This is a genomic window from Microcoleus sp. D3_18_C4, from assembly GCF_036702355.1.
Taxonomy (GTDB): Bacteria; Cyanobacteriota; Cyanobacteriia; order Cyanobacteriales; family Microcoleaceae; genus Microcoleus.
This window is the reverse complement of sequence record NZ_JAUBTF010000031.1, coordinates 19385-77055: the sequence shown is the minus strand read 5'-3', so window position 1 is coordinate 77055 and position 57671 is coordinate 19385. Positions and strand designations below refer to the sequence as shown.

Annotated in this window: 43 protein-coding genes and 2 pseudogenes; 25 read left to right on the top strand and 20 right to left on the bottom strand. The window is 45.8% G+C overall.

All coding sequences use genetic code 11. The annotated features are described in order from the left end of the window. The first annotated feature begins 236 nt into the window (after positions 1-236). The 3 genes from QUA90_RS16685 to QUA90_RS16675 all read left to right on the top strand — a co-directional run bounded on the left by QUA90_RS16685 (position 237) and on the right by QUA90_RS16675 (position 2183). Positions 237-812, top strand: coding sequence for a TerD family protein (locus QUA90_RS16685; RefSeq protein WP_333083448.1), 576 nt, complete (start codon positions 237-239; stop codon positions 810-812). 12 nt (positions 813-824) lie between these two features. Further along, positions 825-1427 (top strand): TerD family protein, encoded by a 603-nt coding sequence (locus QUA90_RS16680; RefSeq protein WP_333041586.1) that lies wholly within the window; start codon positions 825-827, stop codon positions 1425-1427. A 270-nt stretch (positions 1428-1697) separates the two neighbouring features. Then, positions 1698-2183: a zinc-dependent metalloprotease family protein gene (locus QUA90_RS16675; protein WP_333446599.1), complete on the top strand. Its 486-nt coding sequence runs from the start codon at positions 1698-1700 to the stop codon at positions 2181-2183. 27 nt (positions 2184-2210) lie between these two features. Here the strand turns inward: QUA90_RS16675 and QUA90_RS16670 are convergent, their stop codons facing one another. Together QUA90_RS16670 and QUA90_RS16665 are read right to left on the bottom strand one after the other, a co-directional pair. Continuing rightward, positions 2211-2666, bottom strand: a complete 456-nt coding sequence (locus QUA90_RS16670) for a TerB family tellurite resistance protein (protein ID WP_333224981.1) — start codon at positions 2664-2666, stop codon at positions 2211-2213. A gap of 218 nt (positions 2667-2884) precedes the next feature. Next, complete coding sequence (locus tag QUA90_RS16665; protein WP_333446597.1) at positions 2885-4054, bottom strand: DUF58 domain-containing protein; 1170 nt, start codon at positions 4052-4054, stop codon at positions 2885-2887. Positions 4055-4335: 281 nt separating this feature from the next. Between QUA90_RS16665 and QUA90_RS16660 the strand changes: the two genes are divergently transcribed. The 3 genes from QUA90_RS16660 to QUA90_RS16650 all read left to right on the top strand — a co-directional run bounded on the left by QUA90_RS16660 (position 4336) and on the right by QUA90_RS16650 (position 9615). Beyond that, on the top strand, positions 4336-5619 hold the full coding sequence (locus QUA90_RS16660; RefSeq protein ID WP_333326128.1) for a PilT/PilU family type 4a pilus ATPase: 1284 nt from the start codon (positions 4336-4338) through the stop codon (positions 5617-5619). 570 nt (positions 5620-6189) lie between these two features. Next, positions 6190-7818: a polysaccharide biosynthesis protein gene (locus tag QUA90_RS16655; protein ID WP_333326131.1), complete on the top strand. Its 1629-nt coding sequence runs from the start codon at positions 6190-6192 to the stop codon at positions 7816-7818. Positions 7819-8409: 591 nt separating this feature from the next. Continuing rightward, positions 8410-9615 (top strand): glycosyltransferase, encoded by a 1206-nt coding sequence (locus QUA90_RS16650; protein ID WP_333446594.1) that lies wholly within the window; start codon positions 8410-8412, stop codon positions 9613-9615. Positions 9616-10305: 690 nt separating this feature from the next. On the opposite strand, the gene QUA90_RS16645 is transcribed toward QUA90_RS16650, so the two are convergent. From QUA90_RS16645 to QUA90_RS16630, 4 genes are all read right to left on the bottom strand, one after another. Next, a complete protein-coding gene (locus tag QUA90_RS16645) occupies positions 10306-10860 on the bottom strand; it encodes an NYN domain-containing protein (RefSeq protein ID WP_006635267.1) in 555 nt (184 codons plus the stop codon). A 180-nt stretch (positions 10861-11040) separates the two neighbouring features. Next, positions 11041-11901: a glutamate racemase gene (gene murI / locus QUA90_RS16640; protein ID WP_333446592.1), complete on the bottom strand. Its 861-nt coding sequence runs from the start codon at positions 11899-11901 to the stop codon at positions 11041-11043. A gap of 142 nt (positions 11902-12043) precedes the next feature. Further along, on the bottom strand, positions 12044-13840 hold the full coding sequence (locus tag QUA90_RS16635) for an N-acetylmuramoyl-L-alanine amidase (RefSeq protein WP_333326137.1): 1797 nt from the start codon (positions 13838-13840) through the stop codon (positions 12044-12046). Positions 13841-15437: 1597 nt separating this feature from the next. Then, positions 15438-16460, bottom strand: coding sequence for an alpha/beta fold hydrolase (locus QUA90_RS16630; RefSeq protein WP_333389016.1), 1023 nt, complete (start codon positions 16458-16460; stop codon positions 15438-15440). Between the two features lie 417 nt (positions 16461-16877). Here QUA90_RS16630 and infC point away from each other — a divergent pair, with 417 nt between their 5' ends. From infC to QUA90_RS16615, 3 genes are all read left to right on the top strand, one after another. Further along, entirely contained in the window at positions 16878-17414 is a 537-nt protein-coding gene (gene infC / locus QUA90_RS16625) for a translation initiation factor IF-3 (RefSeq protein ID WP_006635262.1), read from the top strand. Positions 17415-17521: 107 nt separating this feature from the next. Further along, positions 17522-20566 (top strand): HEAT repeat domain-containing protein, encoded by a 3045-nt coding sequence (locus QUA90_RS16620; protein WP_333446590.1) that lies wholly within the window; start codon positions 17522-17524, stop codon positions 20564-20566. Between the two features lie 122 nt (positions 20567-20688). Continuing rightward, positions 20689-21165: a Crp/Fnr family transcriptional regulator gene (locus QUA90_RS16615; protein WP_015176146.1), complete on the top strand. Its 477-nt coding sequence runs from the start codon at positions 20689-20691 to the stop codon at positions 21163-21165. A 232-nt stretch (positions 21166-21397) separates the two neighbouring features. Here the strand turns inward: QUA90_RS16615 and QUA90_RS16610 are convergent. Beyond that, positions 21398-21920: pseudogene (locus tag QUA90_RS16610) on the bottom strand (transposase); the annotation flags it as partial. Positions 21921-22128: 208 nt separating this feature from the next. Then, complete coding sequence (locus QUA90_RS16605) at positions 22129-22542, bottom strand: peptide chain release factor 1 (protein ID WP_333446589.1); 414 nt, start codon at positions 22540-22542, stop codon at positions 22129-22131. Between the two features lie 165 nt (positions 22543-22707). Between QUA90_RS16605 and QUA90_RS16600 the strand changes: the two genes are divergently transcribed. Beyond that, on the top strand, positions 22708-22914 hold the full coding sequence (locus tag QUA90_RS16600; RefSeq protein WP_190740439.1) for a hypothetical protein: 207 nt from the start codon (positions 22708-22710) through the stop codon (positions 22912-22914). Positions 22915-23152: 238 nt separating this feature from the next. Beyond that, positions 23153-23575: a DUF6335 family protein gene (locus QUA90_RS16595; RefSeq protein ID WP_333326149.1), complete on the top strand. Its 423-nt coding sequence runs from the start codon at positions 23153-23155 to the stop codon at positions 23573-23575. 94 nt (positions 23576-23669) lie between these two features. Here the strand turns inward: QUA90_RS16595 and QUA90_RS16590 are convergent, their stop codons facing one another. Next, positions 23670-23945, bottom strand: coding sequence for a winged helix-turn-helix domain-containing protein (locus QUA90_RS16590; protein ID WP_333446587.1), 276 nt, complete (start codon positions 23943-23945; stop codon positions 23670-23672). 453 nt (positions 23946-24398) lie between these two features. Here QUA90_RS16590 and QUA90_RS16585 point away from each other — a divergent pair, with 453 nt between their 5' ends. Then, complete coding sequence (locus tag QUA90_RS16585; protein WP_333326153.1) at positions 24399-25100, top strand: DUF4079 domain-containing protein; 702 nt, start codon at positions 24399-24401, stop codon at positions 25098-25100. Between the two features lie 197 nt (positions 25101-25297). Here QUA90_RS16585 and QUA90_RS16580 read toward each other — a convergent pair whose 3' ends face one another. From QUA90_RS16580 to QUA90_RS16570, 3 genes are all read right to left on the bottom strand, one after another. Next, positions 25298-26176: a sugar ABC transporter permease gene (locus tag QUA90_RS16580; protein WP_333068427.1), complete on the bottom strand. Its 879-nt coding sequence runs from the start codon at positions 26174-26176 to the stop codon at positions 25298-25300. 178 nt (positions 26177-26354) lie between these two features. Beyond that, on the bottom strand, positions 26355-27818 hold the full coding sequence (locus tag QUA90_RS16575) for a CIA30 family protein (protein ID WP_333446585.1): 1464 nt from the start codon (positions 27816-27818) through the stop codon (positions 26355-26357). A 122-nt stretch (positions 27819-27940) separates the two neighbouring features. Then, positions 27941-30466 (bottom strand): ATP-binding protein, encoded by a 2526-nt coding sequence (locus tag QUA90_RS16570; protein WP_333446583.1) that lies wholly within the window; start codon positions 30464-30466, stop codon positions 27941-27943. A gap of 489 nt (positions 30467-30955) precedes the next feature. Between QUA90_RS16570 and QUA90_RS16565 the strand changes: the two genes are divergently transcribed. Further along, entirely contained in the window at positions 30956-31330 is a 375-nt protein-coding gene (locus tag QUA90_RS16565) for a hypothetical protein (protein WP_333083474.1), read from the top strand. 135 nt (positions 31331-31465) lie between these two features. On the opposite strand, the gene QUA90_RS16560 is transcribed toward QUA90_RS16565, so the two are convergent. Together QUA90_RS16560 and QUA90_RS16555 are read right to left on the bottom strand one after the other, a co-directional pair. Next, positions 31466-32323, bottom strand: a complete 858-nt coding sequence (locus tag QUA90_RS16560; protein WP_333446581.1) for an Hpt domain-containing protein — start codon at positions 32321-32323, stop codon at positions 31466-31468. Between the two features lie 163 nt (positions 32324-32486). After that, positions 32487-33413 (bottom strand): DMT family transporter, encoded by a 927-nt coding sequence (locus QUA90_RS16555; RefSeq protein ID WP_333446580.1) that lies wholly within the window; start codon positions 33411-33413, stop codon positions 32487-32489. Positions 33414-33868: 455 nt separating this feature from the next. On the opposite strand from QUA90_RS16555, the gene QUA90_RS16550 reads away from it, so the two are divergent. After that, positions 33869-34672, top strand: coding sequence for an SDR family oxidoreductase (locus QUA90_RS16550; RefSeq protein WP_333326162.1), 804 nt, complete (start codon positions 33869-33871; stop codon positions 34670-34672). Between the two features lie 149 nt (positions 34673-34821). Further along, positions 34822-35856, top strand: coding sequence for an NAD(P)-dependent alcohol dehydrogenase (locus QUA90_RS16545; protein ID WP_333389023.1), 1035 nt, complete (start codon positions 34822-34824; stop codon positions 35854-35856). Between the two features lie 60 nt (positions 35857-35916). Here QUA90_RS16545 and QUA90_RS16540 read toward each other — a convergent pair whose 3' ends face one another. After that, positions 35917-36726, bottom strand: a complete 810-nt coding sequence (locus QUA90_RS16540; RefSeq protein WP_333446578.1) for a calcium-binding protein — start codon at positions 36724-36726, stop codon at positions 35917-35919. Between the two features lie 198 nt (positions 36727-36924). Between QUA90_RS16540 and QUA90_RS16535 the strand changes: the two genes are divergently transcribed. Further along, complete coding sequence (locus tag QUA90_RS16535) at positions 36925-37905, top strand: ATP-binding cassette domain-containing protein (RefSeq protein WP_333446576.1); 981 nt, start codon at positions 36925-36927, stop codon at positions 37903-37905. A 318-nt stretch (positions 37906-38223) separates the two neighbouring features. Further along, positions 38224-39012 carry an ABC-2 family transporter protein gene (locus QUA90_RS16530; protein ID WP_333446574.1) on the top strand — a complete coding sequence of 263 codons (789 nt, stop codon included), beginning with the start codon at positions 38224-38226 and terminating at the stop codon, positions 39010-39012. A 69-nt stretch (positions 39013-39081) separates the two neighbouring features. Here QUA90_RS16530 and QUA90_RS16525 read toward each other — a convergent pair whose 3' ends face one another. Next, positions 39082-43056 carry an NB-ARC domain-containing protein gene (locus QUA90_RS16525; RefSeq protein WP_333446607.1) on the bottom strand — a complete coding sequence of 1325 codons (3975 nt, stop codon included), beginning with the start codon at positions 43054-43056 and terminating at the stop codon, positions 39082-39084. A gap of 77 nt (positions 43057-43133) precedes the next feature. Then, the gene (locus QUA90_RS16520) at positions 43134-44045 is read right to left on the bottom strand and encodes an alpha/beta fold hydrolase (protein WP_333446572.1); all 912 of its coding nucleotides are present in this window, start codon (positions 44043-44045) and stop codon (positions 43134-43136) included. Positions 44046-44119: 74 nt separating this feature from the next. Here QUA90_RS16520 and QUA90_RS16515 point away from each other — a divergent pair. The 6 genes and pseudogenes from QUA90_RS16515 to QUA90_RS16490 all read left to right on the top strand — a co-directional run. Then, a pseudogene (locus QUA90_RS16515) lies at positions 44120-44464 on the top strand (ABC-2 family transporter protein); the annotation flags it as partial. A gap of 386 nt (positions 44465-44850) precedes the next feature. Further along, positions 44851-47415, top strand: coding sequence for a nitrite reductase large subunit NirB (gene nirB, locus QUA90_RS16510; RefSeq protein ID WP_333446570.1), 2565 nt, complete (start codon positions 44851-44853; stop codon positions 47413-47415). Between the two features lie 256 nt (positions 47416-47671). Further along, complete coding sequence (gene nirD, locus QUA90_RS16505; RefSeq protein ID WP_333446568.1) at positions 47672-48031, top strand: nitrite reductase small subunit NirD; 360 nt, start codon at positions 47672-47674, stop codon at positions 48029-48031. Between the two features lie 217 nt (positions 48032-48248). Further along, entirely contained in the window at positions 48249-50342 is a 2094-nt protein-coding gene (locus QUA90_RS16500) for a HEAT repeat domain-containing protein (RefSeq protein WP_333446566.1), read from the top strand. A gap of 300 nt (positions 50343-50642) precedes the next feature. Then, positions 50643-51173, top strand: a complete 531-nt coding sequence (locus tag QUA90_RS16495) for a peptidoglycan-binding protein (protein ID WP_333085942.1) — start codon at positions 50643-50645, stop codon at positions 51171-51173. A gap of 230 nt (positions 51174-51403) precedes the next feature. After that, positions 51404-52486, top strand: coding sequence for a patatin-like phospholipase family protein (locus QUA90_RS16490; protein WP_333446564.1), 1083 nt, complete (start codon positions 51404-51406; stop codon positions 52484-52486). Here QUA90_RS16490 and QUA90_RS16485 read toward each other — a convergent pair. The 3 genes from QUA90_RS16485 to QUA90_RS16475 form a co-directional block, all read right to left on the bottom strand. Further along, positions 52467-52736 carry a hypothetical protein gene (locus QUA90_RS16485; RefSeq protein WP_333446562.1) on the bottom strand — a complete coding sequence of 90 codons (270 nt, stop codon included), beginning with the start codon at positions 52734-52736 and terminating at the stop codon, positions 52467-52469. The genes QUA90_RS16490 and QUA90_RS16485 overlap by 20 nt on opposite strands. A 9-nt stretch (positions 52737-52745) precedes the next feature. Then, entirely contained in the window at positions 52746-54446 is a 1701-nt protein-coding gene (locus QUA90_RS16480) for a pentapeptide repeat-containing protein (protein ID WP_333446560.1), read from the bottom strand. A gap of 287 nt (positions 54447-54733) precedes the next feature. Continuing rightward, on the bottom strand, positions 54734-55150 hold the full coding sequence (locus QUA90_RS16475; protein ID WP_333446558.1) for a hypothetical protein: 417 nt from the start codon (positions 55148-55150) through the stop codon (positions 54734-54736). Positions 55151-55405: 255 nt separating this feature from the next. Between QUA90_RS16475 and QUA90_RS16470 the strand changes: the two genes are divergently transcribed. Together QUA90_RS16470 and QUA90_RS16465 are read left to right on the top strand one after the other, a co-directional pair. Next, entirely contained in the window at positions 55406-57175 is a 1770-nt protein-coding gene (locus QUA90_RS16470) for a S8 family peptidase (protein ID WP_333331104.1), read from the top strand. Continuing rightward, the gene (locus QUA90_RS16465) at positions 57172-57393 is read left to right on the top strand and encodes a hypothetical protein (RefSeq protein ID WP_333331106.1); all 222 of its coding nucleotides are present in this window, start codon (positions 57172-57174) and stop codon (positions 57391-57393) included. The genes QUA90_RS16470 and QUA90_RS16465 overlap by 4 nt, the downstream gene beginning before the upstream one ends. The last annotated feature ends 278 nt before the right edge of the window (positions 57394-57671 follow it).

The window sequence follows — 57671 nt, the reverse complement described above, 5'->3', positions numbered from 1 at the left end:
ACAATAACCCAAGCTGAGATTACACAACTGTGGGAGGCAGGGCATGATTGCTTTATACCCACACCCAAAAAATAATTAAGAGTTGTAATCGCTATTGACATCGGCACAGTTAGCTAATATTCTTTGTATTTAAGATTTAAAATTCTCTAACTATTTCCAGCAAAAACTTAAACAAAGTTTTCAAGTCCGCGGCTCCCTCCATAACCACTTCTAATAAAAAAGAGGAAGATTGAATCATGGCAGTATCTCTGACCAAAGGACAACGGGTATCGCTTGAGAAAGTTTCACCCGGTCTCTCAGAAGTATTCATAGGACTGGGATGGGACGTTAAAGCTACAGACACGGGTTCTGACTTTGACCTAGACTCATCATTGTTCCTCTTAGGTGCGAATGAAAAATTAATTTCTGACAATCACTTCATTTTTTATAACAATCTCACAAGTCCAGATCCAGACAAATCCGTGCAGCACATGGGAGATAATCTCACGGGGGCCGGCGAGGGGGATGATGAAGTTATCAAAATCAACCTCAAAAAAGTGCCTAATGATGTCCAAAAAATTCTTGTAACTGTAACCATCCATGAAGCACAGCAACGCCGTCAAAATTTTGGTCAGGTGCAAAATGCCTTCGTGCGGATCGTTAATGCCCAAACACAACAGGAAGCTGTTCGCTATGACCTGGTAGAAGATTATTCCATAGAGACAGCACTGATCATGGCTGAACTTTACCGGAAAGACGGTGAGTGGCGTCTCAATGCAGTGGGAGCCGGCTATCAAGGTGGTTTACAAGCATTACTCGATCGCTATAGCTAAAAGGTAAAACACATGGGAATTAACCTACAAAAAGGACAGCGCATCTCGCTTTCCAAAGAAGCGCCAGGGCTAACAAAACTGATCTGCGGATTAGGCTGGGATGTGGCGAAACGCTCCGGTGGAGGTTTGTTTGGGGCTTTTAGCAGTGCTCCAGATTATGACTTGGATGCCTCAGTGATTTGTTTAGATCGAAATGACAAAGTGAATGATATGACCAATATCGTTTATTTTGGCAATCTCTCCCACCGTTCAGGAGCTATTACGCATCTAGGTGATAATCTGACTGGAGCGGGAGAGGGAGATGACGAGCAAATTCTCGTCGATTTATCTCGAATTCCCTCGCAAATTGTCAAACTGGTTTTTACAGTTAACATTTACGATTGCATTGCACGCAAGCAAGACTTCGGACAAGTTCAAAATGCGTTTGTGCGTTTGGTTAATACGTCTAATAATCAAGAACTCGCAAAATATAACCTATCAGGTTCTGAATACAAAGGCATGACGGGGATGCTCATGGCAGAAATCTACAAGCATAATGATGAGTGGAAAATGGCGGCGATCGGTAACGGTGTGAAGGTTAATGGGTTACAGGAACTTGTGAAAACCTATGCTTAACAACTCGCTCAATACCTAGATGCTTTCTACTTGCTGGAATCAGACACTGAATCAATGTCTCTGTACGATCGCCTAGACCTAACCAAACACAATCGCAAGCTAAAACTCCCCCTTTCTCAACGGCTAAACCTGACTAAACCCCCCAAACTCCGCTGTCAGAGCTGTCGTTCCCGTATCCAGCCTCAGTGGGAGTTTTGCCCTTCCTGTGGAATAGTTATAATTGATAATGATAGCGATTTTCGCCGTTGCATTTGGGTAGATGTATCAGGAATGGATGTCGCACCCGAAAATAAAGAAGCGATCTTTTCCCTACTGATGGACGCTTTCTCCAAACTCTACGGCGCATTTAGAAGCATCAAAGTATTTTTGACATCTGATCCCCCCGATCGCCAAGAGTGGGGCGAAGATTTTACCCATGTTTATATATTCGTGGATAGCCAGCCGGTTGACTATCTCGGCGTGGCTAGCTTCAAATCGGGAATGGTTACAGATCGGGCGATTATTCGGATTGATCAAGTATTCTATGCTTCTTACAATGCCAGCCTTAGTCTCAATCAACTATCTAACTTAATTGCAAATACCATTGCCCATGAAATAGGACATACACTAGGACTAGATCATTCTGCACTTCCGACCGATGTCATGCACAATGGACTCGTTCATACTGTTCATAGCTTAATGCCTCCCTCATTTCATGCAGAGCAAATAAACTCAATGAACAATGCTATTCGCAGATATAAAGCCTTGAATAATTGATTGGCTACCACCATAAAATAGCTGAATTTAGAGATCGAATTCCCCAGGATTAATGCCCACAGCATGGCAAGCTTCTTTGACAACCTTCTTTTCATCTTTGTCAAAATTACCATCGGCACCACCGATAATAATGCCAATTTGGATGACGGCACGACCTTGGTCTAGTTTTTTATTAAGTTTCCCTATCGCTTGGATAGCCTCAATTTTACCAAAATCGAAGTCCTGTGAGAGCTTCTCACAATAAAAATCAAATTTTTGCTTCAACTCCGACGCCGGAAAAATTTGGAGGGTTTCATTGGAAATTATTAGAGCCGCCGTTTTTTGTCTTTCCTCGGTATTGATAGTGCCATCAGCAGCCGCAATCAATGCACATATTGCCATTGAGGCATCAGCAAAATCATTATTTTTAAACTTGGAAATATTGGTTTGCAGAGAATCATTGATTTGTGATACGTTCTGCTTTAATTTCTCCCAGAAAGTCATTTTTTCTCCTGTTTGGTGAATGAGATATGATGTTTATGACCGGAGTCACATTAATCTAAGCTGCTCTTAACTTGTCAAGCAATTGCCAGACCCCGTAAGACCCTTAACTTTATCAATTACACTCCTGTAGTGTATCATGGTTCTTGAGGTTTTAGATTAATCAAGTCAATCTTCATAACTAATCGCTCTTTCACAGGTTTTTTCCTGGCCTATCTTACTTAATAGCTAATCGCTCTTTCCAGATGATCTTGTAACTGAAGTTCTAAGGGTCGGCCGGAGCGAATTTCTAAACCGGGTAAATCGTGTTTGACTAACATTTTTTCGCCTGTTTCAGCATTTGCCAACGGCCAGAGTACCCAGCGGCTGCCAGGGGAAAGAGTGCTTAAAGTTGCAGAGTTTTGAGTCAGCCAAATTATCGGCAGTTTCGGCCGATTCTCAAGCGCATCTTCCCCAGCATTAACCGCCGCTAAAGTTTCCAAAACTACCCGGTTCCCCGATACAAGTCCAGTCCCGGCAGTCCAAAGTTTGACGTTTAACAGGCGCTTGCTAGCATAGAAGTAAAGAGAGGCAGCTACTGTCACCGCTCGTTCAAATTCTTCTGGCTGCCACGCCGCAGCGCTGTCGAGAGCAATAATAATTTCTTGACCGCCGGCTGCAACTTCTAACTCTCTCACCCGCAGTTCTCCGTAGCGGGCGCTGGTGCGCCAGTGAATCAGGCGGGTGGGGTCTCCGTGGCGGTAAGGTCTCAGGTTGCGAGTGAGGCCTTCGGTAGCAGTTTGCGATCGACTGCGATTGTAAAATTGCGGGCTGTCTTCTTGACCGATGCGATCGATCAAAGGACAAGTGCTCAACGGCAAAACTTGTGGATAGACAACCGCCACCGCTTTGACTGCGCGACTGCGCCGGCACCAAAACAACCCTAAAGGTGCCGCCGTCCTCAAGTTTACCTCTTGCCAACGATAGACGCCGCGCTGCCGGACTTCCAGATAGTATGTATCCCTGTATATACTGTTAGGCTCTATGACTTCGATCGGGCGGACGATCGGTTCTCCCAATACAAACGGCAAGATGTCTATCACTTGCAACAGAGTCTTAGGTTGGCGGGCGCGATTTTCGATTTCTAGTTCAACGGTGATTTGATCGCCCGCACTCACCGGTTCGATCGTCCGGCGACGGACTTCCAAGGAACGGAGGGATTTTCCCGGCAAAACCGCCGCTACTCCCAACAGCGCTAAACCCCCACCGCTGAGTACGTACAGCCATCCAGACATTGTATTAGTCGCCGACCCAAAAAAGAAAACCGTCATCCCCGACAGCAGCCAACCCGCGTAGGCAGGGGTGACAGCACGATTTTCAAGCCAGTCGGCGATTTTGTGACCGATGTTCATAGGAGTTGGAATTGTTAATTACTCGATCGCCCCATCCAGCCTAATTGTAAAATATTCTCAGCATTTAACACCGAATTAACTGCGAGCGATTAGATTAGAAATCAGGCATTTTTTCGCAATAAATCTACATTGACCCGCCCAAAAACGGACAAAAGCCCCCGACACTCAGTCAGGGTCGATCCCAAAATTTTAGACTCTAGTTCCTGCTCCCAGATTAATCTGTGGAGTAAATCTAAAATCTAAAATCTAAAATCTAAAATAGACTGACTGGAGACCCAAAAATGAACCCATTAAACAATCCTACACCCGTTCAACCAGAGGCTCAAGCCCGCCGACGAACACCGCCGCCGCCGCCGCCCTTGGCTGCAACTCCCGCGCCGCCTCCACCCGCGCCGAGTGCGCCCCCCGCAGCCCAGCAGCAGCGGCCTGTTGAGACACCCGTCAGTACGATCGAACAAATGGTCAGAGATGCCCATAGCGTCTCGGCTTCCGACATTCACATTCGAGTCGGCCAAGTACCTCGATTTCGGATTCGGGGCGTGATGCAAGTAGCAACTAACCACCCCAAAGTAACCCCAGAAATTTTTGAAAATTACCTAGCCGAAATTCTCACCCCCGAACAGCGAAAACAGTTTGCAACTACCAAGGAATTAGATTCAGCAATTTTTTACCCTGGCTTCGTGCGGTGTCGGCTAAACTGTTTTGATTCCCTCAGCGGCGGTGCGATGGTATTGCGGTTGATTAGTTTGGAAATACCTACTATCGATTCCTTGAGGTTGCCAGAAGTTTTCAAAAATATCATTTTGCGATCGCAGGGATTAATATTAGTTACGGGGCCTACCGGTTCGGGAAAATCGACAACAGTAGCTGCGATGATCGACCACCTCAACCAGATGGAGCAAAAGCACGTAGTTACAATTGAAGACCCGATCGAATTCATTCACCCTTCTAAAAAATGCTTGGTCAGCCAGCGGGAAGTCGGCTTGCATACCCACGAGTTTCAGCAGGCTTTGCGGGCTGTTTTGCGTGAAGATCCAGATGTAATTCTGATCGGGGAAATGCGCGATCGAGTTACCATCAATACAGCGTTGCAAGCAGCTCAAACTGGTCACTTAGTATTGGGAACTCTCCACACTCGCAGCGCCATTAACGCTATTAATCGGTTGTTGAACCTCTACCCACCCGAGGAACAACAGGCGATGCGGATTCAAATTTGCGATTCTTTAGTAGCAGTAATTGCCCAACTTTTGCTGCCAACAGTTGACAACCGTCGGGTAGCAGTTCACGATATTTTGGTGAATACACCTGCCATGCACGATTACTTAATGAAAGGTGATGATGATGAAGCTTTCCGATTAATGGAACATGATACTTACGAAGGAATGCAGATTATCAACCAGGGTCTTTACAAACTGGTGCTGGAAGGCAGAGTGACGATCGAAGAAGCAGCAAAAACTTCTCCTGAAGCCAGCGATTTAGACCGCCGCTTGCGGACAGGGGGCTACGATGTTGGGGACGCTCGCGGCTTTGAAGGCAGCAAAAAAGAACGCACAGTTCGCGCCTAATAGCAGCACACATACAGGGGTAGGCACTGCAGGACTACCCCACCCATCAAGTAACAAGATTTTTAGCAGGCGGAAATATTTGATTAAGGCTTTTGTGCGTATTTTTACTTAATATAAAACTATATTTAGTAACCAAAAATACATTTTAATTAAAAAGTAAAATGCTATAATCAATAATGTCGAGTGTATTGTTAAGTTTTTTAAACGTAGACCCTACTTTACATAAACTTTAAAATTGCGTGAAAACTCGTAGGTTATTGCAAAGAAATAGTAAAGATATGTTCGGAGTATTGCCAACACTCAGTCATTTAAGTATATAGTTGTAGTGACAAATTTTGGACAGAGAACATTCCGACTTTGCCGATATTTGCCGATCGCAGAAGTAAGCAGGTTACAAAAGCGCTTAATAAAACTACAAGCAGAGCCGATGCCGTGTTTTTCCAATTAAGTAGCTTTTAGTCGAAAAAATCCTAAAACCAAGCAGACTTTTAAAGATTCTGTCCCTCGAAAATTTGTTTAACAACGCGCTTATCAGCAACGGTATTTCTAGAATTTAAAGGAGCAAAAAAAGTGAAGAGTGCATATAACCAAAGAGAACTGTTTGAAGGTGCCAGCAAAGCGGAAATAATTGAGCGCATCCAGCAGCTAGTTCCGCCCGGTTCCCCGGAACCCCAAGATCCTGAAATCCTCGCGGCTCTCCAAACTCTCACCGCACAGCTAATCGCAGCCTATCAAGCCGACGGACAATTAGAAAGCGAACCTTTTAGCGACGTGCGCGGTCGCACTATTCACCTATACGCATCGGCAGTCAGCAGCCAAATCAAAGGAAAAACCATATTAATCACCGGAGGAGAAGGATGTGTCGGTCGTTTCTTAATCGCAAAACTCCTCGAATTAGGCGCAACTAAAATCATTTCCGCAGACAACGCCCGATGTCAAAACCCCGAAGAAAATCTCCCGCTTTTTACCAGAGAAGGTGCAGTAACTTTCTATGCCGCCGATATTCGCAACCTCGACGCGCTCAAACACATATTTGAGGTAGAAAAACCAGAAATTGTTTTTCACCTAGCAGCCCAGCGCCAACCCGGACTAGCTGAAATCAAAATCCGAGAAACAGTTACAACCAGCCTGTTAGGATGTAAACACGTCATCCAACTCTGCGAAGAATACGGCGTAGAACACTGCATCTTCTCTTCTACAGGCAAAACATCTCGATATTTTACAACCGAAGTTTACGCGGCATCGAAGAAGTTTGCCGAATGGCAATTTGCCAAAGCAGCTCAAGAAGGAAATGTCACTTACGGGATGGTTCGCTTTACTCATATGTTGGAAAATAGCTTGTTCTGCGAGCAAATGTCCAAAAAAGTAGAGCAAGGTAAAACTGTCAACGTTCACGCTCCCCACCGCTACGTAACTGCTCAAAATCTTTTTGAAGCCGTACATTTATTGCTGAATTCTCTGATTGTGTCCCTTCCCGGAAAACTGAAATTTGTCGCCGTGAGTAATCTCGGTTGGCCGACAGAAACCTTGGAAGTAGCTCTTTATAAAATTCTTGAATCCGGCAAAAATCTGCCGATTTATTTTCAAGGACTTTTGCCGGGATACGAAGAACCGTTTTTCCTTGGACAGTTTGACTGGAAAAAACCTACAGAAATTCACCTTTTAATTAATGTGTTGGAAGATCCTTTTAGAAGTATTAACGATACAGGCGACATGGTGAGTGTAGAATTAGCTCCTTTTTCTTTGCCTGTCTTAGATAAACAAGTGTCGAAGCTCGAAAGCTTAATCATCGATCCAGATTTCCCCGAAGTGCAAATCAAGCACGCTCTTGTCGCAGCGGAAAAAGAAGTGATTGCTTCCTCTTTTGCATGGAGTGCCCCTGAAGACTTGTTGAAGATTTTGCAGTGGGGAATCAATCCCAAGAAATTGCAAGGTTACGGAACGGAAATCGCTGACTATCGCGAGATTATCGAACTCCTCCTGCAAGGAATCTGCGGGCGGCTCAACCAAGAAGTCTTGCACAGTGCTGGAGTTACGGCAGATGAGTTTGATGACTTAGTTGAGAGTCTTTCTACCCTGGATTTGATTCAAGCAGAAGTGGGATATTTGCGATCGGTGTCGAGATATCTCAGAGAATTTGCACCCCCCGCACAGTTCACCAAAAAATCTGAACCTGTTGCTATGCCCGATGCAGCGTAGCTTGAACATAGTTTTGAGTTGGGAGATTGTTTCCTGAGTAGCCACCCACAGGGGATGAATGAGTTATATCAATTCCGGTTGCACGAGAGAAATGGTTTTTGACAGTTGACAGTTGACAGTTGACAGTTGACAGTTGACGGGCGGGTCAAAAAACTGAATGGTTGAGTGTTAACTCTTGACTGGATTTTATTATTCCGATGCCACCGGATTTGATGTTAAACATTGACTAAGTGTTTAGTTGATTAAAAATAGAATACCCAGAAACCTGGTTTCTAAAAGAAACCGGGTTTCTTCAGTCTGGGCTTGTTTGAGGTTTAATTAAATTGAGTGACTTAACGTTGTCAGAATAGACATGATATGATATTAGTTACGATCGCACAACCGCAATCAAATTAATTTGTAGTGATGACGCTAGTCCTAGTAGTTTTAGGAGGACTTAAGTCCTCACAACAAAGGTGATAACGGTGATTTTTTGCAGGCATGATAGGATGATACTTGAGATAGAGTGGCGCTGTGAGTTAACAAAGGTGCAATTAGATTAAATAAACTCAATGAACGCAACCAATAAAATTAAATTAAGGTACTAGAATTGTGGAAATTAATCAGCTACTCTTCCTATTGATAGATGTTGTGCTATTGGCGATCGCCCTGATCCTTCTCATTCCCGTTGCAGTTCTATTTCTAGAATGCAGTGCAGCTTTCTTCTCCGGCTTCGACCCCACAGCGGAAACTAAAGCACCCCGCCCCAAAGTAGCAGTTTTAATTCCCGCTTACAACGAAGCAGCAGGAATTGCCGCCACCATCTCCACCATATTGCCGCAGCTAACACCTCAAGACCGCCTGTTAGTGATTGCTGACAACTGCACGGACGCAACGGCAGAAATCGCCCGTAACTCCGGTGCAAGTGCGATCGAGCGCCAAGACACACAACGCAAGGGCAAAGGATACGCACTGGATTTCGGCTTGCAGTCGATCGAATCAGACCCCCCAGAAGTAGTAATCATGGTTGACGCAGACTGCATCTGTCAGCCAGACTCTATAGAAAAATTAGCCCGGGTTGCAGTTGCTGAACAAAGACCGGTGCAAGCAACTTATCTCATGGAACAGCCACCAAATCCTACTCCGAAAGATTCCATTTCTGCTTTAGCATTTCTTGTGAAAAACTTAGTCCGTCCCAGCGGATTAAAAAAGTTAGGATTCCCATCATTACTAACGGGTACTGGCATGGCTTTTCCCTGGTCGATAATTCGATCGGTTTCCCTAGCTAGCAGCAATATTGTTGAAGATATGCAGATGAGTTTGGATTTGGCGATCGCCGGACACCCAACAGTATTCTGCCCGGAAGCCAACGTCACCGGGTGTTTGCCACAGCAGCAGCAAGCAGCTAAAAGTCAAAGAACCAGATGGGAACACGGTCACATACAGACATTGTTAACTCAAACTCCCCGGCTGACAGCAGCTTCAGTCGAGCAAAAACGTTTTGACTTATTGGCGATCGCCCTCGACTTATCCGTCCCACCCCTATCGCTGTTAGTAGCTATCTGGCTAGCTGCTTTTGCCGCCTCCTTACTAGCAGTAACCATCGGAACATCGCTGATTCCTGCGATATTGTTAGCTGTACAAGGACTGCTAATTTTAGTTTCAATTGTCAGCGCCTGGGCCAAATTCGGGCGTGCCGATATTTCCGGTTCAACCCTTTTATCTGTACCTTTTTACATCCTTTGGAAAATCCCTTTGTATCTAGGTTTTATCCTGAAGCGGCAAACTAAATGGGTGCGGACAGAACGCGATGTTTAGTATTTGTAGAGTGAGTCATTCAGATACTTGACGCAACTCTACAATCTCGTTTCTGCAGCATATTTAATAAACTGGTGCGGACAAAACGCCATGTTTAATCGGAACTCCCCGCAGGGGGTAAGTTCCGATTAAGAAACGCCCAAAGTAAAAACACAAAATAAAAACAAAAAATCTGAAGCTGGAAACTTCCAACTTCAGACTTTTACTAACTCCCCGGGTAGGATTTGAACCTACGACCAATCGGTTACACTTATCCCAACGTTTCCGAAGGGGGCGGACTATTTCATCATCCCTACAAATCATGTTTGTGATCTGTCGTCGGATGTCGGGCGCTATGAGATTTATTGGTTAGGCTCCTCATCTCTAGTCTCTGCACCTTTCCGGCTACTTGTGGTTTAAACCACGGCCTTTCGCCAGACTTGGCTCAAGATTGCCGCCACCCGAAGTGCTGCGGTTTCCTTGAATTCACCCGATTTTTCAGTACCCGTTACCGGATAGAGCTGCTATGTCACTAGGGCTTTTGGTTGATGCCAAAGGCTTGCATTCATTACAGCCGACCGCTCTGCCACTGAGCTACCGAGGATTGGGGGTTTTTGTTACCCACATTTACTAACAATAGCTGAACTTACTCGATTTGGCAAGGCCTTTGAGAAACTTTTTTTTTATCAGACAGCGAGCGGGTTTCAGCAGCTAATGCAGCCCCATTCTCAACTTGGCGAGGCGCTGCTGGGATTCTGGATCGAGGGAACTGGCGAGAAAGCGACTGGAATTCTGTTTGCGGGATTTGTGTCGCCGCTCGCTGCGGCGGGCGGTGGATTCTACGTCAGCCGCTAGTTGTTCGGCGGACATCCATTCGGCACCGTAGCCGACTACGGTCAATTGCTGCGCTCGATCTGAGGTGGCGACAATCATGCGGCCTTTGCCTTTGACCGATCGCAACTCATAGCGCAAACTAGCACAAGATTTTTCAATATAAGTATCTGCTGTCTGACCGAAGTCAGTGTAGTGCACCGATAAATTTTTAGTAATAATTTCTTTAACGCCGGGAGTATCTCGATAGTGCGCGTCAAACACCAGTCGAGCCTCAAAATCTTGAACGGCGCTGTAGTTAACTAAAACTTCAATCAACTCGCGGCGAGCTGTTTCGAGTTCGTCGCGATCGCGCTTCTCTCGAAGTCGAGGCCAAAGTCCAATTATGTTATAGCCGTCTACAAGTAAAACTGCTTGTGATACATAGGGTGACATGGTTCAAGGCTGAAGAGCTCCAGCACGTATAGGACATTATTTGCATTCTTCATCAAAGCTTTTGTTCAATAATATTACCTATTGATGTGTAATTGCTAGGTTACATCGCAATAATTAAACCCCCCAGAGCCAGCTTTACCTGAGTTTTGGGGGGTTAGATCAACCTATAAATTTTCCGGCTTATTCGGCAGATTCCAGCGATACGGGCGATGGCTTACGCCCCGCTTCGCTACGTACAACTGTCGGCAGGGATATTTTCTCAACAGCAGGAGTACAACCGAGCCACTGCACCGACAACTGGGCAAACTGCTGCGGGGGGCCACTCACGCAAAAACGAGTCGGTAGGGCAGTACCAGGATTCCGCAGCCCCAAAAGCTCCAATTCTCTGGCTGCAGCAGCCACCACCCGTACCGCAGGATCGATCAATGTCACCCCAGCAGGCAAAAGCGAGCGAACCACAGGAGCCAACAACGGATAATGAGTGCAGCCGTAAATCAGCGTATCGATGCGCTGCTGAATCAAAGGAGCCAAATATTCCCTAGCCACCTCACAAGTATAAGGATCGTGAATCCGGTTTTGCTCCACCAGTGGCACAAAAGCCGGACAGCTAACCTGCCACACCAGGCAAGAATCGTCCATCTCCAAAATCGCATTTCGATAAGCATTGCTAGCAGCCGTAGCAGGAGTTGCGATGACCCCGATCCGCTTGCCTTGCTGCACTGCAGCCTGCGCCCCCGGCAGAATTACTCCCAGCACCGGGATATCAAATTCAGCCTGCACCATCTCCATCGCCAAAGCAGAACTGGTGTTGCAAGCCATAATGACCATTTTCACATCCTGTTCCACCAACCAGGCCATAATTTCGCGGACAAACTCCACAATTTCTGACGGCGTGCGAGTGCCGTAAGGCAGCCTCGCCGTATCTCCAAAATAAAGTATCGATTCGTTGGGCAATTGTCGGTACAACTGGGTCAAAACAGTCAAACCGCCCACGCCGCTGTCAAAAATACCGATTCTTTGTTGTCCAGAGTCTGTTGTCATTTGTTAATAGTTAGTTATCTGTTGGCAGTTGTCAGGAAAGCTGTTGTCAGTTGACATGAAAGCAATTGGCCGTTGTCCGATGCCCGATGCCCGATGCCCGATGCCCGATGCCCGATGCCCGATGCCCGATGCCCACTGCCTATTATCTTTGTTGAAGATAAAACACAATGCCGCGAGCGATCGAAGCCGCCATTTGACTGCGGTAAGCTGGGTCAGAAAGCCTAGCAGCATCCTCAGCACCCGTCACAAAACCCACCTCCAGCAAAACAGAAGGCATAGAAGTCTTCCTCAAAACATAAAATCGCGCCTGCCGCACTCGGCGGTCACTCGCCCCCGTCCCCTCCAAAATACTGGCGTGAATCACCCTCGCCAAATCTTGGCCGTTATTGAAATAATAAGTCTCAATCCCACTGATATCGGGCCGACTCATATTAATCGCATTAGCGTGAATGCTGACAAACAAACTAGCATTCACCCGGTCCGCCAAAGAAACTCGGGGTTCCAGGTCGATTTCCCTGTCGTCAGTCCGAGTCATCACCGCCTGGACTCCTTGCTGTTCCAGCAGCCTCGCCACCTGAAGCGAGATATCCAAAACAATCTCCTTTTCCTGAATGCCCTGAATCCCGACTGCCCCCGGATCGCGGCCACCGTGACCAGGATCGATCACTACTACGGCGCGGCGGTTTGAAGCTTGGGGCAACTCATCGGTTCCGAAAGTCCTTCTCGGCAAAGGCTGCTGCTGGCTGGGAGTGCGAGTGAAAGGCTGCTGCGCGCTAGCATTTGATCGCAACTGCAAAGACAGCAACTGCGGGTTTGGTCTCGTCACCCTACCTACCTCTACCCCCGATCGCGGCTGCACCCAAATCACCACAGTCTCCGCATCTTCTTGGCTGGCTGTAAACGATACAGGACTGTTGGCATCGAGCTGAGGAATTTCCCCCGTTAGGACACCAGAAGCGATCCTGATCCAGTAAGATCTCGACCCCTGGTCCCAGCCGCTGGTATAGGAGACTTGGCGGTCAGTTCTCACCACCAGTTGCGTGCCGTTACTGGCTAAATCAATTGACTGAACTCTCGCTAAATTTCCTTGAGCTTGTCTAGCCGGAGGATCTACAGTCAGGCGGCGGGGAACCGAGGGCTGTCGTACTACACTTCCAGGCAATAGCACAACCCCGCCCAAATTGCTCACTGACGCCCGCCACTGAGTATTAGGACTCTTCATCCGCAAAGTCACGCGGGTAACGGGCGGGTCTGTTGGCAGTTGCCGGACTTCAATCTTGTCAACCCCGTGCTGACCGTTCGTTTGAGGCTGTTGGCTGCTTAGGCTTGGAGCTAAACTCGCTCCCTCAATATCGAGGGTGGCAATGTCCCCAGCCCGACTTTGTTGAAAATTAATTTGGGGGCGACCGCCCTCCGTGCGGACTAAAAAACCGTCCGCCGTCACCTGAACGTTCTGAACTACAGTCGCCTCGGCCGACTGGGCTTGGGGTGCTGAAGATTCAACCGATAACCTTTCTCCCCCCGGCTCTGAAATCGGATTTTGAGTTTCTCCCCGCACCGGCGTTGGCAAATCCACTGTCCACTCGCTCGGAGAAATCCCCCGGAATTTTACTTGCTGAGGGTCTATACTAAACCCGTCTCTGATCTCGACCACAATTCTGGTCGTATCGTTGTCAAACTGCCCTACCCGCACCGATTCGATCGCCCCTGAGAGCGGTCTGCTGACCGATGGACGACCCAGACTCGTCCCCGGCAAGTCGATTACCAACCGCATCGGGTTGAAAATCAGTTGAGCCTTGGGTTGTACTCCCCCGTCTGTTGTAATGTAAAGCCGGTTCTCTGAAGCATCAAACCGCCAAGATTGCAGTCTAGCTGCTTCGGCGGCTCCGGCGAGCAAAAATACACTTAAGAAACTCGGTAGTAGCCAGTGGAATTTCACGACAGTTTTTTCCTCGTTTGCGTTACTGCCAAAAGCTGGAAGGGCGCTGCTTGCCCTCAGAGGCTTTCAGCAGTTAGCCGCCAGCAGACCGGGGGCACGGGAGCCCTCAGTTGTTGGCTAAATTGACTTTTTTATGCGTTAACAGGCTCCCAAATGCCAGATACGGGCATTTTTGAACTTTCCCGTATACTTGGGGGCGATCGGTTATAAGCAGACTGAAAGATTGTTGGCACAAGGGAAGGTATTTATTTTTAGGAGCAAGAAACAAGGTGTTTCTTGAAGCTAGAAGATACAAGTTAGAATGTACAAGTTAGAAGGTAGAATTTTACCGTTCTTCCAGGGAGGGGTTTCATAGCTCTTTAATGTTGGCGAAGCTCGTTACGGCAAGGGTTATAATCCGCTTTACACTTGCGTTTTGTTCTAACTTTTCCTAAACTACCTCAATAACTTAACAACTTACCTCGGTAACAATCCGGATTTCCAAGATTGAGGTAACTTTTCAAGGTCACCAAATGTTAGTCCCTGACAAACTGACATATTCTTTGAAAAAAGCTTTTTTGCTACTTTTTTGCTAAGAGATTGACAGTTAAATACAACTACATATCGCCCCTGCTCTCTTTTTTTCTGGATTTTTTTAATCAGTGGTTTTCGGTGCTGCTTGACACTTAGTGGGGCGATCGTAATCGCGCCCGCCAATTTTACACTATGATAGCTAGTCCATGTTTTCAGCAGTAACGGGAGAGTTTTGTGTGTTACTTGGGTCGGCAATGCTTTGTACTTTCGACTCTTTTTGAGTGAACGATCGACACCCAGAGCATTGGTTGGTTGACCTGAGAAAAAGTTTTGACCGTAGATATAATAGTTATCGCAGTTGTAAAGTTTGTTGGACAGCAAAGACAATCGATCGGCTTCTGGGTAAAACCTGTGATTTGGTTTAATGACTTGCCTTTCGACTAACTGCATAACTTGGATGTGTACTACCAGTTAGAGAAGATACACTATCTTGGTGATTGTGTCAATCTCTGACCGAAAGCATCCAGGATACAAGCCCTCGGATTCATTCCTTCGCAGACTCAGGACCCAGAAATAAAAAACCTGTATCCGATAAAGAAGCCCTCGAATTGATCCGTGGGGTCAATGCTTCAATTCTCAAATCTAAAATCTAAAATCTAAAATCGATTGACCTTCTAAAAAAATGGCAATCAATAACAGTAGATACATGACATCACAGAAAGACGGAGACTTACTTTCCTGCAGGAGTCGTCCACAGCAAACCAGTGGTTTAGGTTAGCTCCAGCCTGTAGATAGCCGCTGGGGAGTCAATCTCGAAGATCAAATCGACTGACTCTCAAGATAGGGAAGTTTTGTACTATAGCAACTGCCCTGACGGTGAGGACGTTCTTAATTTTTGAAACCTAAGCGGTCGATTGCGCCTTCTTGCAGGACTTCTTTTTACCCGCTTTGCTTCGCCCCTAGAGCTTTCAACATCTGCTATACAATACCACCGATGCGATCGAGTTATAGCAAATTTATTTTTAATCGGGATCGACACCTGCAAGTTATTTTTTTCCCTAGTAATCCACGGCCCCATGTCTACTCAACAGTGCTGAAATTCGCTCTCGCCCCTAGGTGCAAAATTCCGGCTCATCCAGTTCAAAATTGCTTGATTTACTTGTTCCGGGCATTCATCCTGGGGACAGTGGCCCGCATTGTCTAATTCAACTAGCTCTACATAATTGGGGTTGCATTCGACAAATTGGTGGGGTCTGGCGAACCGAGGGGGAATCATCCGGTCTTGTTTGCCCCAAATTAACAGCATCGGGATTGTTAAATTTCGCATCACAATTTTGACACTGGGGCAAAACTGTGAACTGCCTACAGCTTTAAATAAGGCGCAGAAGGCGCGGGCGGCTCCCCGATCGCCCGCTGGCCCTGCTAGAATTTCCACTAATTCGTCGGTAACAGCTTCGGGGTTGGAGTAGGCAAAGCCAACCCAGCGACGGACAAAGGAAGGCTTGCGGGCCAAATAAAACAGAGGCCTGAGTACGATCGGAGAAACAAACAAACTTTCAACCGTTTCGATCGCCGGAAGCAGCCATCCGGGCACCGCCTCGGCTCGCACAGAGGGGTCTGGGAGGCTAATCATCACCGTGCCGGCCACCATGTCCGGGTGAGCCGCGGCTACGGCCAGACAAATTAGTGAGCCGATCGAGTTTCCTGCCAATATTACTGGCTCTCTGATAAAAGTTAGCCAAAAATCATAAACTTGATCGACCCACAGAGACACAGAGTAGTTGACCGGAGCTTTTTGGGAAGCGCCAAATCCTAACAAATCCAAGGCGTAAACCGTTTGGTTTTCGGCGAGTTGGGCGAGATTTTGTCGCCAGTGACCGATCGAAGCTCCAAACCCGTGCAGTAAAATAATCGGCGTTCCCGATGCGCGCGGGGCTATTGGTTTGGCCACAGAATCTTGAAATTCCGGCGCGCCTTGATTTCGTACCCCATCAGGCCGCAAATAAGTGTAGCGAGTTTGCCAACCCCGCCACATCCAGTCTCGTTGAGTTCCCACCCGTTGGTGCCACAGCAGAGAATTTGTCAATTTTGCCTCAACTCGCAACATAAATTTACACTTGCTTATACCTATTCTACAAGGCAAATCAGGCGACTTGGGGGACTTGCCAGACCGGGCGAGATGGGCTAGGAAAAGCGACTTTACCTCATCCTTAAGCTTTTAGCCGGAATTTTTGACGGTTTTGTCATCAATCGGGCAAGGGAGGGGGCGATCGTGTGTGAAGTTAAAATAAAACTAGGCAGAAACTCAGCCAGACTGAGTAGAATAGCAAGTATTGTAAGAATTCATTTACGATCGTCCAAATATTCCCCAAGGCTTTAGCGCAGGGGACACAGGGCGCGGTAGTACGTCCGGTAAGGGTAACACCTTATAAAACAGTTCGATCGTCAATCGTGAAAAATTGACCGATGAAACCTGTAACTATCAAAAAGCTTCGCTATTAAACTACTGCTTGTAAAACCATTCATGCCTGTGATTGAAAGAAGACAAAATCGCAACCTACCCCAGATCAACGAAAATATTCGATACCCCAAAATCCGGGTAATCGATACCGACGGCGCGCAACTAGGGATATTGACGCCTGCAGAAGCGCTGCGCCTGGCAGAAGAAAAAGAACTCGATCTCGTACTTGTCAGCGACAAAGCTGACCCGCCCGTATGCCGGGTAATGGACTATGGGAAGTACAAATTCGAGCAGGAAAAGAAAGCGCGAGAAGCAAAGCGGAAGCAGCACACTGCCGATGTTAAAGAAGTGAAGATGCGCTACAAAATTGAAGAACACGACTACCAAGTGCGCCTCAAACTAGCAGACCGCTTTATCAAATCTGGGGACAAAGTAAAAGCCACGATCATGTTCAGAGGTCGGGAAATCCAACACAGCAACCTAGCAGAGGACTTGCTTAAGCGCATGGCCACAGATTTGCAGGAAATCGCAGAAGTGCAGCAAGCGCCGAAAAAAGAAGGACGCAGTATGATGATGCTGCTGTCGCCGAAAAAAGTATAAATAGATAGTCATTAGTGAGCAGTCATCAGTCATAAACTGGTGACTGATAGCTGATGACTTCTGAAGTTAGTCAGGAATAAGCTACCACACAGGGAAATCAACGCTGCATGGAAAATTTTCAAATCAGCGGTTCGGCGGGAGTAAGACAAGGAGTGCTACGATCGCTCAACCTGCGATCGGAAGAAGTAGAGCGAACCGTACTGATGTTCCTCGTCTACACTCTAACCTCCGTCGGGCTGATCTGGCTGGAACTCAGCACAGTAGGTCTGTTTTTAGACGAGTACGGTGCCGACAAAATGCCTTTTATCTACATAGCCAGCGCCTTTATCGGTTCTGGCTTGGGATTTGTCTACTCGTGGCTGCAAAAAATCCTGCCGCTGAGGCGCACCGTCGTAGTGGTTCTGGGCATGATGTCGGTACCGCTATTTTTGTTTCGATTCGGAATAGGCTACGAAAATACTAAGATAGCTGGCATCAGCATCGCTTTTATTACTATTTTTTTGATGTGGCTGTGGGTGGAAGCTTGCTATGTCCTCAATGACCTTAATACTTCTATCACTTCCAACCAACTGTTTAATATTAGAGAAATCAAGCGCACCTATCCGCTAGTCAGTAGCGGCTATCTAGTAGCTGGAGTAGTCAGCGGATTTTCTCTGCCTGTTTTGCTGTACGTAGTCGGACTCAAAAACGTTACCCTCATATCGGGGCTGATGGTGGCGACAGGCTCGGTGTTGCTCTACTACCTCACGGAAAAATACAGCCAAGCATTCCCGGAAACTGCTCACTGGACGGATGACGACGAAGACGACGACCAAGAAGAATTTACCGCCCGCAAAGTTACAGGCCCACTTCAAAAATACGCCGTACCTCTAGTCAGTTTCTTCATCCTCGCAGAAGTCGTCTACGTGCTGGTAGATTTCCAATTCTACAGCCAGCTAGAATACCAAAACCCGGGGGACGGAGCTAGCTGGATCGCTAGCTTCCTGGGCATTTATGAAGGCATACAAGGCCTGTTTCAAGTGGCGACTCAGTGGTTCGCTTCGAGCCGGTTGGTGGAAAGAATCGGTGTATTCGTGACGGCGATGATTTTGCCGGCGGGCATCGCTATACTAGGGGTGCTGACCATAGGAGCATCTCTGGGCCAGCTAGTATCTGTGTTTATCGGGCTAATATTGCTGAGATTTTTAGACGAACTGCTGCACTACACGCTTTTGGAAACCGTTAGCCCGGTTTTATTTCAACCGATTCCCGACAATATTCGATCGGGCATTCAAACTCTGGTCAACGGTGTGGGCGAACCTTTGTCCTGCGGGGCTACAGGAGTAGGCATCCTGATTATGCTGTGGGTGACAGGCAAGATACTCCCCCAGCAAGACGAAAATGTATTTCACGACCAGCAAAGCTTGATATTTATTGGCGTGATCGTCATATTGGCACTGTTGTGGGTGTTTGTCGTATGGTTGATCCGCTCTCAATACGTGGGTTTGTTGGTCAAAAGTGCGGAGCGGGGGCGCTTGGGCGTTACAGACGTTGACCTCAAAGCTCTCAAGCGCGCAGTGGTGGAAACTCTACAAAAGCCGGGGGGCGAAGATGAAAAGCGCTCTTGCATAGAACTCCTGACGCAAATTGACCCCAAAAATGTCGGAGAAGTTCTGGCTCCCCTCCTCGATTCGCTGTCCCCAGGTTTGCAGCGCCAGAGCTTGGAAACGATGCTGCAACACCCGAACCCCGCATATTTAGAATCAGTCCGCGCACTCTCGCAGCAATCCTTGCCGCCGGAGGTGCTGGCCTTGGCTTTGCGCTACATCTGGCTGACGGAAGCTGAACCGAATATTGAGAGCTTGAGGCCTTACTTGCAGCCGACGGTTGATCCGGTGGTGCGGGGGACGGCGGCTGCTTTAATTATGAGAAGGGGCGATCGCCAGCAAAAGGCAGAGGCTACTAATACGCTGCGGCAAATGCTGACACACAAGCAAGAGCGGGAACGTGTTATGGGGACGCGGGCTCTGGGAGAAGCTGATTATTTGCAAGGACTGCGGCTGCATATCCCCAATCTGTTGCAAGATGAATCTCTGCGAGTGCGCTGCGCTCTGTTAGACGTGATTTCGTCTACTCATTCGGAAGAATATTATCCTTCGCTGCTGCGCGGACTTGGTTACAAATCGACTAGGGAAGCGGCTTTGCAAGCTATAGTCAAACTTCACAACGACGCCATTCCTTTGCTCGTGTATTTGGCTGAGGATATCCACAAGTCGGATTTGGTCAGGTTGCAAGCTTGGACAGCTCTGGGTCAAATTGGGACTGCGGAGGCGATCGACATTTTGGTCAGCAATTTGATGACGGCTTGGGGAACGACGAGGCGCAATATCCTCCGCATCCTGTTGAAAATGCCTTCGGAAGCTGGGATAGAAGGGGTTCTAGACCGCATCGGCCGTAGCGGCTTGGAAACTCTTATCGAACAGGAGTTAATGTTTATCGGTCAAATTTATGCAGGTCTGGTAGATTTGTCTGGGGTAACAAGCTACGGCAATTTCTCAGAGCGAGAGGCTAACAGCGCTCGGAAACCTGGGAACGATACGGCTCAATTGTTGCAGCGGGCTCTGGCGGGGTTGGAAGCTGATGCTAGGGAGCGGTGTTTTTTGCTGATGAAGTTTCTTTATCCGCTGGACACGGTACAAGCCGCTGCTTTCAACATCGCTTCTGGCCAACCTTCTTTGGTTGCTAGGGGATTGGAAATTCTCGATAATACTGTGGATATAGCTAGGAAGCGATCGCTCATCAATTTGTTAGATCAACACTCGGAAAGAGAAAAATTGAGCAACCTCTCGGAATTGATGGTTTACAAACCTCTAGCCCCTAGCGATCGTTTGCGCCGCTTGCTAGAATTGCGCCACTTCCTTTCGGATTGGGCTTTGGCCTGCTGCTTTCACTTGGCGAGGGAAGCGCGCTGGAGTCTTACGGCTCAACAAACTCTCGTCTGTCTGCAACACCCGACGGGTTTTGTCCGCGAAGCAGTGTTAGCCTATTTGAAAATAGCCTCGCCCCGGGCTTTGGTCGAATTGTTGCCCAGGCTGCAAAATGACCCCGATAATTTGGTATCCGCTCAAGTTGAAGAGATGATGGCAGAGTTGGGTGCTGGGGGAAAAAGGTAACATTAGTCAGTTGTCAGTTGGCAGTTGTTATTGTCAGTCAACCGTTAACCGTTAACCGTCAACCGTTTTTATTCCCCTTCTCCTTCCCCTTTTTAAGTTTAAATTAATCACTGCATCTCATTATGTTAACAAGCGTCGAACGCCTATTGTTTGTGAGGGAGGTTCCGATTTTTAAGGAACTGCGGGATGATTTTCTCGTGCGTCTAGCATCGGTAATGGATGAACTTTCGTTTCCTTCCAAGCACAGGATTTTTACGGAAGGACAAGAAGGTCGGTCTCTCTATATTTTGGTATCTGGAACGGTGCGGGTGCATATAGGCGATCGGGATTTGGCACAGTTGAAAGCAGGGGCTTGTTTCGGGGAAATGTCGCTGTTTGATGCAGAACCTCGATCGGCTTCTATTTCTACTCTCGAACAATCCGAGTGTTTGATGCTGACTCAAATGCAGCTATACGATGCGATTGATGAAACGCCGGGAATTGCGGTGAATATTATTCGCTTGCTGTCGCGCCGGATTCGGGAGTTGAATCAAAAGTTGAATGCTAAAGAGGCAATTATGCCTCCTACAGAGACTGTGAGAGTTCCTGAAATGCGATGAAATTGAGGAATTGAGAATTGTGTTTTTAGTCGATCGGTAATTCTGCACAATTTATATTTTGTAAGGTGCCAATAGCGCACGATTTCTCTGGCTAGTGTCCGCTATTGGCACCTTACGAATAACCAGGGTAAACGCATCTAAATTAATTTGATAACAAGGTGAATTTGTGCATAACTAAATAGGACTTGCTGAATAATTGATCGCTTTTTGGCGATGGGGAGTGATTGATTATTCAACCAGAGTTAAAGATGAGTTTTTCCTGCCTCATTTTGAGTAAAATATAAGCGCAAATTATGTTAAACCCAAAAACAGGCATTGTTTTCCCCGAACCGCATAAAAATCTACAAAAAACCGGGCGCCACCAGGTAGAAAGGTTCATTACTAAAAAAATGATAGCAATAGCTGTACTAGAGGTATTCTCAAGTTTTTTCATTACCAGAGTCAGGCTAAATCTTCGTTTACGCAAGCCCCAAATTTTCCTTCAATTGCCGGACGAATCCTCTCCTCTTCCTTTGCTTGCTTCTTTTTTTCTTTACTCACATTGGCTGGAGATATTTCTAGAGGTGGTTCACTGATTCTAATTCCTTTTTCTTTACACCAAGCTCGGTTTTCTCGCTTTACGATAAATCCGCTCTGCATGAACGGACTTACCGATAATATCCTGTGAAGCTATAATAAGCTTGTACTGATGCTTTCAAGTCTCCTGATTCCTTAAAATTATCCCAGCTCATCCGGTCTAAAAATACATATCCTTCAAATTAAGATTTAATTTAATCGCTGGTATTTATAATTATGAACTTTCTTTAAAGACTAAATTAGATATCGCCTGAGACTTTCGCAAGAGGTCTAATGATACTCTCATCAAAAAAAATGTAACTATAGACAAGCACCAAACCCGAATCTTTATCAGTCATAGCCAATCTCAAATCTCAAATCTCAAATCTCAAATCTCAAATGGCATGACTATCCCCAATAAGGCCGGCCCTTCCAAAAAACTCCCACAGTAACTCCGATTAGTGCAGCTTCCGATAAACTTGCTAATAAAGGAGGGATGGGTAGGAATGACTTTAACACCAAACCCAAGAGCACGCAGAAAACTAAAACCCACAAACTAATTCGGTTGAGCAAAAATTGTTGTTGCCAATACTCTAAAAAGTACACTGCTAAAGCTCCCATTCCCAGTGCACCAACGAAAGGTATCAATGTCCCGAGGGATGGGCCGTAAAGAAGCGTCACGACGTTGCGGATTGGCCGCGATTGCGTGAAACCCCAGGCTAAAAATAACTCCAATCCAACCACGATGCAGTTGACGAGGGCGGCAATTTGCAGCATTTCTCGCCAAGGTAAAAGTTTTAAGCGCCGCAGAAAATTACTCACGATCGGCAGATTAGGTAGGTTGCTTTGATTTTATAACAGTTTTGCCCTGGCGATCGACCTTTGATGACAATTTGTGAAGTAAAATAAAGATATAGAGCAGTCTCTTGACAAATTCACCCAGAGTACCTGCCTATTAGTTGTTGGAACCGTGAAAGGAAAAAAGTTATGGTGGAAAACACTGTCGATTGTGCTGTAGCTTGCGTCAATGGCTGCGTTCTGGGCGACAAGTGCCCGAAGCGGGAATACGCAGAAGCAACGTCCAACTTTATTGAAAATACTTCTCTGGATAAAATGCTAGAAATAGCAGAGGAAGCGGTGAGAAGGAAACGGACGGAACCCCCCAAATGGATAATTCCTGATTTTCCCGAATAGAATTAACATCCACATTAAAAAGCGATCGCCCGTTGCAAAATGGCGATCGCTTTTTGTATTCCCAATGAAATAGCCGATCGTAATCCATATATTTCCTGGGATAGAAGCTTTGAGCTTAAATAGCAATTATGATGCCACTTAATGACACCCATTGGCAATAACTAAAAATAATTCAGCTCAAGTGAAATTCGGACATTTTTAATTTAATTGAGTTCAAAAACAAACAGGAGCAAGTCTCGTGGCACAGCAAAAGGAACGCAAGGCAAAAACAACAATAGATGGTGATAATTTGGGCGAATTGCCTCAAGAAATTACCGAATCTTACGGTACCGGCGTCATCGATCAACCGGGATTGAGCCAAGACGACATAACAACCCTGCAGGACATCAGTTCGGAATACTCTTCCACCAGTTCCCAAATCGGCAGCGAGGATGGCGATCCTGCTGCGGAACAAGAAAGTGCCACTGGCGAACAATCGGTGGGCGGAACCGCGCCTACTCCCGACCTGGATATTGTTGACGAGCTCGGAGCCGCGGCGGGCATAGAAATGCCAGATGGCGCTATTTTGCACACAACAGATATGCTTGAACATCGAGATGAAAATCGGTGGGAATTAGACCCGAGTTCTGCGGAAGATTATCAGGAACGACCGGATTTTTAGGTCTATGTGGTACAAAAAAAATAGGTAGTATAATAGGAGCGGGTTCACCAGTATCCATACTTCATATCCGAAGTATTTGTAAATCCGCGCCTCCTCACTTTTGCTTTTGCAACACATATCCAACTCCCCGAAAAGTATGCAGTAGGCGTTTTGAGTTACTTGCTTCTAACTTAATCCGTAACGCACGAATATACACTTCAATAATGTTTGACTCTCCCATAAAATCGTAACCCCAAAATTTTTCTAAAATTCGGTCACGGGTAACGACTTGACGGGAATTTTGTAGCATAAATTCTAACAAATCAAACTCTTTGGCAGTGAGTTCAATTAGTTGACTGCCTCGATAAACTTCACGGGTTAAATCGTTCAATATTAGGTCTTCAAATTGTAAATTACCCGGGTCATTTGCTTGAGTTTGGCGCCGAGGGGCTTTGACTCTCGCTAGGAGTTCTTCAATACTGAAAGGCTAGTAAAATATAGGCTCAAAGTGATGCAGGGAATTAGTGGCTAACCGGCACTGACATTACCGCCAGCAGTTTTCATTTCCCTGAGAACAAGGTAATTGTAATTCCTCCCTTGCGTAATTGAGAAAGCTGTACCTCACCCAACTGACAACTGCTATATCTTCTTATTGCTCAACATCTCCGGTGAATTACCCCTCATAAAGTGTGTTTGTAGTCAGGACTTTAGCCCTCTATATGCGGGTGAATAATCACTATTAGTCCTGACTACAAACTTACTGTGCTTAGATCACCGGGTATGATATTATGTATCGCAAAAACCGGGTTGATGAAGCCAACCCTCCTTAACAAAAAGGTGCTGTATGGAATTTAAAGATTTTCTGGCTTTGCTGCATCCTATTTTAGCTGTAGCGATTGTTTTTCCTATGCTTGGTATTGTTCTCAATATGGCGTGGCAAACCATGCAGCGTCGCAAGCAAATTGCGATCGACACCAAGAGCAAAATTCCACCTGTAGTCGGTCCAGAACACGTCAAAGCAGGTCGAATTCTGTCAGGTTCTGTGGTAGGAGTGACGTTGGTGGGTCTAGCCTACCCGATTTTTGAGCATATTTTGAGCAAGGATGTTTGGAGCAAAAACTCGTTTCAGGTCATTTTCATTGTGCTGATGTTTGTTGCAACGATCGCCTCTTTGGTCATGCTATATCGAGCGACACCCGCTTTATGGCGCGGCATATTTGCAACGCTAACAGGTACTGGTTTGGTGATTCTTGGCACTCAAGATGGCGTTTATCGGCGAACCAATGAATGGTATTGGTCTCACTACTACATTGGGATCGCCGCTGCGCTAATTATGGTTTTCTCCCTTGCCATCATTCAAGACATTTACAAAGACCGCTCAAATCGCTGGCGCACTATCCATGTGATATTGAACTCGATCGCTGTGCTGCTCTTTCTGGGACAGGGAATGACCGGAACCAGGGATTTATTAGAAATTCCTTTGAACTGGCAGAAACCCTATATTTATACCTGTGATTTCGCCAATAAGACCTGCCCAAAGTCGTGAGCGATGGCCTTATCGATATTCAAGTCTAAAATTAGTAGAAATTAGAGAGGGCGGGACACCCCACAAGGAATTTCATGTATTGTGGAACAGGCATCTTGCCTGTTTTTGAGATTTTATGTATTGTGGAGCAGGCATCTTGCCTGTTCTTGAGACGAGAATGTTGCAATATCTGGGTCACTACCAATCAGTCACCAATCTTAATCATTGCGAGTCAAACCCTGAAGGCTAACTTGCAAAATCGACAAACCCAAAATCAGCAAAAACAAAACCAGCCCGATCGTACAAGCATAGCCAATTTCCAAATCCTTAAAAGCCCGTTCGTAAAGATAATAAACAACAGTCTTAGAACTATTTCGCGGCCCGCCCTGAGTCATAATATAAACTTCTTCAAAAACCTTAGTAGCAGAAATCGCCGAAATCACGGCTACCAAAACTAAATAAGGCTTCATCAGCGGCACAGTAATATCCCAGTGCTTTCCCAAACCATCAGAACCGTCAATAGCAGCCGCCTCATAAAGTTCTGCAGGAATAGCTTGCAGCCCTGCCAAATAAATCACCATGTAATAACCCAATCCTTTCCAGATAGTAACCGCCATGACGCTAAAGATTGCTAACTTCGGATTAGCCAGCCAAGAAACAGGAGGCAAACCCAACAATTCCCCCAACTGATTCAGCAGTCCAGTCTCAGCAAACAGCCACTTCCAAGCAATCCCGGCGACAACCATTGAAATCACCGCCGGCGTGTAGTATGCTGCTCGAAACCAGTTCATCCCCTTAAGTTTTTGGTTGCACAAAATCGCCATTCCCAACGGTAGAACAACCAATACAGGCACAACGCAGGTGAGATACAGCAGCGTATTCGTCAAAGTTTGCCAGAATGTGCGATCGCCCCACAACCTGTTAAAATTCTTCAAACCCACCCACTGCGGCATTTGAGTTAAATCATATTCGTAATTAGTAAAACTCAAATAAAAAGCTTGCACCGCAGGCCACAAAACAGTCAAACTCAAAATAAATAACGCAGGTAGCAAAAACAAATAAGGCGTCAAGGAGCGTCGGGAAAAAGTCACAGACATAGTAATTAGTAATTGGTAACTTTACTCGTTAACAGGCTACGCCTGGGAACCAGTTATAAAACTCGCATTTGTAGGGTGCTATTCGGCGCACCTACGCTGAGTCCTTGAAAATATTTCTTGTCCCCCCCTTATTAAGGGGGGTTAGGGGGGATCTAGACTTTGACCCTACAAATAATAATTATTTAACTCCCGCAAACAAACCCTGCCAGTCTCCGGGAGAACTGGCATTTTCCCCCTCTTTCACCTCAAAAGTAACCTTGCAAGCTTGCGGTTGTTCCAAAGCCTCCACGCACAATTCTGCAATATCTTCCCGACTGACTTTGCCCCTAATATTGTCTCCTTGCTCAAATATTAAAGCTTTGCCTCCCGGTTCTTCAGTTAAAGCGCAAGGTCTGACAATAGTATAAGGTATGCCGCTCGATCGCACACAATCTTCCCCTTTCAACTTCCAAGTCAAAATCCCCCCCAACATATCATTCATCCTGACTGCCGGCGGTTCTTCTTCCAAGTTAATTCCCGGGCGGCCAGGGCGGGTAACTCCTGCCGAACTCACCATCACAAATCGCGGCAAAGTCTGTCCCCCATAAGCTTTAATAGATTCTAACTCCAGTTGAAAAATACCCGGTGTAAATTTCGGGTTGAGCGCGCCGTCATATTCAAACTTGCTCAACATTAACTGAAAAGAAAAAATACTGCTGCCATCAAATTTAGAGCCATCCTTAACAGTTTTCGCGCGGAATACTGGAATTAACTCATCAAAAGGAACGGTGATAGTAATCCAGGTATTGTAAACAGTATCAAACGAATAGCAATAGCCAATTCCATCCCATTTAGCTTCGTTGCGAACAATCAATTTGTAGCGCTTGCCGTCTCCTTTGACGCGCAGGTGGAGGCCGCTAAATCCTGTGAGATTAAGCGGAGGATCAAAGTTGCGGGTACGCACCGAAGCAAAGCCGCCCGAGTTGGCAGTAGAAACATTGCCTGTGAATATAGCTGTATTGTCTGTCAGCCGGATCGAACTTTCGCTAGTGCCGCCCATCACGATGTCGTCCAGGGCCCCCCAAGTTTCTTTTAAATCTTGGCTGGGTTTTGTGAAGTCAAAAATTGTTTTGTCGCCTGGTTGAATTAGCTGGCGGCGAACAGCTTGGACTAAATTATTAAGGCCTTTGTATTCGACTATTTCGGGAACATCCACAACTTCCGGCATATAAAATTTGATGCCTTGATAGTATTTTTCCCGCGTTGGGGTGTCTCCTTCTATCGGTTGAACTTTAGTGCCGGTACAGCAGATAACTGCTTCCACGCCCTCGGTTACTAACGGTGTTAGCGTCTCTGGGAGAGTGATATCTCCTTCGACTAATTCGACATTATTGCCGAGAATTTCTGTTGCTCTTTTAGCATCTCTGACGAGGCAGCGTACTTTATATCCCCGCTGTTGCAGCCGCTTGACAACTCGCTTCCCGACGCCGCCGGTGGCACCGGCTACCAGTATCAGTTTGGGTTGGTCTTTTTGAGTTTTGCTGCTGCTTCCAAAGAGTTGTTGCAGCCAGCTAATGCTGCCAATGAAGGGAATGACGCCGAAATAAGCCAAGGTTTTGAGAAACCGGCCGGCATCCCATTGGGCGGTCTTTTTTTCAGTCATACTAGCTTCCTCTGAATTGGCTCAAATCTACTTAGCTGCTTTTGTATTTTAATCGAATTTTCGATTTTTGAATTTGGGCGATTCCCTACCATTCGGGATAGCTTCGCTAGCGCGGACTTTGTTTACTTGACAATGGGTGTGGGATGAGTTTGGCTCAAGGGAATCTCAATAATCAACTCGGTTCCCTCTCCGGGGGCAGAAATGCAAGTCAATTTGCCACCGTGTTGTTCTACCGCAATTTCGTGGCTAATCGCCAAACCTATCCCTGCACCTTTGCCCACCTGTTTTGTGGTAAAAAAAGGCTCAAAAATTTTCTGGCGAACTTCTTCTTCCATGCCCCAACCGTTGTCCTTGATCCGAACTGCTACGGCTTTTTCTCCGGGACAAAGTTCAGTCATGATCCGAATTTGTCCGTACTTAACTGGCTCTTCTTTGTCCCCGCCGTGGGACGATAAATTCTTGTTGATAAAGGCCTCTTCGAGAGCATCAACTGCATTTGTCAGTACATTCATAAATACTTGGTTGATTTGAACTGCGTAACACTCAACCAAAGGCAGAGAACCATATTCTTTGATGAGATGAATTGCGGGGCGATCGGGCTTCGGTTTGAGTCGGTTGCTCAAAATCAATAAAGCGCTGTCCAATCCGTCGTGAATGTCAACTGGTTTAATCTCTGCTTCGTCAATTCTAGAGAAGTTTCGCAGCGACTGAACTATCTCGCGGATACGGTTAGCTCCTACTTTCATTGAACCCAGCAACTTCGGTAAGTCTTCAACTATAAACTCTAATTCAACTGCTTCTATTTGTGCTTGAATTTCTGGCGAAGGCGACGGATAGTGCTGCTCGTAAAGCTGCAATAAATTGATCATTTTTTGACTGTATTCATTAGCATAGCTAAGATTGCCGTAGATGAAGTTAATCGGGTTAGTGACTTCATAAGCAACCGCCGCCACCAACTGTCCCAAACTTGACATTCTTTCGCTTTGCACCAATTGAGTTTGCGCCCGCTTCAGCTCGGACATCGCTGTTTTTAAATTAGCAGTTTTTTCCCGTTCTCTGGCGACTGATGCTTCTAGTGCTGTATTTAATTTTTCGAGTTTATCGACTTGGCACAGCACTATATTAATCATTGCTTTTCTCAGTTCCAATGCAGCGTCTATTTCGCATTGTTTCCAAGGCAACGATTTGTACCTGACATTTTCTTTCCACAGCTCGAAGGATTTCCGAGGAGACAGTCGAGGGTTGCCATCTTCATCGGTTTCAACTGGTTTGTTGGGGTTGCCCGCCCAATTCACCGTCTTAATTACTTCCGGGCGAAACCACAAAACGTATATTTTCTGAGTCGGCGATATTGCTATAGCCAAACACCCGCTGGCTGTGTCTTTCAATTCCTCAGCTTCTGGATAGCATTGGGTGAGCGAGTCTGTATAAAAAATTTCTTTATTTAAATGCTTTTGCACCCACTGAGTTAAGTATTTGAGGGATTCTCCTTGAGGTGTGTGCCCTACTTGATAGCAATTGTCTCCAAATACTATTGCGGCTCCCTGGGCGTTGACTGCTTCTAGCAAATTATGCTGACATTTAACTAACACTTGTGACAAGTTGTCGGACGTGGATATGTCTTCAAAAATCTTGGTTTGAATCGATTTTAAGTGTAGTTTGTAGTCGTAGTCTTCGTTGCCTTCTTTTGATTGCAGTTCTAAGGACATTACTTGCCCGATAAATTCGCAGGCGGCGCGCAATTCATAGTTAAGGTGTTTTGGTGTATAGTTGTGGCAAGCAATCAATCCCCACAGTTTTTTGTCTTTGATTAACGAGATTGACATCGAAGCTGCAACGCCCATATTTTGGAGGTATTCTATGTGAATGGGAGAAACGCTTCTCAACACGCTGAAACTCAGGTCTAGGGGCTGGGGGGTAACAGCATTGTTTCCTGAAACAACGGGGACGGGTTGATAATTAATATCTGGGATTAACCTCAGCCAATTTAACGCATACAGTTGTCTGGCTTGTTTGGGAATATCTGAACTAGGGTAGTTTAATCCCAAGAAAGGACTTAGATTTTCTGCTTTGTCTTCAGCGATCACAGCGCCGTTGCCTTCGTGGTCAAATTGATAGAGCATAACTCGATCAAAACCAGATATTTTTCTGACTTCTTCTACAGTTATTTGAGATAATTCTTTGAGAGTTTGGGCGCTTTGAATTTTGCTGACGGTGGCTCTCACTGAATGATAAAAGCTAAAAACAGAAAGATTTTCTGGGTTGGTGGCTAATTCTAATTCGACCATCAATACTTTTTCTACTCGGTGAAGTATGCAGTCAAATTCTAAATATTTACCTGGGTTCTTGACAACAGTGAGTTTAATGGGATTAACGGTTTTTAAGTTTTCATTAAGCAAACAAAGCTTGAGTTTTTTTAATTGAACTCGATTGAATAATAAGCTCAAATTTTTACCGATCGCACTTGCTGCATCAATTCCTAACAAATCTTGCGTATTTTCGCTGACTTGGACTATTTCTAGTTCAGGTTCTCGTACAACAAGTAGCACCCCGTGTGGCTGAATGTGCCCCGATAGGTGAATTGGTTCTCTGTCGCAGTTTGTCAAGTCAACTTCTTCGAGTGCGGGAATTGTGATTTGTTGATCCATTTGCTTTGTCTTCCGCTGTGAAATTTGGAGAGGGTTCTATTGATTTGAGATTTGAGAGCAAATTGGCTTTTCCATAATAATCTCATATTGTTCGATCGCATAATGGCTCGATCCCTTGACGGACACGGAGAATCAATCACCCGATACTCAGCGAATCAAAAATGATTTAGTCGAAAACCAGCCTGCAGTATGTGTTGCTGTTTAAGCCGCCTCAGCGTTCTAGAATTTTTACCGACTTGGCTCTTCTATACTATCCCTTCCCGATGTTAATTATCATAGCAATTGTTGCCATTCTTCAAGTATGTTTAATAATTTCCCAAAACTTTAATATTTGTGGTAAAATTTTGCCTGCTGGAAAAGGGGGAGAGAAATGCGTCTCCAGAGCGGCCTACTTACTGAAATATTAAGTTAAGGTAAGGGTGACAAGATCTGAAAGTCAAGTCACGCTAAGCTCTTGAAGTATACCCAACAGGCCCGACAATTAGACTGATGATCGACTTCAATACAGTTACTGAATTTTCTCATACCTACTGCATAGCTATCTGTGCCTTTTTAGTTCCGGCAAACTTGCTGACTACTTTGCATACAGCGATTTTGATAGGACTAAACCGACCTCGAATGCAAATTTGGGCGTCTGTCGCTGTGGCCAGCCTTTGGGCTACAGCAATGATATTTCACGTTTTTACCTGGTTCGCGATCGGGGTAGTAATGCCTCCGACATACATCTTGCTAGTTATGGCAATTACTTGTCTGACAATCAATGTCTGGGCGATCGCTCATCCTGCAAGCATGATGCAATTAATTCGAGTTGCGGTATCAGTTGTTAGGGGATATTTCAGAAGGAAGAAGGATGTAGTTGTCTAAGAGAGACAGATCTAGTTATCTAGCCACTCAAAAAAAAATGGCAGGGGGTAATGTGAAAAAAATCAGGGAAAATATGGGTTTCAGAAGAGTTTTTCGGGAGACAAATCGTGCTTCTGAGGGCTGAGTTTTTAGCGCTTATTCCGGTTCGCGATCCCGACAATCTTCTGTTTCCGGGCCACGGGGATGGATCGTGCAGTTGAGCAGGTAGCCGCCATCGCTTCTGCCGTAATAGTAGCGGCATCCGATGCAAATTGCGGGAGGTTCGATCGCACTTTGGTAAACCGGATAATCCGCATTCGCCAGCAGCGAAAAGTCCCGCTGCGTCTGAACATTCCCGATAATAGCGCCGGAGAGTTCGACAGCTTGGCGGATGTTTTCGATCCGGGTGTAAGGCGGCAGGTAAATGTCAATACAAAGGCGTAGACCCTGGCTATCCTGATCGTGGCGGGTAATAGTGCCTCCGAGCAAACCGACGCGCGAAGCGATAGTCGAGGAAAATTCGCTCAGGGAGGTGCAGTAACCGGAGAAAACGTGAATATGTTCGTCCGTAGTAGCTCTCACCGTCAGGCGAGTGGGAATTCGCAATCTCAGGTAAGCGTCGAGTTCGTCAAAAACTGGTTCGGCGATTGATAGCATTTGGTTTGCGTCTTCGTGCTTGAGCCCAAAACCCTTAGAAACCTTTGACACAAGGGCTACTAAAATATCAAAAACTTCGCTTAAGAGGGATTGTAGCCTGCTATCAATGGCGATCGGACATTCTCTCAGCAGCTTTAAATAATCCTCCAAACGATGAGCAATGCGCTGAATGCTGCTAAATCCGAGCATAGCTGCTCCCCCTTTAATCGAGTGCGAGGCTCGGATGAGCTGGTGTATTCTTTGGGGATCTGGCACGGTATTTTGCAGATCTTGCAAGCCTGGTTCGATAATTTGGATCTGTTCTGTGGCTTCTTCGATAAAGTAGCCGATGATCCGCTGTAGTTGTTCTGGCAGCATAATTTTATTCTCCTAAAGGCAACCGAGTATTATTAGTCATTACTCAAACCTTTGATAGTCCTGAATCGATATTTCACCGATCAGTTATTGGGGTTTTTAAGCCCTAATTTGTTTTATTCTGACTCACGGCAACTGTAGTGGCAATGTCGAAAACTGTTAACTCTTAACTGTTGACAGTAATTTTTTTTGCTCCGACGGTAGCGGTTGCTACCCCCAACAGCAGCACCCCAGCACCTGCGAGTACCGCCGGCGCAGGCACTTCCCCAAACAGCAAATAACCCAACCAACTCGCCCCAACCGGTTCAAACAAGATGGCAAGAGTTACCAGAGTTGGGGAAATCTGCATTACGGCCCAGTTCAAAATGGTGTGGCCGACTAACTGAGGCAAAGCGGCCGTTAACAAAATATAAAAATATACAATGTCGGGGTAATTAGTATAAGTAGTGCCGAAGGCGAAGGGGAGAGGCAGCAGTACGATCGCAGCAACAGTATAGGCGATCGCGATATAGCCACCAATTCCCAGTCCCCGGCGCTGAGCTTCCCGCCCTAGCAGCAAATACAAGCTGACAGCCCAGGAACCAGCCAAAGCCAGGAAATCGCCCAGCAGTTGGCTGCTGCCAGCATCCGCTGCGCCCGCACTTCCCACAGCGATCGCCATTCCCCCAGTCAGGGCTATAGTAATGCCAGCGATCGACATTTTGCTGAGTTTTTCCCCGAACCAGAAGCGCGACAACAGCGCTACCCAGACAGGATTAGTGGTGACAAGGGCCGTCGAGGCGGCGATCGAAGTATAAGAAAGTGAGGTAATCCAGAGAGCAAAATGCAGCGCGAGACACAAACCCGCAGCAGCCGCATAGCGCCGAGCTCCCGGTTGCAGGGCGTTCCACTGAATTTTCCGCCAAGCCGGAAGCAGAATTAAAGCAGATAAAGTCAGACGAGAGGCCGCGAGCACCAGACTGAAACCCAAACCGCCCGCCCCTGCGGAAAAGTTAGCCAGCCGAATTAAGATTGAGGAAGTTGAGACGGCTAAAACCCCAATAATTAACACTAGGGCGATCGACCAATTAGGCAGTTGTTTCGGAAGATTCATTTTTTAGGCATTGGGCATTGGGCATTGGGCATTGGGCATTGGTCATTGGGCATTGGGCATCGGGCATCGGGCATCGGGCATTGAGAAAATTTATATAGCAATTTTCACATAATGCTGAACACTTTCTGAAGACTTTCTCTTCCCTTCTCTTCTCCTCTCTTCCTTCGTGTCCTTCGCGTCTTCGTGGTTCGTTTAAAAAAAACCGATCGCCATTCTTAAAAAATTCCCATATCCAAGAAATATTAATGTATAGTAGGGGCAGGGCGGGTTTATGAAATTGTATATTACGGGCAATTATTGTTTGCGAACCCGCCCTACAAAATTCAACATCAAACAAGTCCGAATCATCTCGTTTCCGGTTGCATCGGTATTATTCCAACAGTTAACAGTCAACAGTCAACAGTCAACACTCATTCCGGTTCAGCCGGAATTGATATTACAATTTATAACTATCTATGGCTCCTACAGTTTTGATTACAGGCGCTTCTCAAGGAAGTGGGAAAGCAACAGCAATTTTATTTGCAAGTAAAGGCTACGATGTAGTGATGGTAGCTCGCCAGCCAGAGAGATTGGCAGCAGCAGTGGCTCAAGTGCAGCGAGAAGGCACTTCCGCTGTAGCTATTCCGGGCGATGTCGGCGACATTCATCAAGTGCGCGCGATCGTCCAAAAAGCCCTAGATACCTGCGGCAACATCGATGTTTTAGTTAACAATGCTGGCATTTGTCTCACGGGGGCGATCGAGCAAACTACCTCCGAAGACTGGCAGCAATTAATGAATACCAATTTTTGGGGATGCGTTAACACAATTCAAGAAATTTTGCCACATTTTTTGCAACGAAAAACAGGGACAATAGTCAATGTTGGTTCCATTGGCGGCAAAATGCCTTTGCCTCAAATGACTGCTTATTGTGCGAGCAAATATGCAGTCACCGGTTTAACAGAAACTTTGCGATTGGAATTAGCGCCTCAAGGTATTCACGTTTGCGCCGTGCATCCGGGCTTGATTAATAGCGATTTTTTAGAAAGAGCTCAATTTCGCGATCGAGACGAACCCGCAGTCGAATTGCGCCGCCAGCAAATGAGCAAAATGCTGAAATCTGAGTGGGCAACTCAGCCAGAAGATATTGCTAAAGCTATCTGGGATGCTGTGAAAAATCAGCGTGCAGAAGTTACCGTCGGCCCTGCTTTTTTGGCATCGGAAGCTTATCGGTTGTTCCCCGGTTTGATGCAGTGGGCAATGGAAAAGGGCAAGTTATAATCCTAAGTGGTAATGGATAATTGGTAATTAGTAAAGTACCCAGGGCGCACCGGAAAAATTATTAGTAACGCGCCTGAGTCCTAGGGGTCCCTCCACTTGAATATATACAACTCAAGAAAGAGAGTGTTAAACCCGGCCCGAACACTATAATGGCAAACAAACCAGGAAACACCACCATGCAAATCAAAGCACTAGCAGCTAAAAAAACAGGGGGATTGCTTGAAGAATACAAATTCGATGTCGAATCTCCAAAAGTACATGAATGTCTGATAAAAGTCTTAACTTGCGGCATTTGTCACTCTGACTTGCACATGATTGACAACGACTGGGGTCAATCAAAATATCCCCTCGTTCCGGGCCACGAAGTTATCGGAGAAGTGGCAGAAATAGGGCCGCAAGTGACTCACTTAAAAGTGGGCGATCGCGTTGGTGTCGGTTGGCAAAGGTCGTCTTGTTTGCAGTGCCGAGACTGTTTGCGCGGTAACGAAAATCTCTGCGATGAAAACCAGGGATTAATTGTTACAGGCCCGGGCGGTTTTGCCGATTATTTGATGGTAGATTCCCGCTTTGCTTTTCCTATTCCCAAAGGCATCGATTCCAAAATAGCGGGGCCGCTGTTGTGCGGCGGAATTACGGTTTACGCCGGTTTGCGGAATGCGGGGATGAGTTCAGGGCAAGAAATTGGCATTCTCGGCATCGGCGGTTTGGGACACATGGCGGTGCAATTTGCGAAAAAATTAGGCAACCGCGTTACAGTTTTTACTACTTCCCAAGATAAGGCAGAATTTGCAGAAAAAATGGGGGCGGACGAAGCTATTGTAGTAGGAAAAGGCGAAATTCCTCAAGCGCCTAGCAGCAAATTAGATATTTTGTTGAGCACTGTTCCTGCTGCTTTAGATTGGGTTCCGTACATTGATTTTCTCGATTCTGACGGGGCGCTTGCTTTTGTGGGAGTTCCCGACGCACCTTTGAGCATTCCCTTGTTTCCGTTGCTGACAAAGCGGCGCCGAATTATGGCTTCGCCGATCGGCGGTCGCGCTATGATTAATGAAATGCTGTCAATTGCAGAGAAGTTTGGGATTGAGCCGATTATCGAAGTTTTTGCGATCGCACAAGCGAATGAAGCAATGCAGAAAGTCCGCGACAATCAAGTGCGCTATCGCGCAGTTTTGACGGTGAGTTAGATAATGCGTAATCGGTAAGGTGCGCCTAGCGCACCCTACTAGAGATATATAAGCAACGACTTAAAGCAAAGAATTAGCATTAATAAAACGACCGTTTAAATCGGCTGGGGTCACATTCAAAACAGTACCCAACAAAGCATTAGTAAAACCAAATCTAATATTAGTAGCTTCTACACGGCCGTTGCCATCGGGATCGAGACTTCGCTGGGAGATGCCACCCTTGGCTAACAAACTCGTTCCACCGGCTATACTTGCAGGATCGATCAGCAGCAGTCTCGGATCGTTCAAGCTATAACTTACCTCTTCCAAGGAGATATTGCTACTGGTAAATGGCACACTAATTCCAATCGAATCGTTAGACTTATCAAAATCCACAATTACCGCGTCAGGAACTTCAATACCAACTACTCTAATTCCCGCTTGATCGACTCGCAAAACAAATACATCGCTACCTGCACCACCTTGGTAAATATCGACATCTCTGTCGCCAATTAAAGTATCATTACCGTCACCGCCCACTAACAAATCAACACCTTGTCCTCCGCGCAGCAAATCATTTCCCGCACCCCCATCAAGGAAATCGCTATTTCTATCTCCTGTCAAGAAATCCTCGCCAAATTCTCCCAAAACATCGTCATCATCTTTGCCACCGTAAATAGAATCACTGCCGACACCACCTAACAGACTGTCTTTACCATCGTTACCGAAAATCCGCTCTGCATCTGACGAGCCCCTGACAGTATCATTGCCGCCCACCATCCAAAGTCCCCCAGGAAAACTAGCAAGTTGTCCTGGTGCAAGTGTAATATTTTCAGGAGAATTGTCTCCTACCAAACGAGGGATGTCTGAATTATCTGGGGTGAGTACCATAATTGTAAACTTTGTGCGATGTGAGCATGGATATTGTGCAATATTCTACAGCTTATTAGGGTGCGCCAGAACACAGTTACTTCCTGACTCGCGATCGAGAAATCGCGGCCACACCCTACTAGACAGCTCGATCGCTCCATCTTGGCACAAGCCTGATGGAAATACCCTAGATTAAAATAAAAGTTAAAATTTGAGCCGATGCCAATTATCTTAGTTGAAGACTTGAGCAAAGTTTATCCGGTAGCGATTAAAGAACCGGGGCTTAAAGGAACAGTGCGACACTTTTTTAGTCGCACTTACCGCAATATCAAAGCAGTTGAGGGCGTTTCTTTCAGTATTGAACCGGGGGAAGTCGTGGGGTTTCTAGGTGCTAACGGTGCGGGCAAAACTACTACGCTGAAAATGCTGACTGGTTTGATTTATCCCTCGGCTGGTACTGTGAGAGTGTGCGATCGTACTCCTTTCCGTCGCGAAGCCGATTTTCTGCAAAAAATAACCTTAGTGATGGGGCAAAAACAGCAGTTAATTTGGGATTTACCCGTGCTTGATTCTCTGCGAATCAATGCCGCTGTCTACGGCATTCCCGATGCAGATTATCGACGGCGAGTCGGAGAATTGACAGAGATGCTGTCACTAGAAGGCAAGCTAAATCAGCCGGTACGAAAGCTTTCTTTAGGCGAACGCATGAAAGCTGAATTGATGGCGGCGCTGCTGCACCAGCCGGAGGTATTATTTTTAGATGAACCGACTTTAGGTTTGGATATAAACGCACAGTTTAGCGTCAGACAATTTCTGCGAGAATATAACGAGCGCTATCAAGCAACGGTGCTGTTGACGAGCCACTACATGGCTGACATTACTGCTTTGTGCAAGCGCGTTTTGTTAATCCATGAAGGGCAATTAGTTTATGATGGCAGTTTGGACGGATTGCTCGACAGGTTTGCACCTTATCGGGAAGTTCAGGTAAAAATAGCTAAACCGCTGGCAAAAGATAGTGCTTTTGCTTACGGAGAGGTAGAATCTATTGAGGGACAATCGGTACGGTTTTTAGTCAAAAGGGAGGAGCTGACGGTGAGTGTGGCGAAGATTTTGGCGGAGTTGGAAGTGATAGATTTGACTGTTACCGATCCGCCAATTGAAGAGGTAATTGGTAGAGTTTTTCGCACTGGAAAAGTGTAATGTTTTTGGCTGGGTTCATTCTCCATAGCAGGCAAGATGCCTGTTGCACTAGAATTATAAAGTAGAACAGGCAAGATGCCCGTTCCACTAGAGATTTAATGTTTTTGTGGAACGGGCTTATAGCCCGTTGCTAACACCTAAAAATTGAACAGGCAAGATGCCTGTTCCACGAGAGTTTCCATGTTTTGTGGAACGGGCTTATAGCCCGTTGCTAACCCCAAAAAACAGGCAATATGCCTGTTCCACTATAAATTCAATGTTTTGTGGAACGGGCTTATAGCCCGTTGCTAACACCTAAAAATTAACTCTAAAATTGATATGAACAGAATTGTGAAAATTACTAAAACTTTGCTAGTCACCTACTACGCTTATATGCTCGAATACCGGGCGGAATTGTTTTTGTGGGCGCTGTCGGGAGCTTTGCCGTTTATCTTGATGGGTGTCTGGATGCAGGCGGCCGAAACTGGTCAATTTGGGCTGAAGTCGATCGACTTTGCCCGTTATTTTTTAGCTGCTTTCATTGTCAGGCAAACAAATGTAGTTTGGGTAATTTGGGAGTTTGAAAAAGAAGTAGTGCAAGGTAGGCTATCTAATAAATTGTTGCAGCCTCTCGATCCCGTATGGCATCACTTTGCATCTCACGTTTCCGAAAGGTTTGCGAGGCTGCCGTTTGTATTGGGATTAGTGCTGCTGTTTTTTGCACTTTACCCGCAGGCTTTTTGGCTGCCGAGTTTGGGCAGGTTTTTGCTGTTTTTGTTGGTTATCGTCTTGGCTTTTTGCTTGCGGTTCCTGATACAGTATACCTTTGCGCTGTTTGCTTTTTGGCTGGAAAGGGCAAGTGCGATCGAGCAATTCTGGTTTCTAATTTACCTGTTTTTATCGGGACTTATCGCGCCGCTAGAAGTGTTTCCCGCACCGGTGCGCGAAGTAGTTTTGTGGACGCCGTTTCCTTATTTGATTCATTTTCCCGCTTCAATCTTGATAGGATTGCCCGTAGATGTAGGCCGCGGTTTGTTGGTAATGTTGGGTTGGAGTGCGGTGTTTTTTGTGTGGAATCGCTGGCTTTGGCGGCAGGGTTTGAAGCAGTATTCGGGCATGGGAGCGTGAACAGTTGACAATTGACTGTTGACAGCGGCCGAGATTGTTCGCTAAATATTCGCTGTCCACTGTTAAATTCTAAGGCCACCATCGCGCGACATCTTGAATGGCGGTAACAATTTCCATTATTGCATCTTTGCCGCCTAATTTATAAATTACTGGTGTTAGAACACCTATATTTTCCTGAAATTCTTGGCGCTTGAGTTTAGATAAAGTGGTTTTCATGATTTCTAACCACATTTTGTATGTCTCATTTTTGGGTTTGGATGATGACATTTGTTTAAAGAAAGGACTTAGAGCTTTAGCACGATACTCTTCAGATGGAATCTGATGTGCTATTTTTAATGCTTCAGAGTACAAATTTTCTGGTAATTTTGCTGCTAAAGATGAGAGAACATAAGCGCGCTCATCTTCATAATGTATTTGACTTGTGGTTTCTAATGCTTCGGAATATAAATTTTCCGATTGTAATTTTTCCGCTAAAGATGAGATAGCCTCAGCTCGATTAGATTTATTCTGAATTTGACGCGCTGTTTCTAATGCTGCGGAGTACAAATTTTCCGACTGTAATTTTTCTGCTAAAGATAATAGAAAACGAACTCGAAGAGATTCATCATGAATTTTAGGTGCTATTTCTAATGCTTGAGAAAATAATTTTTTTGGAAATTTTTCCGCTAAAGATGAGAGAAAAAAAGCGCGCCTCGCTTCATTATTAATTATTTGATGTGCGGTTTCCAATACTTCGGAATAAAAATCTTCTGGTAACTTTCTACCTAAAGATGATAGAAAGATAGTGCGATACTTTTCAGTATCAATTTGACGTGCAGTTTCTAATGCTTCGGAGTACAAGTTTTTCGATTGTAAATTTTCTGCTAAAGAAGAGAGAACTTCCGCGCGAGTATATTCATCCTGAATTTGACGTGCGGTTTCTAATGCTTCGGAGGACAAAATTTCCGACTGAAACTTTTTCGCTAAAGATGATAGAAAAAGAGCACGAGTATATTTATTCTCTATTTGACGTGCGGTTTCTAAAGCTTCGGAGTACAAATTTTCTGGTAACTTTTCCGCTAAAGAGGAGAGAACTTCCGCGCGATACTCTTCATTCTGAATTTGACGTGCGGTTTCTAAAGCTTCGGAGTACAAATTTTCCGACTGTAACTTTTCCGCTAAAGATGATAGAAAAATGCTGCGATACTTTTCATCCTGAACTTGACGTGCAGTTTCTAAAGCTTCGGAGTGCAAATTTTCCGACTGTAGCTTTTCTGCTAAAGATAATAGCAAAATGCTGCGATACTTTTCATCCTGAATTTGACGTGCGGTTTCTAAAGCTTCGGAGTACAAATTTTCCGACTGTAACTTTTCCGCTAAAGATAAAAAATCAGGGCCATCCTTTCCCTTCTGAATTTGACGTGCAGCTTCTAAAGCTTCGGAGTACAAATTTTCCGACTGTAACTTTTCCGCTAAAGATGAGAGAACTTCAGCACGAGGATATGCCTCATGAATTTGATGTGCGATTTCTAATGCTTCAGAGTGCAAATTTTCTGGTAACTTTTCCGCTAAAGATGATAGAACTTGAGCGCGAGAATATTCATTATGAATCTGACGTGATGTTTCTAAAGCTTCGGAGTATAAATTTTCCGACTGTAGATTTTCAGCTAAAGAGGAGAGAATTTGAGCGCGAGAATATTCATCCTGAATTTGACGTGCTATTTCTAATGTTTCCAAGTACAAATTTTTGGGTAAATTTTGTCCTAAAGAGGAGAGAAATTGAACCAGATATTTTTCATCCTGAATTTGACGTGCTGTTTTTAAAGCTTCGGAGTACAAATTTTCCGACTGTAACTTTGTGGCTAAAGATGAGAGAACACGAGCGCGATTGTATTCATCCTGAATTTGACGTGCTATTTCTAATGCTTCCGATGACAAATTTTCTGGTAATTTTCCGGCTAAAGATGAGAGGACATCAGCACGATAATTTTGATCCTGAATTTGATGTGCATTTACTAAAGCTTCGGAGTACAAATTTTCCGACTGTAACTTTGTGGCTAAAGATGCGAGAACACGAGCGCGATTGTATTCATCCTGAATTTGACGTGCTATTTTTAATACTTCCGATGACAAATTTTCTGGTAAATTTTCTGCTAAAGATGAGAGAACATCAGCGCGATTGTATTCAGTCTGAATTGGATATGCTATTTCTAATATTTCTGGGTAAAAATTCTCTGGTAAATTTGCCGCTAAAGATGAGAGAACATCAACGCGATGATATTCTTTCTCAATTTGACGCGCTATTTTTAATGCTTCCGAGTACAAACTTTGCGACTGTAATTTTGCCGCTAAACATGATATAACACGAGCTCGATTATATTCATCCTGAATTGGACGTGCTATTTTTAATACTTCTGAGTACAAATTTTCTGGTAATTTTTCCACCAAACATAAGAGAACATAAGCGCGAGCAGATTCATTCTGAATTTGATGTGCTGTTTCCAATGCGGTTAACAACGCTTGGTTTTTTAAATTTCCTGGTAAATAATCCAATAGCCCAATTAATGAATTTACTTGTTCTTTACAATCCGGTTTTTGCAAAGCATAAGCTAACCCTTGTTCTGGTTTCCAATATCCATTTTTTACCAGCACAACCAGCAATGCTTCTGGTATATTTGCCGACAAACTATTCAAAGAAGACACGATTAACCCATATCGACATTGTAAACTAATAACCTGCGATGGATTTTTTTCAAACTCAGATTCTGTTAATTCCCAAGCACGCGAAACATCCGTTAAAAAACCTGCTACTTGACCTAATTTTTCCCGCACTTCATACCAGCCATTATGCCCACTCGCTGACTCTTCCCGCAATAGCTGGTGAATTTCTGCTATTTTCCCCGCTTTTTTTAAATGCCAAACTAGATATTGATGAATATAACCGTCATCTCGTAAAGTATGCCAGTAATTATCTGCTGTTTGCTGTTGATATTTATTTAGTAATTGAACGTGAGCATCTTTCCAGTCTATCCCCAAACCCAGCAAATCGCCTTGACGTTTCGGTTTTTGAGGTGCAGTTAACAAATTCCGCGCTAAATCGTGGAATAAATCGTGCAATCTATAAGTTATTGTTCCATCAGCCAGAGTCACGCCAGGTAATAACAATGCTTGACTGCGAAAATACTGCAAAATTTCCATTGCATCTCGATCGTCCATATCCCAAAGTGTCGCTGTCATGAGGTGAGTAATGTTTGTATCTTCCGGTAACACCCCCAACCAAGCAAAACACTCTCTCTCATATTCTTCTAATCGCTTAATGCTCAGATTTAATGATGCTTGCAAACTGAGATATTTAAACTTCTCATCATCACCGATACTCCTGATTCCGGGGTCTTGCAACGATTTTAACCGACAAATTTCTTGCTTAATATCTGCTATCAAAACTGGCCAAGTTGTACCATTAGCAACTTGTACGGCAGCTAATTCTAACGCTAACGGTAAATAACCAACAGCTTTAGCTAAGGATTTTGCTAACTCAATTTCACTTATTTCTAGTTGCTTGCCTAGTGTTTTCAGTTTCTGCGCCAACAACTTCAATGCTTGCGTTTCCGTCATCACATCTAGGGAATAAGTGCTAGCACCAAGCGCATTCCCGATCGAAGCATCGCGAGTAGTTACTAACAGACAACAGCGAGAACCGCCAACATTAAATGCTTTTACATATTCCCACCCGTTATTTTTGTCTATCCAAGCATCATCAACTACCAACAGCATTGCTTTATCCGCCAGTAAAGTACGCAAATGAAGGGAGGTACTGTGCATATCTGTGACGGGATAATTATAATCCCCCAAACCATGCACCCAATCAGTTAATCGCTGGAGAACATTTGGTTCTTGACCTAAAGTTACCCAAAGTATACCATCGTTAAAATGGTTTTGGATATCTATGTCATGTGCTAAAGCTGCTGCTGAAGTAGATTTACCAATCGAACCCAAACCATGAATAGCGCTGACAACTAAAGTTTGACTGTTAGCTAGCAAGCGCTGTTTTAAATCCTGGCTAATTTCTGGGCGGTCTACATAGTAATCTGGTAAAGGTGGTGCTTGAAATATTTTTAGCCTCTCTAACTTAACACCATCAGTTAAAGAGGCTGATAAGGGTTTGTGGTTTTCTCCCCAATAGTTTGCGGTTGTATAACTGAAGTATCGCCCGGAGGAAGAGATTTTGGGCGCGGTAAACTATCCTCAATAAAATTTTTCACACCCAAATAGACTTTTTTATCTGCCGATTGCGGTTTAGCGATCGTATCGTGGTTTGCTTCTACTGCTATAGGCTTTACATCTTTAATACCGGGATTGGCGCTACTCGCATTAACAATCAAAATACCGCTAGTCTGTATGGTTTCATAATAAACTTTTGTGGCAATCTCAAACTCATCAACGTGTTGGCGATACCATTCATCAAGTTCGCGTAACTGGGGAGCATGAGCTTTTAGTTCTTCAACATTAACCGTAGTCAAAAAGCCTGTTAAAAATGTTACCCATTGAGCAACGTCTGAACCAAGATGGGGAGTAGATAAAAATACAATTCCCTTGCTAGATTCAATTACCGCCTTTTTTCTTTTGTCTCGCGAAAAGTTGGCTGCGGTACTCAGCATTTTTTTTACCAGCAACCCACCCATGCTGTGAGTAACAAAAATTATCGGTCGATCGCCGATGTTAAAATTTTCTAGATCGTCTAAAAAATTACTAGCTTGGTCAAACAGCGGCATAGCAGAACCGCTAGCTTTTAATCGTGCTGCATCATAACCAAAACTCCAAATCCCGACATCTTGTAAATCATTTCCCAGCCAATTCAACCAAAAATTATCTTTTTGGTAATCTCGATCGCTAGGATTTTGCCAGTGCCAAGTATTCCAAGCATGACCGGCCAAACCGTGGACAAAAACTACATCCCCTCGACGGCTGGGGTTGTCGCAACCCGATATTTTAATCAAACCCGTCGTGTTGCTATCTTCATTTGGCTGCGAATTTGTAGTTTTTTTACCAAACATTTTAGGTTCCTTTTACTGCAACAACCTATGACAAAATTATAACTGATGAAGGTATTATTGACAAGCATAGAGCTATAGTATTTGCTTTTTGCCTGAGATTTTTGATCCAGTATACCTTTGCGCTGTTTGCTTTTTGGCTGGAAAGGGCAAGTGCGATCGAGCAATTCTGGTTTTTAATTTACCTGTTTTTATCGGGACTTATCGCGCCACTAGAAGTGTTTCCCGTACCCGTGCGCGAAGTAGTTTTATGGACGCCTTTTCCTTATTTGATTCATTTTCCCGCTTCTATCTTGATAGGATTACCCGTAGATTTAGGCCGCGGTTTGTTGGTAATGTTGGGTTGGAGTGCGGTGTTTTTTGTGTGGAATCGCTGGCTTTGGCGGCAGGGCTTGAAGCAGTATTCGGGCATGGGAGCGTGAATTACCCAAGGCTGATGCTACAGTATTCCTCATATGCGAGAATAGTTATAAATCAAGTGGGCATTCAACCCACTTAATTTGTGCGTTTTCATCCCCTCCCTTCACTCGTACGGTTTGGGGCGCGGGACTTCCCGCTTGTTAGTTAAATAATAATTAAAAATTATAAAAGTTGAGAGTCCGTCCTAGTATAATACTAATCCTTTTGTCAAAAACACTTAGGTGAAGCACCGTATTTACCTCGATCGCACACATCATGCAAAAATGCAATCGGGAGTATTCGACAATTGCATAAACCTCCATTTTTTGTATCTATAAGTACAAAAGTTTACAATAAAGTCTTATATTAATAAACCCAACGACTGATAAACGGGATAAAAGAGATTCTAATGACAGCCAAAAAAAACCTCATTGTAATCGGCAATGGCATGGTAGGTCACAAGTTCCTAGAGTTAATGGTCAGCTCGGATGCTACCAAACACTGGAATTTAATTACTTTTTGTGAAGAACCGCGCGTTGCTTACGATCGCGTAAACCTCAGCGGATTTTTCTCTGGCAAAACAGCGGGAGATTTATCTTTAGTTGCACCGGGATTTTATCAAGAAAACGGCATCCAAATTTATATCGGCGACAAAGCAGTCGCCATTAACCGGGAACACAAAATAGTCTCTTCAGCCAACGGTTTAGAAGTTCCCTACGACAAAATTGTTCTCGCGACCGGTTCCTATCCATTTGTGCCATCAATTAAAGGCAAAGACACTACAGGAACTTTTGTTTACCGGACAATTGACGACCTGGAAGCGATGTCCGATTACGCTAAAAATTGCAAAACAGGCGTAGTAATTGGCGGCGGTTTGTTAGGTCTAGAATGTGCTAACGCCCTGCAAAATATGGGCTTGAAAACTCACGTTGTTGAGTTTGCCTCGCGGCTGATGCCCGTGCAAGTTGACGAAATTGGCGGTGCGATTCTCCGCAGCAAAATAGAAGATTTGGGGGTTTCGGTTCATACCAGCAAATCTACCACAGAAATTGTTAGCGAAAATGGCAAAGTTACTAAAATGCTGTTTGCTGACGGTTCGGAATTGGCAACAGATATGATTGTGTTTTCTGCTGGCATTCGCCCCCGCGACGAAATTGCCAGAAGTTGCGGTATAGAAGTAGGAGAACGCGGTGGCATCATCATAAATGATAGCTGCCAAACCTCCGATCCTGACATTTATGCGATCGGAGAATGCGCCCTGTATCAAAATCGCATCTACGGCTTAGTTGCGCCTGGGTATACAATGGCAAGCGTAGCTGCAGATATTTTGAGCGGTGCCGCGGATGACGGACAAGATGCCCGTCCCACAAGCACTTTTACAGGTGCGGATATGTCCACTAAACTCAAATTATTGGGGGTGGATGTCGCTAGTTTTGGAGATCCTTTTCCCAAGTCGGGCGATGCTAAAGAAATTGTTGTCGCTGACACCTTCCAAGGCATTTACAAAAAATTAGTTTTAAATCAAGACGGCAGCCGAATTTTAGGCGGAATTCTCGTAGGAGATGCTTCGGCTTACGGCACTTTGCTGCAATTCATGCAAAATGAAATTGCTCTGCCGCCGCATCCCGAAGATTTGTTAATCCCACCGCGAGAAGGGGCAGCATCGGCGGGTTTTGGAGTAGACAGTTTGCCGGATTCGGCTCAAATTTGTTCTTGCAATAATGTTACCAAAGGGCAGATTTGTGAAGCGATTCGCGATCATAATTTAACCGATGTTGCCAGCGTCAAGAAATGCACTCAAGCTGGTACGGGCTGCGGCGGCTGCGTGCCTTTAGTGACGGATATCTTCAAGTCGGAGATGAAGAAAGCTGGGTTTGCAGTCAAAAATAATCTCTGCGAGCATTTTGAATATTCTCGTCAAGAATTGTACCATTTAGTGCGTTCTCAAGAAATTAAAACTTTTGAGGAGTTGATTGAAAGACACGGCAAAGGTAAGGGTTGCGAAATTTGCAAGCCTGCTGTTGGTTCGATGCTGGCTTCTACTTGGAATGACCATATTTTAGAGAAGTCTCACGTCGGTTTGCAAGATACGAACGATTACTTTTTGGCAAACATTCAGCGCGACGGTACTTATTCGGTGGTGCCGCGAATACCGGGGGGAGAAATCACGCCGGATAAGTTGATTGTTTTGGGAGAAGTTGCCAGGGATTTTGGGCTTTATACTAAGATTACTGGCGGGCAACGGATTGATTTGTTTGGAGCTCGCGTGGATCAATTGCCGCATATTTGGCGTCGGTTGATTGATGCGGGATTTGAGTCGGGACACGCTTACGGTAAGGCTCTGCGTACTGTAAAATCTTGTGTTGGTAGCACTTGGTGTCGCTTTGGGGTGCAGGATTCAACGAGTTTGGCGATCGAAGTTGAATTGCGGTATCGTGGTTTGCGATCGCCCCACAAGCTCAAATCTGCTGTCTCTGGTTGCACTCGCGAATGCGCGGAAGCTCAAAGCAAGGATTTTGGGATAATTGCGACAGAGAATGGTTGGAATTTGTACGTGTGTGGCAACGGTGGTATTAAGCCACAGCACGCGGTTTTGCTGGCGACGGATATCGATAAGGAAACGCTCATTAAGTATATCGATCGATTCTTGGTTTTCTACATCCGCACGGCCGACAGATTGGAACGCACTGCTACTTGGTTGAATAAGCTTGAGGGCGGGATTGAATACTTGAAACAGGTGATAATTAAGGATTCTCTAGGCATTTGTGCTGAATTAGAAGCGCAAATGGAACATTTAGTGAATACTTATCAATGTGAGTGGAAAACGACGATTGAAGATCCACAAAAGGTGCAGCGGTTCCAGCATTTTGTGAATTCCGATTTGCCTGATCCGAGTATTGTTCGTGTTGCGGAACGGGGACAAACGCGGCCGGCTAACGAACATGAAAAGGCTCTGGCTGGAGTTTCGGAATAACCCATATAATCGGGTTTCCAAGCAGAGCCTAGGAAACCCGGAGATCCCCCCTAGCCCCCCTTAATAAGGGGGGAACAAGAACACTAGATTGAAGTAAATTAATCTCGTTCCCAGGCTCTGCCTGGGAATGAAGTCCCGGAGGCTCTGCCTCCTCTAACCGTAAGCCAGAGCCTCCTTCGGCGAGGCAGAGCCTCGAAACCTACGTTCCCAGCCGGAGACTGGGAACGAGATTGAAGTAAATTAACAGGAAAAGAAAATGGTTCAATCTTTACAAGTTTCCGATACAGTAACAACTTGGGTAGATGTGTGTTCTCTGGATGCGATCGCCCCTTATACTGGAGTTTGCGCTTTAGTTAAAGGCGAACAAGTGGCGATTTTTCGAGTGGGAAACGGGGATGAAGTTTATGCGCTTAGCAATTACGACCCGTTTAGCAAAGCTTTTGTTTTGTCGCGGGGAATTGTGGGCGATCGCAAGGGCACTCTCAAAGTTGCTTCTCCCATTTACAAGCAAAACTTTAGTCTCACTACCGGGCAATGTCTGGATGATGAAACGGTAAAGATTCCTACTTTTGCGGTTCGGGTTGTAGCCGATCGCGTCCAAGTAGCTGTTAGTTAGATTCAGCGGCTTAATTGTTCGATCGCCATCCGCCACCACCTAACATTCCTGTGGGTGCTGGCGGATTTTGCATTGGGGCCCTCCCGACTCAGTATTTTTCGTATAAAATAGAGTCGATTGGCTCCATACTCCAGGCTCGCTCAAAAAAATCTCAACTAATATCCGAGCTGATGGGAGGATTGTCAATGCAAACAAACTTCAGGGGCAGGGTATTGGTATGTTGTTAAAAAAACTTGTTTCCGAAAATAATCCCCAGACTGTAGCAGAGTTCATCCATGCCCAACTCAAAATCGGTCAACTGACTTGGGGCGAACTCAACATACAAGTTTTCGGCCAGCACTGGCGGGACGAATCTTTGCACGAAGTCCTCAGAGAAATTGCAGCTAAGCTCGACAAAGAAACAGCGAGCCAAATTATAGAATATCTCACAGATCAGAACGGTCAACAAGAAAAATTTATTAATTTGTTTTTAGCAGCGCAATGCCTGTTAAAAGTTAAAAATGATGTTAATAAAAAAACCACCAAAAACCTGTTAAACGCTTTAAAAAAGTTATCGCAATACGGTACGGGTTTCCTGATTCTTTATCAAAGCGCTCAAGAATTGCAGGAAACTTATCAAATTCGCAATCGATCGATCGCGGCGATCGCCCAAACTTGGAAAAACGACCCGCAAACCCTGCCCTGGCTGAAAATACTCGCTCACTCCACCGACTGTGGAGAAGTCCGGGCCACAGCAGTCGAAGCAATAGCCCGTGGTTGGCCAGACCAGCCAGAAATTTACCTGATGCTCAAAAACCTCGCCAAATCAGATCCAAGCTGGGCAGTGCGATCGACCTGTGTGCGAGAAATGGCTTGTGGTTGGCCAGACACGAGCGATACCTTGCCGCTGCTGACTGCCTTGGCTCAGTTTGATCAAAGTCCCGCAGTTCGCACCGCAGCACTCGAACAGTTGGCCTCTAATTGGCCCGATCGCACAGATACCTTGCTGCTGCTGAGAACGGCCGCCGAATCAGACGAAAATTTGGGAGTGCGAGTCGCAGCGTGGCAAGAAATAGCCAGAGGTTGGCACAGCCTTTTAGGCACGGTTTCCCTGCTCAAAAACCTTGCCCAGACAGGAAGTTCTATCCTGCGAACCGTAGCGGTGCGGGAGTTGGCAGGGGGCTTTTCAGCAGCAGCCGACGTTTGCCTGCTGCTGAAAAGCCTAGCCGAATCCGACAGCAGCAAAGAAGTGCGGACAGCAGCCTTAGAAGAATTGGCCTCGCACTGGCCCGACGAACCTGACATTTACCCGCTGCTGAAGACTAAAGCCGAGTCCGACGCGAGTTCGAGCGTCCGGCGCTCAGCAGTGCAAGCAATTGCCTCTGGCTGGCCAGGGAACGCCGAAACTCTGACTTTTTTGAAAAATATAGCATTGGGCGATCGCGACGCCGACCTGCGAGAAATAGCCCTACAACAGATAGCCGCAGGTTGGCCCGACCACCCAGAAACCCTGCCCCTGCTGCAAAAAATAGCTGATTCCGAGGATTACTGGACTGTGCGGCAAGTAGTAGTGGAGGCTGTCGCCACTGTGGCATCAGGCAGTCTCGAAGTCTTTGGCTGGTTGCAAAATCTCGCCGCGTCAGACAGACACCTCAACGTCCGAGAAACTGCGGTGGAAGAGATCGCAAAACGCTGGTCTCACCGGGGCGAGACGCTGCCTTTCCTCAAAAGCCGGGTCGACTTGGAGCATGATTCTCACCTGCTGAGCGTGCTGGTGCGGGCGATCGTGCGGGGGTGGCCCGACGACCCAGAAACCTTGTCTTGGCTGAAAATTCAGCTCGATTCTGGGGAAGCGCTGGTGCGGCAAGCAGCCGTGCTTGAACTCGCTTACAATTGGCCAGACAATCCTGAAACTTGGATGCTGCTGGAGGCTCAAGCAGAGGGCGATGAGAGTCCCGCTGTCAGGCAAATCGCTTTGCAAAAGTTAGCGCGCGGGTGGACAAATCAGTCTCAAACTTTCGAGTGGCTCAAAAGTAGATCTCAAAACGATGAAGATTCGCAGGTGCGGGCGATCGCCCTGGTAGAGTTAATGCGGGGATGGAAAGACGAGCCGGGAATGTTTGAGTTTTTGCGCGATCGAACTTTGAGCGATCCTGAAAATCAAAACGGTTCTTTTCCTTACAATCCGCGATTTACAGCGCTCGAAGCGATTATCGAACATTATCCCGAAAATCCGGGAGTTGTGCCTTTGTTGCGATCGCTTGCAGTTTCCGACGCAGAAGAGCAAGTGCGGGCCTTAGCGGGTCGCCGGCTACGCAGCCAAGACTGGTAAGTAGAAACAATCCTTTAGACACCTCGGAAAATTAATCATGCCTGCTCTTATTTCTGGAGTTTGATGAGGCTCCAACTTTAGACGTTTAGGCATAACTTCTCTTCCTTGCACTCTTAACATTCTTTCAGTATATCATTCCGGCGCAGGCGGAAGAGATATTAACAGTTAACACTAGGACTAACTCAAACGAGTGACACTCAAATGAGTGACACTCGAAAAAGTGACTGTGCATTAACAAATCCCACCAGTTATACCTGAAATATCAAATACCAAAACTTAAATGTTGAGAGGAACCAAATTATGTACACCGAAGAAAGAAGCTTGAACAATGAAACTATGGCTCTCGTCGCCGAAACTACTTCTCAATCAACTCTGGCATTTGCTGAAACCACTGCAGGAAACAAACCCACATTACAAAGGGGTTCAACAGGTCAAGCTGTCAAGGAACTACAACAGCTTCTATATCATTGGGGTTATTATTCCGGGGCTATTGACGGTATTTTCGGCATCCAAGTTCACAACGGCGTCAAAGGCTATCAACACCGCGTCTTTTTACAAGAAGATGGGATTGTCGGCCCTATCACTTGGCAAGCACTATACTCTGGTGCACCTGTGAATATGCCGGTAGTCATGAAGGGCAGTTCTGGTAATGCTGTTAAAATTGTTCAGAATGTCTTGAAAATGAATGGATACTATTTCGGTTCCATTGACGGATTCTTCGGGGCGATGACAGATGTAGCAGTGCGACAATTGCAGCTCAGCAAGGCTTTACCGCAAGATGGAATTGTCGGCTACAAAACTTGGCACGCCCTCAGCAAGTTACGGCACTAATGACGGGTGGGATTCATATAAATTCCGGTTGAACTCCTCATGATTGTTGACTGTTGACTGTTTAGTCTGGAGCCAAAAACTCAATGGTTGAGTGTTAACTGTTGACTCGATTTTCTTATTCCGAGGCAACCGGAAACCATATGATGACGTTGGTTGTTGGTATTTTGATGCTGTATGAGTTTGTTTCATTTATCTTGAAAACTTAAGAAATATCTAAAGGAGTACGTGTGATGGGTCCTAAATTCAAGAGAAGAATTCTTTCAATTGATGGTGGTGGTATTCGGGGTATTATTCCTGCGATCGTTCTCAACTACATTGAAGAGCGCACAGGAAAACGCATAGCAACAATGTTTGATTTTATTGCAGGCACTTCAACAGGAGGAATTTTAGCACTGGGTTTAACTAAAAAGAACTCCGACTCTAGCATCAATCGTGAGCCAGAATATACCGCCGCCGAACTTGTAAATTTCTATCGTAAATATGGAGGAAAGATTTTTAATCAGAATATTCCACTGGATTTTGATGATCTGCTACAACCCAGGCACAAGCCACAAGGTAGGCAAGAAGTTTTAAAGGATCTTCTAGGTGAAGCTAAGATTGAAGACGCATTACGAGAAATTTTTATCCCGAGCTATGATATTGAACTGAGAGTACCAATTTTTTTTACAAGCAATCCGGACGCAGAGGAGATCAAGAGTTTTGATAGCCGGAAAGTATGTACGGGATTCAAAATGTGGGAAGCAGCAATGGCAACTTCTGCTGCACCGACATTCTTTCCACCCTACAAACTCGACACGGGACATCATACCGATGAGGGATATTACGCTTTAGTAGACGGCGGCATCTTGGCAAATAATCCTGCTTCACTTGCAATAATGGAGGCGATGATTTCTTACAAGAAAAAAACTCGTGAAGAACTACACCGTAAGGATACCCTTGTTGTTTCTCTGGGTACTGGCTCACTAACTAAGAAATATAAGTATAGAGACGCAAAAAATTGGGGACAAATCAAATGGGCACTTCCGTTACTTAACGTTTTTCTAGATGGTCAAAGCGAATCTGTTGCGTATCAGCTCAATCAGCTAATGGTGACTAAGGCCGACCAAGAAAATAACAGAAATTACTATCGTTTTCAACTTCCATTGAGTAGCGATAATGGTCACGATAAAATCGACAACGCAAGTCCCAGTAATATTGATCACCTTGAAGAGCGAGCTGAAAAACTGATTGAACACAGTAAGAAAGATTTGGATGAGTTGTGTAAGCTTTTGAAGGAGGAAACTGAACTATATTCTAATCAACCGGACAGTTAAATCGAGATCCGGCTGGAGGATTTATAATGGGGGTAAGATTTGGTGTGTATTCATTCCCACCACAGGGCATCCCAAACCGCACCGCTTCCCCCATTACCGAACAGCGATCGCAATCCGAAGCCGTTTTGTCCCACATGAGCAACTGTTCCCGAAAAACTTGGTATTGCTTGCCCCGCTGCACGAGACTTGCAGTTTCCGACGCAGAAGAGCAAGTGCGGGTATTAGCTGCTCTCCGGCTTCCAGTGTTCACAATTAACTGTTAATAATCGCTCAAAAGGCCGATCGCATACCGCACCGCTTCCCCCATCATCGAACAACGAACGCGCTCGGACGCCGTTTTCTCCCACGTGAGCAACTGTTCCCGAAAAACTGGGTCTTGCTTCGCCCGCTGCACGATCGCCTGACTGATAACTTTCTTTTGAATCTGCTCTGTGGGGATACCTTGCTGCTTCAAATAATCCAACAGCCGCTGCACGCTTTCGGAGAATTTATCCGGCGTCTGAGACATCAAAATAAACGAAATTTGGCGCACCATTCGCTGGTAGATTTCCTGTCTTCTTAGCAATACTTCCTTTTGGCTCGGCTCCGCATTGTTACTAGGAACAGCCAAGTCGAGCAAACTCAAAATTTCAGCGTCCTTGCCTAAAACCTTTTCCAACATATCTGGATAAAGCTCCAAAATGCGATCGCCCAAAATCTTGCCGTTCACCAAACGGTTCGCACTCAGCCGCAGTAAATTTTGTTCTCCCGCCGACTCAAAAAATTGAACGTTAAATTTGAGTTCGTGGCTTTCCAACTCCACCCGACGCAGCGTAAAAACCAAAGCCTCCCAATTAGGAGATTCATCAAAACACACCTTCACAATAGAACTGTCCTCTTGATGCTGCCGCCCCAATTCCCCCGACTCAAAATTGCGCTCGACCGGAAAGCGAGTTGCTGCCACTTTCGCAGTATAATCAAACTGAGTAAAAACATAGCTGCAGTCAACTCGTGAGAGATCGACATCTTGAACTTGCCAATTTTGAATGCAGCAACCCGTAAGCTGCGCCCCCTCCAAATTCGTCCGAATCAAACGGCACTCTATCAAACAAGCTTCTCTTAAATCCGCCTCACCCAACATCGCATCCATCAAATAAGCGCCACTCAAATCAGCTTTCCGCAAATCAGCACTTCGCAAATTAGCTTCGCTCAAATCTGCCCGCAGCAAATACACTCCTTGCAGGTTAGCTCGCAGCAAAAGCGCCTTCTTAAAACTCGCTTTCAATAAATAAGAACCCGCCAGATTAGCTCGACTCAAATCAGCGTTATCCAGCACCGCCTCAGTCAAATCCGCCCCCGCCAGCACAGCTCGGTGCAAGTCAGCGCCCGTCAGATTTGCCGATCGCATTTGAGCGCCATTCAAGTCAGCTTCAATCAAATTTACACCGAGTAAAATTGCCGATCGCAAATTCGCTTCCACCAAATGCGCTTCCCGCAAATTAGCACCCGTTAAATTAGCACCAACAAGACTGGCGCGGTTGAAATTCGCCTCCATCAATTCCGCCGTCATCAACTTCGCGCCGTCGAGTTTAGCCCCAGCAAAATTAATCTGGTCAGATTTAACTCTTTGAAGATTAGCACCACCCAAATCCGCTTCCGGGAACGCGGCCCAATTGAGTTCTGCTGCTTCCAAACAAGCAAGGCGCAAATCCGCTTTAGCAAGATTTGCCCCGCTCAAATTTGCCCCGCTCAGATTCGCCCCAGCCAGCCCCGCACTGCGGAGATCCGCGCGGCGCAAACAAGCCCCTATCAACTTGGCATTGCTCAAAAAAGACCAGCTTAAATTAGCACCGGTCAAGTTAGCACCAGTGAGGTCTATTTCTCGCAGGTTAACACCGCTTAAACTAGCGCCGCTGAGGTCAATGTGACCAAAGTTGCGCTCTCCCTGTTGATAGCGCTGTAAAAATTCTTGTGTTTGCATTCCGCTGATTGGGGGGCTGGCAATTTAGCTGTTTTAGGACGCGCGGGTCAATAACTTTAACTCTAAGGTGTGCACGGAACACGATCGGGCTAGGCAGGGGGAAACTACCTCTACTACTTACTGCCCGAACTCACGTCCTCCGGGTGATCCGTACCCCCTGTACTTTTATAGATAGCAGCTCAAAGGATTTGTTACGTAAGTTCTCTTTCTACTACCAGCTTGACAGACTTTTGTAACTTCAAGTAGCCGAGTTGATATCTGATACGCTGCCCCGCCGGAGAGTGTTTTTACCTAAAACGCTGCAATTCTTGCTGCAAGTGTTTTCCCCATTTAGTCGCTAGAGGAATTTCTGTAAAAGGAACTTGCACCGCAGGAGCATCTTTCAACAAAAATTCGAGGGCGATTGGACTTCCCGAATTCGGCGGTGACTCTAAATCAACTGCCTGAAAGTTGACTAACAACCGCAGCGACTGCACGTCTTTTAAAGAAAAAGTTTGCAAATTCACAGGCCCGCTGCGAGTAGGTTTTCCCCAAGTTAAACTGTCTTCTTGCTGACCGAGTACAGCATAAATATCGTACTTGGCTTTAGCGAATTGTTCGGCCCAGACGCGATAGGCTTCCAGCTTTTGATACTCGTTCCATCCAGCCCAAGCTAGCCCAATAAAAATTGCCAGCAGCGGCAGCCACATTAAACCTCTTTCCATGCAATACCCTTTTTGAAAATACTCGCTTGTTCAGTTTCTCATCTTCTCTAATGATACAATTAATTGAACTCCTCAAACTTGCTCTGCAATTTAAACTAGAAATTAGAGCGATTTTTGAGCGAGCAACAGCCACTGCCGAAAACTACCAAACGCTCGCGTGGGAGATATCCACAAGTCGCAGCAAGGAAAACTGGCGCTGGCGGTGAAAATTGGGTTATTGTGGTGAACACGCCTTCCCTAAACGGACGATCGGCAATGAAAAAGTTTTTCCTTCTGTGCTTATTTTTAATCGGGCTCGGCTGGGCGATTTCTAATTTCCCAGGACTTGCTACTCAAGGCACTTACGACTCGATTGTGCTGGATTTCCGCGAAGATTTGGGTGCTGCTGAGATTGCGAAAGAAGTAAATGCGATCGCCCAACAGTACCAAGTCGCACCGCAACTCAACAGCGAATTCTCAGCGGCAGACAATGTATATGTAGTTAAGGGCGATCGCACTTTGCTAAACGCCCTGAGAAAATCAAATTTGGCTAAAGATACCGAATACATTGAACCGAACTACGTCTATAGCGCTTTCGAGATTCCCAACGACCCCATGTATACCAAGCAGTGGAATCTCCGCAGTATCAACGTAGAATCTGCCTGGAACGAAACCAAAGGCAGCGGCACAACAGTAGCGATAATTGACACGGGTATTACTCCAGTCGCTGACTTAAAAGAAACCAAATTTGTACCGGGCTACGACTTTGTAAACGATCGCGCCGAAGCCTACGATGACAACGGCCACGGTACTCACGTCGCAGGTACTGTCGCCCAATCAACTAACAACAATTACGGCGTTGCGGGCATCGCCTACGAAGCAGCTTTAATGCCGCTAAAAGTGTTAAGCGGCAGCGGTGGCGGCACGGTTTCCGACATTGCCGAAGCGATCAAATTTGCTGCTGACAACGGTGCAGATGTTATCAACATGAGTCTCGGTGGTGGCGGTGAAAGTCAGTTAATGGAAGAGGCGATCGACTACGCCCACTCTAAAGGCGTTGTCATCATCGCAGCCGCCGGCAACTCCGGCGACAGTTCCGCTTCCTATCCCGCCCGCTATCCCCACGTCATCGGCGTTTCCGCCCTCGGCCCCGACGACGAAAAAGCCTCTTACTCGAATTTCGGCGCAGGGGTTGATATTGCAGCCCCCGGCGGTTCAGAAATGGGCAAGATCCTGCAAAGTACGATCGACCCGGAAACCGGCGCCGAAGTCTTTGAAGGCTACCAAGGCACTAGCATGGCTTCTCCGCACGTTGCCGCCGTTGCAGCCCTTGTCAAGGCCTCCGGCATCACAGAACCAGACGAAATTCGCAGCGTACTCTTGCAGTCCTCGCGAACTGTCACTGAAGATCCGTTAAACCATTTTGGTTCGGGACACCTAGACGCAGCCGCAGCAGTTCAGCTAGCCCAGCGCGGACAAATCAACTTCCGCGATTTCTTCCGCTGGCTGCGCGATAACGGCTATCTCAACCCCCGCTTTTGGATTGACGGCGGTGCAGTCGCCCTGTTGCCTAAAATTGCAATGGTGCTCGGTTCTTACCTGCTGGCTTTCTTTATGCGGAATTATTTTCCGTTCCAGTGGACTTGGGGCTTTTCCGGCGGCTTGATGGCTGGTAGTTCTGGGTTCTTTTTCCTGCGGAACTTGTTTGTATTTGACTTGCCGCAGTGGCCGATGCGGGTGATGGGCAGTTCTATTCCCGAACTCGGCGGTGCAATTAATGGCAGCAGTATGCTGAATCCCTTTTTTGCTAGCGTTTTGATTCCGGGGATTTTGATTGCTTTGCTGTTGGGACATCGAGAGTGGAAGTGGATTGCGATCGCAATTTCGATCGGTTTTGCCAGCAGTTTAGCGGTGAATGCTTTTGTGTCTCCCACAGTCTGGGGATTAGGCACAGGTTTGGTATCACAAACATTTTTGATTGTCAATGCTTTTCTGTGTTTCGGACTGGCGCGTTTAGCAATTAAAACAGAGGTGCGATCGGCATGAGTATTACTGTCAAAGGTGAAATTGAACGCAAAGGATTAGGCCCGGGTACTTGGGCATTGGTTGGCCAAGATGGGGAAACTTACGAACTTAAGGATGCTCCTTCTGAGTTGAAAAAAGCTGGTTTGAAAGTGAGTGTTAAAGGTGAAGTCCGCAAGGATGTGATGACGTTTGCTATGATCGGCCCGGTGCTTGAGGTGCAGTCTTTTGAAGTGTTGTAGGTTGATCGACTAATCCAGCTTTCGACCAAAAAAAACCCCGGCCCAAATTGGCTGGGGTTTATTAATCAGGGTGCATCTTTATTTACTTTCCAGTGGCTAGCACGATGTTCGGGAGAAATTTGATTTTTAACGGCAGATGCACGCAGATTAACGCGAATAATTTTTGATTTATTGAAATTTTGCTGTTTTGGCTGCAATACGAAAAAAAAACCCGGCCAAAATTGGTCGGGAGTTAATTAATCAGGGTGCATCTACTAATTTAGTCTCCGGTTCGAGGT

What these genes read in the sequence shown, in the direction of transcription:
- QUA90_RS16685 (WP_333083448.1), top strand. Translation starts at nt 237, where the DNA reads ATGGCAGTATCTCTGACCAAAGGACAACGGGTATCGCTTGAGAAAGTT.
- QUA90_RS16680 (WP_333041586.1), top strand. Translation starts at nt 825, where the DNA reads ATGGGAATTAACCTACAAAAAGGACAGCGCATCTCGCTTTCCAAAGAA.
- QUA90_RS16675 (WP_333446599.1), top strand. Translation starts at nt 1,698, where the DNA reads ATGGATGTCGCACCCGAAAATAAAGAAGCGATCTTTTCCCTACTGATG.
- QUA90_RS16670 (WP_333224981.1), bottom strand. Translation starts at nt 2,666, where the DNA reads ATGACTTTCTGGGAGAAATTAAAGCAGAACGTATCACAAATCAATGAT.
- QUA90_RS16665 (WP_333446597.1), bottom strand. Translation starts at nt 4,054, where the DNA reads ATGAACATCGGTCACAAAATCGCCGACTGGCTTGAAAATCGTGCTGTC.
- QUA90_RS16660 (WP_333326128.1), top strand. Translation starts at nt 4,336, where the DNA reads ATGAACCCATTAAACAATCCTACACCCGTTCAACCAGAGGCTCAAGCC.
- QUA90_RS16645 (WP_006635267.1), bottom strand. Translation starts at nt 10,860, where the DNA reads ATGTCACCCTATGTATCACAAGCAGTTTTACTTGTAGACGGCTATAAC.
- murI (WP_333446592.1), bottom strand. Translation starts at nt 11,901, where the DNA reads ATGACAACAGACTCTGGACAACAAAGAATCGGTATTTTTGACAGCGGC.
- QUA90_RS16630 (WP_333389016.1), bottom strand. Translation starts at nt 16,460, where the DNA reads ATGTTGCGAGTTGAGGCAAAATTGACAAATTCTCTGCTGTGGCACCAA.
- infC (WP_006635262.1), top strand. Translation starts at nt 16,878, where the DNA reads ATGCCTGTGATTGAAAGAAGACAAAATCGCAACCTACCCCAGATCAAC.
- QUA90_RS16620 (WP_333446590.1), top strand. Translation starts at nt 17,522, where the DNA reads ATGGAAAATTTTCAAATCAGCGGTTCGGCGGGAGTAAGACAAGGAGTG.
- QUA90_RS16615 (WP_015176146.1), top strand. Translation starts at nt 20,689, where the DNA reads ATGTTAACAAGCGTCGAACGCCTATTGTTTGTGAGGGAGGTTCCGATT.
- QUA90_RS16600 (WP_190740439.1), top strand. Translation starts at nt 22,708, where the DNA reads ATGGTGGAAAACACTGTCGATTGTGCTGTAGCTTGCGTCAATGGCTGC.
- QUA90_RS16585 (WP_333326153.1), top strand. Translation starts at nt 24,399, where the DNA reads ATGGAATTTAAAGATTTTCTGGCTTTGCTGCATCCTATTTTAGCTGTA.
- QUA90_RS16580 (WP_333068427.1), bottom strand. Translation starts at nt 26,176, where the DNA reads ATGTCTGTGACTTTTTCCCGACGCTCCTTGACGCCTTATTTGTTTTTG.
- QUA90_RS16575 (WP_333446585.1), bottom strand. Translation starts at nt 27,818, where the DNA reads ATGACTGAAAAAAAGACCGCCCAATGGGATGCCGGCCGGTTTCTCAAA.
- QUA90_RS16570 (WP_333446583.1), bottom strand. Translation starts at nt 30,466, where the DNA reads ATGGATCAACAAATCACAATTCCCGCACTCGAAGAAGTTGACTTGACA.
- QUA90_RS16565 (WP_333083474.1), top strand. Translation starts at nt 30,956, where the DNA reads ATGATCGACTTCAATACAGTTACTGAATTTTCTCATACCTACTGCATA.
- QUA90_RS16560 (WP_333446581.1), bottom strand. Translation starts at nt 32,323, where the DNA reads ATGCTGCCAGAACAACTACAGCGGATCATCGGCTACTTTATCGAAGAA.
- QUA90_RS16555 (WP_333446580.1), bottom strand. Translation starts at nt 33,413, where the DNA reads ATGAATCTTCCGAAACAACTGCCTAATTGGTCGATCGCCCTAGTGTTA.
- QUA90_RS16550 (WP_333326162.1), top strand. Translation starts at nt 33,869, where the DNA reads ATGGCTCCTACAGTTTTGATTACAGGCGCTTCTCAAGGAAGTGGGAAA.
- QUA90_RS16545 (WP_333389023.1), top strand. Translation starts at nt 34,822, where the DNA reads ATGGCAAACAAACCAGGAAACACCACCATGCAAATCAAAGCACTAGCA.
- QUA90_RS16540 (WP_333446578.1), bottom strand. Translation starts at nt 36,726, where the DNA reads ATGGTACTCACCCCAGATAATTCAGACATCCCTCGTTTGGTAGGAGAC.
- QUA90_RS16535 (WP_333446576.1), top strand. Translation starts at nt 36,925, where the DNA reads ATGCCAATTATCTTAGTTGAAGACTTGAGCAAAGTTTATCCGGTAGCG.
- QUA90_RS16530 (WP_333446574.1), top strand. Translation starts at nt 38,224, where the DNA reads ATGAACAGAATTGTGAAAATTACTAAAACTTTGCTAGTCACCTACTAC.
- QUA90_RS16520 (WP_333446572.1), bottom strand. Translation starts at nt 44,045, where the DNA reads ATGTTTGGTAAAAAAACTACAAATTCGCAGCCAAATGAAGATAGCAAC.
- nirB (WP_333446570.1), top strand. Translation starts at nt 44,851, where the DNA reads ATGACAGCCAAAAAAAACCTCATTGTAATCGGCAATGGCATGGTAGGT.
- nirD (WP_333446568.1), top strand. Translation starts at nt 47,672, where the DNA reads ATGGTTCAATCTTTACAAGTTTCCGATACAGTAACAACTTGGGTAGAT.
- QUA90_RS16500 (WP_333446566.1), top strand. Translation starts at nt 48,249, where the DNA reads ATGTTGTTAAAAAAACTTGTTTCCGAAAATAATCCCCAGACTGTAGCA.
- QUA90_RS16495 (WP_333085942.1), top strand. Translation starts at nt 50,643, where the DNA reads ATGTACACCGAAGAAAGAAGCTTGAACAATGAAACTATGGCTCTCGTC.
- QUA90_RS16490 (WP_333446564.1), top strand. Translation starts at nt 51,404, where the DNA reads ATGGGTCCTAAATTCAAGAGAAGAATTCTTTCAATTGATGGTGGTGGT.
- QUA90_RS16480 (WP_333446560.1), bottom strand. Translation starts at nt 54,446, where the DNA reads ATGCAAACACAAGAATTTTTACAGCGCTATCAACAGGGAGAGCGCAAC.
- QUA90_RS16475 (WP_333446558.1), bottom strand. Translation starts at nt 55,150, where the DNA reads ATGGAAAGAGGTTTAATGTGGCTGCCGCTGCTGGCAATTTTTATTGGG.
- QUA90_RS16470 (WP_333331104.1), top strand. Translation starts at nt 55,406, where the DNA reads ATGAAAAAGTTTTTCCTTCTGTGCTTATTTTTAATCGGGCTCGGCTGG.
- QUA90_RS16465 (WP_333331106.1), top strand. Translation starts at nt 57,172, where the DNA reads ATGAGTATTACTGTCAAAGGTGAAATTGAACGCAAAGGATTAGGCCCG.